This is a genomic window from Pirellulales bacterium (genome assembly GCA_036490175.1).
Lineage (GTDB): Bacteria > Planctomycetota > Planctomycetia > Pirellulales > JACPPG01 > JACPPG01.
Genome location: DASXEJ010000382.1, coordinates 1 through 57,671 on the forward strand (window position 1 = coordinate 1; position 57,671 = coordinate 57,671).

44 protein-coding genes (1 of these 44 running past the window's edge) are annotated in these 57,671 nt (G+C 60.9%); 22 read left to right on the forward strand and 22 right to left on the reverse strand.

Annotated elements, in window-relative coordinates; translation table 11 throughout:
* A partial coding sequence (locus VGG64_29230) for a PQQ-binding-like beta-propeller repeat protein (protein HEY1603721.1) occupies positions 1–492 on the reverse strand: 492 nt, incomplete at its 3' end.
* A gap of 583 nt (positions 493–1,075) precedes the next feature.
* Between VGG64_29230 and VGG64_29235 the strand changes: the two genes are divergently transcribed.
* The 3 genes from VGG64_29235 (at position 1,076) to VGG64_29245 (ending at position 4,459) form a co-directional block, all read left to right on the forward strand.
* Positions 1,076–2,365, forward strand: coding sequence for a PQQ-binding-like beta-propeller repeat protein (locus tag VGG64_29235; GenBank protein ID HEY1603722.1), 1,290 nt, complete (start codon positions 1,076–1,078; stop codon positions 2,363–2,365).
* Between the two features lie 66 nt (positions 2,366–2,431).
* Positions 2,432–3,109: a DUF1080 domain-containing protein gene (locus VGG64_29240; GenBank protein ID HEY1603723.1), complete on the forward strand. Its 678-nt coding sequence runs from the start codon at positions 2,432–2,434 to the stop codon at positions 3,107–3,109.
* A gap of 108 nt (positions 3,110–3,217) precedes the next feature.
* Positions 3,218–4,459 carry a VCBS repeat-containing protein gene (locus VGG64_29245; GenBank protein HEY1603724.1) on the forward strand — a complete coding sequence of 414 codons (1,242 nt, stop codon included), beginning with the start codon at positions 3,218–3,220 and terminating at the stop codon, positions 4,457–4,459.
* A 35-nt stretch (positions 4,460–4,494) separates the two neighbouring features.
* Here the strand turns inward: VGG64_29245 and VGG64_29250 are convergent, their stop codons facing one another.
* From VGG64_29250 to VGG64_29270, 5 genes are all read right to left on the reverse strand, one after another.
* On the reverse strand, positions 4,495–5,574 hold the full coding sequence (locus VGG64_29250) for a hypothetical protein (GenBank protein HEY1603725.1): 1,080 nt from the start codon (positions 5,572–5,574) through the stop codon (positions 4,495–4,497).
* 197 nt (positions 5,575–5,771) lie between these two features.
* Positions 5,772–6,218: a TIGR03067 domain-containing protein gene (locus VGG64_29255; GenBank protein HEY1603726.1), complete on the reverse strand. Its 447-nt coding sequence runs from the start codon at positions 6,216–6,218 to the stop codon at positions 5,772–5,774.
* Positions 6,219–6,225: 7 nt separating this feature from the next.
* Positions 6,226–7,596: a PQQ-binding-like beta-propeller repeat protein gene (locus tag VGG64_29260; protein HEY1603727.1), complete on the reverse strand. Its 1,371-nt coding sequence runs from the start codon at positions 7,594–7,596 to the stop codon at positions 6,226–6,228.
* A gap of 150 nt (positions 7,597–7,746) precedes the next feature.
* A complete protein-coding gene (locus tag VGG64_29265; protein HEY1603728.1) occupies positions 7,747–10,083 on the reverse strand; it encodes an alpha-amylase family protein in 2,337 nt (778 codons plus the stop codon).
* A gap of 187 nt (positions 10,084–10,270) precedes the next feature.
* Positions 10,271–10,864, reverse strand: coding sequence for a Maf family protein (locus tag VGG64_29270; protein HEY1603729.1), 594 nt, complete (start codon positions 10,862–10,864; stop codon positions 10,271–10,273).
* Positions 10,865–11,026: 162 nt separating this feature from the next.
* Between VGG64_29270 and VGG64_29275 the strand changes: the two genes are divergently transcribed.
* Together VGG64_29275 and VGG64_29280 are read left to right on the forward strand one after the other, a co-directional pair.
* Entirely contained in the window at positions 11,027–11,710 is a 684-nt protein-coding gene (locus VGG64_29275) for an RluA family pseudouridine synthase (protein ID HEY1603730.1), read from the forward strand.
* 209 nt (positions 11,711–11,919) lie between these two features.
* A complete protein-coding gene (locus VGG64_29280) occupies positions 11,920–13,293 on the forward strand; it encodes a serine/threonine-protein kinase (GenBank protein ID HEY1603731.1) in 1,374 nt (457 codons plus the stop codon).
* A 27-nt stretch (positions 13,294–13,320) separates the two neighbouring features.
* On the opposite strand, the gene VGG64_29285 is transcribed toward VGG64_29280, so the two are convergent.
* From VGG64_29285 to VGG64_29310, 6 genes are all read right to left on the reverse strand, one after another.
* On the reverse strand, positions 13,321–14,778 hold the full coding sequence (locus VGG64_29285; GenBank protein HEY1603732.1) for a hypothetical protein: 1,458 nt from the start codon (positions 14,776–14,778) through the stop codon (positions 13,321–13,323).
* Positions 14,775–17,147, reverse strand: a complete 2,373-nt coding sequence (locus tag VGG64_29290; protein ID HEY1603733.1) for an ABC transporter substrate-binding protein — start codon at positions 17,145–17,147, stop codon at positions 14,775–14,777. The genes VGG64_29285 and VGG64_29290 overlap by 4 nt, the downstream gene beginning before the upstream one ends.
* A gap of 58 nt (positions 17,148–17,205) precedes the next feature.
* On the reverse strand, positions 17,206–20,814 hold the full coding sequence (locus VGG64_29295) for a PQQ-binding-like beta-propeller repeat protein (GenBank protein ID HEY1603734.1): 3,609 nt from the start codon (positions 20,812–20,814) through the stop codon (positions 17,206–17,208).
* 230 nt (positions 20,815–21,044) lie between these two features.
* On the reverse strand, positions 21,045–21,971 hold the full coding sequence (locus tag VGG64_29300; protein ID HEY1603735.1) for a hypothetical protein: 927 nt from the start codon (positions 21,969–21,971) through the stop codon (positions 21,045–21,047).
* 2 nt (positions 21,972–21,973) lie between these two features.
* Positions 21,974–23,638: a hypothetical protein gene (locus VGG64_29305; GenBank protein ID HEY1603736.1), complete on the reverse strand. Its 1,665-nt coding sequence runs from the start codon at positions 23,636–23,638 to the stop codon at positions 21,974–21,976.
* A gap of 254 nt (positions 23,639–23,892) precedes the next feature.
* Positions 23,893–25,566: a SpoIIE family protein phosphatase gene (locus tag VGG64_29310; GenBank protein HEY1603737.1), complete on the reverse strand. Its 1,674-nt coding sequence runs from the start codon at positions 25,564–25,566 to the stop codon at positions 23,893–23,895.
* A 217-nt stretch (positions 25,567–25,783) separates the two neighbouring features.
* Here VGG64_29310 and VGG64_29315 point away from each other — a divergent pair, with 217 nt between their 5' ends.
* The 4 genes from VGG64_29315 (at position 25,784) to VGG64_29330 (ending at position 30,727) form a co-directional block, all read left to right on the forward strand.
* A complete protein-coding gene (locus tag VGG64_29315; GenBank protein HEY1603738.1) occupies positions 25,784–26,890 on the forward strand; it encodes a Gfo/Idh/MocA family oxidoreductase in 1,107 nt (368 codons plus the stop codon).
* Positions 26,891–27,034: 144 nt separating this feature from the next.
* The gene (locus VGG64_29320) at positions 27,035–27,733 is read left to right on the forward strand and encodes a class I SAM-dependent methyltransferase (protein ID HEY1603739.1); all 699 of its coding nucleotides are present in this window, start codon (positions 27,035–27,037) and stop codon (positions 27,731–27,733) included.
* 248 nt (positions 27,734–27,981) lie between these two features.
* Entirely contained in the window at positions 27,982–29,463 is a 1,482-nt protein-coding gene (gene guaB / locus VGG64_29325; protein ID HEY1603740.1) for an IMP dehydrogenase, read from the forward strand.
* A gap of 52 nt (positions 29,464–29,515) precedes the next feature.
* A complete protein-coding gene (locus VGG64_29330) occupies positions 29,516–30,727 on the forward strand; it encodes a hypothetical protein (protein HEY1603741.1) in 1,212 nt (403 codons plus the stop codon).
* Positions 30,728–30,842: 115 nt separating this feature from the next.
* On the opposite strand, the gene VGG64_29335 is transcribed toward VGG64_29330, so the two are convergent.
* Both VGG64_29335 and VGG64_29340 read right to left on the reverse strand, forming a co-directional pair.
* Positions 30,843–31,073, reverse strand: coding sequence for a zinc ribbon domain-containing protein (locus tag VGG64_29335; GenBank protein ID HEY1603742.1), 231 nt, complete (start codon positions 31,071–31,073; stop codon positions 30,843–30,845).
* A 305-nt stretch (positions 31,074–31,378) separates the two neighbouring features.
* On the reverse strand, positions 31,379–31,510 hold the full coding sequence (locus VGG64_29340) for a hypothetical protein (protein HEY1603743.1): 132 nt from the start codon (positions 31,508–31,510) through the stop codon (positions 31,379–31,381).
* A 182-nt stretch (positions 31,511–31,692) separates the two neighbouring features.
* On the opposite strand from VGG64_29340, the gene VGG64_29345 reads away from it, so the two are divergent.
* The 10 genes from VGG64_29345 (at position 31,693) to dacB (ending at position 43,459) form a co-directional block, all read left to right on the forward strand.
* Positions 31,693–32,280 carry a PEP-CTERM sorting domain-containing protein gene (locus VGG64_29345; protein ID HEY1603744.1) on the forward strand — a complete coding sequence of 196 codons (588 nt, stop codon included), beginning with the start codon at positions 31,693–31,695 and terminating at the stop codon, positions 32,278–32,280.
* 100 nt (positions 32,281–32,380) lie between these two features.
* The gene (locus tag VGG64_29350) at positions 32,381–33,079 is read left to right on the forward strand and encodes an NAD(P)H-hydrate epimerase (protein HEY1603745.1); all 699 of its coding nucleotides are present in this window, start codon (positions 32,381–32,383) and stop codon (positions 33,077–33,079) included.
* Between the two features lie 136 nt (positions 33,080–33,215).
* A complete protein-coding gene (polA, locus tag VGG64_29355; GenBank protein ID HEY1603746.1) occupies positions 33,216–36,206 on the forward strand; it encodes a DNA polymerase I in 2,991 nt (996 codons plus the stop codon).
* A gap of 141 nt (positions 36,207–36,347) precedes the next feature.
* On the forward strand, positions 36,348–36,941 hold the full coding sequence (gene coaE / locus VGG64_29360; GenBank protein HEY1603747.1) for a dephospho-CoA kinase: 594 nt from the start codon (positions 36,348–36,350) through the stop codon (positions 36,939–36,941).
* 373 nt (positions 36,942–37,314) lie between these two features.
* Entirely contained in the window at positions 37,315–38,586 is a 1,272-nt protein-coding gene (rho, locus tag VGG64_29365; protein ID HEY1603748.1) for a transcription termination factor Rho, read from the forward strand.
* Between the two features lie 139 nt (positions 38,587–38,725).
* Entirely contained in the window at positions 38,726–39,196 is a 471-nt protein-coding gene (gene ribH / locus VGG64_29370) for a 6,7-dimethyl-8-ribityllumazine synthase (GenBank protein ID HEY1603749.1), read from the forward strand.
* Between the two features lie 206 nt (positions 39,197–39,402).
* Positions 39,403–39,837, forward strand: a complete 435-nt coding sequence (nusB, locus tag VGG64_29375; GenBank protein HEY1603750.1) for a transcription antitermination factor NusB — start codon at positions 39,403–39,405, stop codon at positions 39,835–39,837.
* 5 nt (positions 39,838–39,842) lie between these two features.
* The gene (locus tag VGG64_29380; protein HEY1603751.1) at positions 39,843–40,388 is read left to right on the forward strand and encodes a hypothetical protein; all 546 of its coding nucleotides are present in this window, start codon (positions 39,843–39,845) and stop codon (positions 40,386–40,388) included.
* An 83-nt stretch (positions 40,389–40,471) separates the two neighbouring features.
* A complete protein-coding gene (gene ftsY / locus VGG64_29385; protein HEY1603752.1) occupies positions 40,472–41,656 on the forward strand; it encodes a signal recognition particle-docking protein FtsY in 1,185 nt (394 codons plus the stop codon).
* Between the two features lie 228 nt (positions 41,657–41,884).
* Positions 41,885–43,459, forward strand: a complete 1,575-nt coding sequence (dacB, locus tag VGG64_29390; protein HEY1603753.1) for a D-alanyl-D-alanine carboxypeptidase/D-alanyl-D-alanine-endopeptidase — start codon at positions 41,885–41,887, stop codon at positions 43,457–43,459.
* A 65-nt stretch (positions 43,460–43,524) separates the two neighbouring features.
* Here the strand turns inward: dacB and VGG64_29395 are convergent, their stop codons facing one another.
* A complete protein-coding gene (locus VGG64_29395; GenBank protein ID HEY1603754.1) occupies positions 43,525–44,490 on the reverse strand; it encodes an acetamidase/formamidase family protein in 966 nt (321 codons plus the stop codon).
* 157 nt (positions 44,491–44,647) lie between these two features.
* On the opposite strand from VGG64_29395, the gene kdsB reads away from it, so the two are divergent.
* Positions 44,648–45,430 carry a 3-deoxy-manno-octulosonate cytidylyltransferase gene (gene kdsB, locus VGG64_29400; GenBank protein ID HEY1603755.1) on the forward strand — a complete coding sequence of 261 codons (783 nt, stop codon included), beginning with the start codon at positions 44,648–44,650 and terminating at the stop codon, positions 45,428–45,430.
* 193 nt (positions 45,431–45,623) lie between these two features.
* Positions 45,624–47,261: a CTP synthase gene (locus VGG64_29405; protein ID HEY1603756.1), complete on the forward strand. Its 1,638-nt coding sequence runs from the start codon at positions 45,624–45,626 to the stop codon at positions 47,259–47,261.
* A gap of 78 nt (positions 47,262–47,339) precedes the next feature.
* Here the strand turns inward: VGG64_29405 and VGG64_29410 are convergent, their stop codons facing one another.
* Together VGG64_29410 and VGG64_29415 are read right to left on the reverse strand one after the other, a co-directional pair.
* Complete coding sequence (locus VGG64_29410; GenBank protein HEY1603757.1) at positions 47,340–47,594, reverse strand: hypothetical protein; 255 nt, start codon at positions 47,592–47,594, stop codon at positions 47,340–47,342.
* A 291-nt stretch (positions 47,595–47,885) separates the two neighbouring features.
* On the reverse strand, positions 47,886–48,371 hold the full coding sequence (locus tag VGG64_29415; protein ID HEY1603758.1) for a division/cell wall cluster transcriptional repressor MraZ: 486 nt from the start codon (positions 48,369–48,371) through the stop codon (positions 47,886–47,888).
* A gap of 964 nt (positions 48,372–49,335) precedes the next feature.
* On the opposite strand from VGG64_29415, the gene VGG64_29420 reads away from it, so the two are divergent.
* A complete protein-coding gene (locus VGG64_29420) occupies positions 49,336–50,610 on the forward strand; it encodes a beta-ketoacyl-[acyl-carrier-protein] synthase family protein (protein ID HEY1603759.1) in 1,275 nt (424 codons plus the stop codon).
* Between the two features lie 94 nt (positions 50,611–50,704).
* On the opposite strand, the gene VGG64_29425 is transcribed toward VGG64_29420, so the two are convergent.
* From VGG64_29425 to VGG64_29445, 5 genes are all read right to left on the reverse strand, one after another.
* On the reverse strand, positions 50,705–51,676 hold the full coding sequence (locus VGG64_29425; GenBank protein ID HEY1603760.1) for an amidohydrolase family protein: 972 nt from the start codon (positions 51,674–51,676) through the stop codon (positions 50,705–50,707).
* A 42-nt stretch (positions 51,677–51,718) separates the two neighbouring features.
* Positions 51,719–52,213, reverse strand: coding sequence for a molybdopterin-dependent oxidoreductase (locus tag VGG64_29430; GenBank protein ID HEY1603761.1), 495 nt, complete (start codon positions 52,211–52,213; stop codon positions 51,719–51,721).
* Between the two features lie 186 nt (positions 52,214–52,399).
* On the reverse strand, positions 52,400–55,444 hold the full coding sequence (locus tag VGG64_29435; GenBank protein ID HEY1603762.1) for a vitamin B12-dependent ribonucleotide reductase: 3,045 nt from the start codon (positions 55,442–55,444) through the stop codon (positions 52,400–52,402).
* A gap of 544 nt (positions 55,445–55,988) precedes the next feature.
* Entirely contained in the window at positions 55,989–56,303 is a 315-nt protein-coding gene (gene rplU / locus VGG64_29440) for a 50S ribosomal protein L21 (protein HEY1603763.1), read from the reverse strand.
* Between the two features lie 145 nt (positions 56,304–56,448).
* Positions 56,449–57,671 carry the 3' portion of an Rne/Rng family ribonuclease gene (locus tag VGG64_29445; protein HEY1603764.1) on the reverse strand. Its footprint extends 412 nt past the window's final position, so 1,223 of the gene's 1,635 nt are visible here — the last part of the coding sequence; the start codon falls outside the window, past its right edge — the gene reads right to left on this strand; its stop codon occupies positions 56,449–56,451.

A 57,671-nucleotide genomic window follows, 5' to 3' on the forward strand; every position in this document is an offset into this window, starting at 1 on the left:
GCCGTGCTTGCTATGAAACTCTCCAGGCCGCACCAGCCACCGCTGCCGACCCGCAAAGTCGTAAGCCGCCACGACGATGTCGTCCTTCGCCAGAAACGTGACGTAGACGCTTTCGCCATCGGTCGCCGGGGTGCTCGAGGCGTGGCTGTTGAGCTCGTGCTTTTCCTCAAGCGCCGCCGTGATCACCGTCTGCTGCCAAAGCGTTTGCCCCGACTTTCGGTCAAGGCACATCAACACTCGATCGCCCGAATCCACGAGGCAGGTAAGGAGAAAAATGCGATCCTGCCAGACAATCGGAGACGCATGGCCGATGCCCGGCACTGCGATTTTCCAAGCGATGTTCTCTTGAGCGCTCCAATGGATCGGAACGTGTTGCTCCTCGCTGGTACCGTCACCGTGCGGCCCGCGCCAGCAGGGCCATTCTGCAGCGCTCACGACCGTTGTCGCGCCAAGAACGATCAAGAAGAAGACCGACCATGCGAATCGCAACATAAGGCAGGTTCCGGCGGGAGAATGGTTCGCGGCGAGTGCTACTAGCGTAGTACCCTCGCAAGGGCTTGGCAACATTCGGGCGGAGCGTCGCTGGACCTGGCTGCTCCGGTTCGTCTCGCGCGCGTCGTGTCGCATGCTTGCGCCCCGGCCGGTACAGCAAATCGATCCGAGTCGTCGCAGGCGCGTTTGGTATCCTCGGGTCGCAGCGCAAATGGTCGATCAGTCCTCCATTGCCATTCGGCATTCGTGGGCTTCCCCATCGAAGAACGTCGCTCTATTCCGCGCGGAAGCTCACCGCGCATCAAGGTTGGTGGCGCCGGCAAAAAGCTGTCGAAATCTCCATCGCACTGCTCGTTGCCCGCGACTTGACCGGGCCCAATGGATCGGCGACAGTAACGATGTCGACTTGCCCACGGCTTGGCTATCTCGCGTGGGACCAATCGGCGAATTCGCGCTGACCAAACTCCCCTGTCCCGCGCCTTGGCGCAGGGCGCGGATGTTACGACCAGTCGCTTTGCTGCCCGCAGTACAACCACGCCGTAAACCTTCCCTGCCGCGGACCTTTCTCACGGATCGATCTCGAATGGTCAAACCTATCTTGTGCGTTTTTGGATTCACGATTGCTTCGATTCTTTCGGCCACCATCACGGCGCAGGCAGAGAACTGGCCACAGTGGCGTGGGCCGCGCGAGGACGGCACGAGCCTGGAAACCGGCCTGCCGACCAGTTGGAGCAAGACCGAAAATATTGTCTGGCGGATGCCGCTGCCGGGGCCTGCCGGCGCCTCGCCGGTGGTGTGGCAGGATCATATCTTTCTCACCAGCGCCAAAGATCGCGATCTGGTGCTGATCTGCGCCGACACCAGTGGCAAGATCCTGTGGGAGCGAGTAATGGCCACGGGAGACAAGGAAGTCCGCGGCGACGAAGGTAACTCTGCTTCTCCATCGCCAGCGACCGACGGCAAGCACGTGTGGGCCATGATGGGCACGGGCGACCTGGCCTGCTACGACTTCGCCGGCAAGGAAATCTGGAAATACAATCTGCAAGATCGTTATGGACCATTCAAGATTCAGTTCGGCATGACCTCGACCCCCGTGCTGGATCGCGATCGGTTGTATTTGCAGTTGCTACATTCGGCAGCGGCGCTAGTGCTGTGTCTCGACAAGGCGACGGGGGATGAGATCTGGAAGCAGAACCGCACGAGCGACGCCCGCGCGGAGTGTGAGCACTCTTATGCCTCGCCGATCATGTATCGGGATCACGATCACGAGTACTTGATAACTCATGGCTGCGACTACGTGGTGGCCCATCGCCTGGCGGACGGCGCCGAACTTTGGCGATGCGGCGGCCTAAACCCCAAGGGGCGCTACAATCCCACGCTTCGATTCGTCGCCTCACCCGTAGCGGCCGAGGGTTTGGTTGTCGTGCCCAGCGCAAAAAACGGTCCGGTGCTGGGCATCTCGCCCGACGCCAGCGGTGATATCTCGGAAACGCAAGAAGGTCACGTCTGGACGCGTACGGAAAACACGCCCGACGTGCCGTCCCCCGTGGTACACGACGGCTTGGTCTATCTGTGCCGTGAAAACGGCGTGCTGATTTGCATGGACGCCAAGACCGGGCGAGAATTGTACCAAGAGCGTACGCACACAACGCGCTACCGGGCGTCGCCCGTTTATGGCGACGGCAAGGTATACCTGACAGCCCGCGATGGCGTTGTGACCGTGGTCAAGGCGGGGCGCACGTTCGAGGTGTTGGCTACGAACACGCTGGGCGAAGAGAATGACGCGGTGTCGGTTTCGGCTTCGCCGGCGATTTCTGGTGGGCGTATCTACCTGCGATCGTTCGATGCACTGTACGCGATTGGAACGAAGTAAGCGGCGCCTGGGTCGAGAGTAGTTTTGGCGGCAACTTAGCGATTGCAACAACTGCGAGCACAACTTATGAAATCCAGAATCGTCGTTCCCCTGCTTTGTTGCACCGCATGGGCGTTGGTCATAGCCGGCAATCGTGCTGTTCACGCTGACGAAGCGGGCTTCGATGAGATTTTCAATGGCCGCGACATGGTCGGCTGGATGGTCGAAGGAACCAGCACGCGCAAAGAGGGCGAGCAAACCGTCCCGGTGTGGACTGTGGCCGACGGCGAGCTGCGCTGCGGCGGCGGCGGTTTCGGATTCTTGCGGTTCGATCGCGAGGTTTGCGATTTCGTCTTTCAGGCCGAATTCAAGCTAGCCAAGGGGTCCAACAGCGGTGTCGGCATCCGCACGGTGCCTTATCGCAGTGTCCGGCAGACGCGTCCTTCGTTCGCCGCGTATGAAGTTCAATTGCAAGACGACGGCGCCAAACCGCCGGACGAGCATTCCAGCGGCTCGCTCTATCGATACGTGGCCCCCACGGCAAGCGCCGTGAAGCCGGCCGGTGAATGGAACACGGTCGAGATCCGTTGCATGGGACCACGAATCATGGTGGTGATCAACGGCCAGCAAGTTCTGGACGTGGATCAAACGACGGTCGAGCAGATTAAAAACAAGCCCCTTTGTGGCTACGTCAGCCTGCAGAATCACGGCAGCGCGGTGGCTTTCCGCAAACTGCGCTTGAAGACCATCAAGGCCGGCGCGTAAAAGGTGCAGCGCGTACCTGGTGCCAGGCAAAGTGGCACGCTGTGTTCTTGCTGTCGCAAGCGACGCCGGAAGTCTCTGATAAACATGACCCACACGCGGAGCAATACCATGCGCCGACTGCTTTTGGTTCTCTTCCTGTGGGTGGCCCCGTGTATTGCCACGGCTGCAGAACTGGCCTTTCGTACGCAGGAAATCGGAGCAGGGCTGGGCGTAGGATATGCCGTCGCTGTGGTCGACATGAATGGTGACCGAAAGCCCGATGTCGTGGTGGTCGATACCGGGCGGGTGATCTGGTACGAAAATCCCTCCTGGCAGTTGCACACGATCATTGAGGGGCAAACGAAGAAAGACAATGTGTGCATCGCCCCCTACGATATCAACGCTGACGGGCGACTCGATTTTGCGCTGGGTGCGGACTGGCATCCCACCGAGACGCATTCCGGCGGCACGATCCAATGGCTCGAGCGACCCGCGGGAGACAAAAGCGAACGTTGGAACGTCAGCCCGATTGCCGAAGAGCCTACCTTGCACCGCATGCGATGGGCCGACATCGATGGCGACGGGCGTGCCGAGCTGATCGCCGTGCCGCTGCAAGGGCGCGATACCAAGGGGCCGGATTGGGATGGGCACGGCGTGCGCATTCTGGCTTTCCACATTCCGCCCGACCCGCGCCGCGACGCGTGGCCGGTGGAAGTGCTGAACGAAGACCTGCACGTGACCCACAATTTCTGGCCCACCGATTTCGACGGCGATGGCCAGATCGATATTCTCGTGGCCAGCTTCGAGGGAGTGACACTGCTGAAGCGCGGGGCCAACGGGCGTTGGACGCCGCGACGGATCGGCACCGGCAATCAGACCTCGCGCCCCAATCGCGGCGCGAGCGAGATCAAGTTCGGTCGGCTGGCGAGCTCGCGTTACATCGCTACGGTCGAGCCCTGGCACGGCTTTCAAGTAGTCGTTTATACGCCGCCCAACGCCGGCCAGAAAACGCCGGGCAATGGCGAAGAAAGCGCGACCGACGCTCTGTGGCAGCGCCACCTGCTCGACGAAGAGCTGAAATGGGGGCACGCCGTATCGTGCGCGGATTTAGATGGCGATGCCGACGAGGAATTGGTGATCGGCGTTCGCGACGAACTGAGCGCGACGGCCCGCTGCGGCGTGCGAATTTACGACCCAGCCGATGCGGCGGCCGGACGCTGGCAGCGCAGCGCAATTGATCCGGGGGGCGTGGCCGTCGAGGACCTGGCCGTGGCCGACTTCGATGGCGACGGTCGGCAAGACATCGTGGCCGTGGGCAGGCAATCGCACAACGTGCGCATCTATTGGAATGAGACGTCGGCCAAGAAATAATCGGCGTGCTCAAAATGCAGGCGACAGGCATTGAATCAGCGTCGCTCCAAAGCTCGCCTTACCGGAACGTCGATCGACCGGCCAAGCGGGCCATCCGTTGGCCGAAGTCTGCCGTCCGGGTTGTTCCCAGCCGGTGCTCCGGGTAGTAGAGCCGCCTTACCGCCTGGCAACACTTCGGGCTGCGCGGCAAAGGCAGCCTCGATGCGCTCCTGATCTTCGGCCGACATTCCCATCGCGCGCAGCATTCGGCCTAGCCGTTCCAGCTCGCGCTCTTCTGATTGCCAGGCCTGCTCGAGCGAGCGCAACAGTCCTTCGTCGACCTCTTGCGGCGGCAAAGATTCTTGCTTCTCCATATGCATCCGCATCGCTTGAATCGTTTTGATCGACGCGACCCAAGTTTGTTCTCGCATTTGTGAAGACTTGCCGAGCTGGCGGATCTGACCTTCGACTTGGGCAACTTCATCTATGTTGTTAGCCTCGATTTCCGCCCAAGAAATGCCCAAGCTGTGCAATTCGTCCTCCAACTCGTCGACAATCCGCTGGTCTTGCTCAAAATATTTGCGGGCTTCGTCCACGACGTCCGCCGTCGCGTCGCTACCAGCACGATCCAAGCGGCGCAAGGTATAGCGGTCGCGTTCCAGGGCCACGATCGCCTTTCGCAACAATTCGTCTGTACTGCGCCGTCGTCGGTGACGCTCGTCGATTGATCGATACAACTCTCGGATTTGTCTGCCCGAGGCGCCGAGAACGTGTAGCTGTCGCTCGATCTCGCCGAGGCGGCGCGCTATCACTTCCACTTCGCCGCTCGGATCGGTAACGCGGGTGTTGGACTTGCGCGGAGGTCGCTTCCGCTTCAAGTTGATCCATTCTTCGGTCAACTCGCGCAACAAGGCCGGCTCGACGTGATTGATATCGAATGGCTCCCGCTGGGGCGCAGTGGGTGCCAGTTCCTTGGAAGTGACCTGAAAATTCTGGCTCGCCGACGGCTCGGCGGTTTCCGCCGGCGGGTCTGCGGCAACGCACGCCGCGGCCCTGATTCCCACGATCGCCGCGACGATGTGCAGTGTGCAAGCCAGGCCCGTTCCAGCAAAACCATGCGAGTGCCCACGGAGCATGTTAATTCTCCGCCACAGGAAGCGTTTTTCGATAGAAACATCGCGACGATGTGGACGCAATAGCCCAAGAACCTCCCAGCCCGCTAGCCACCGACAATAGATTGTAGAGCAATCGGCCCCTGGGTTGCTACATCGGGACGGCGAAGCCAGGTGGCGGGCGGCGTGACGTTTTCGAGCCATCGGCGGATCGCGCCCGCTTACTTCTTTTCCGGTTCCCACACGATCGACGTATGACCGGAACCGAATTGAGCGTCGAAATTGACCGGCCGTGGCTTGCCGGGCGACGCGTTGCAGATTTTCAAGCGAGCACCGTCGAACTCGTAGATCCCCAAGATCATTTTTGCCTGGTCGTTCTGGCCGGCCGGTGCCGAGTCGATTTTTTTTAGTTCTTTAGTGGCATCGATTTTGAAAACACCCTGTCCGACTACCTTGGTAAAGCGCGACACAGTGTATTTGTCGCCGGCAACCGTGCGAAACAGGATCTGCGCTTCGTCGTCCGCCAGCTTCGTACCGCTGGTGGTCATCGACGCGACCATCCAATCCCCCTGCATTTTGGCAAGATCGGCGGCACTTGCGTCGTCCTGCGCCACCGCGGCGGGCGCGGTCCCGACAACAAACGACAGGAGCAAAACGTTCGCCAGCATGCAGCACCTAAGATTGCCTGGCCAATGAAACACAAATGATTTCCTGATCGTTGCGGGCAAACACGCAACGGCGGGCAAAAGCCGGGTGCGACCACACTACTTCGCGGCCGCGGGCCGCGCTGTCGGGATCGAGCACGTGTGCCCGATCGATCTCCTCGTAGCCGGCCGGCGAGAGCGAGGCGAACAACAGGTTCCCCTGATCGTTGAACATCACATACCGCCCGTCCTGCGGCACAATGAATACCGTTCCGCAATCTGCCCTGCGGCCCGTGACTGCCGCGTAACTCTGCCAAAGCTGCTCTCCGGTGTCGACGCAAAAGCAACGTAGATCTCCCTGGTTGCCAACCGCGTAACCATATCCGTCCTTGAAAACCGGCGACGCCATGACGGCATGCGCGCCATCCGGGCGTGCCGCGTTGTTGCTGTTCCCTTTCCACACGATCGAGGTCTCATCCGCGGGCGAGACCTTTATCATCATCGGACCGTGATAGAAGCTCGATATGAACAGCATATCGTCGATCTTCTTGACGGTGACGATGTTCACCGCCGGTCGCTGCGGCGGCACACCCTCAGGATAGGCATGCGTCCAGAACTTGCGCCCCGTGGCGAGATCGAGCCCATAGAGCGCTTCGGAGAGCCAGATCACCAGTTGCCGCTTGCCGGCCAGTTCGTAAATCATTGGCGGGCTGTAGCCAATTTCATCGCTCGAAAGGGCCTTCCACACTTCCTCTCCCGAGTGTTTGTTCAGTGCCACGACGGCGCTACCTGCACCACCGACTGTGCAGTACAAAATATCTCCGTCGATCAACGGATGACCGGCGTAGCCCCAGACTGGCACTTCGGTCTTATAGGCGGTGGCCAGATTCTTCGACCAGCGAACCTTGCCGGTGTCGGCGGCGAAGCAGATCAAGTCGCCCATTGCGCCCAGCGTGTAGACACGATCGGCGTCGATCGTAGGTGTGGTGCGCGGCCCATTAGGGTACGAAATCGTGTAGGGGCAATCGTACTCGTGCTTCCAAATCGCGTGGCCGTCGACGGCGCTTAAACAATGAACGCGTTCCTTGCCGAGAATGCCCTGCCGGGTAGCGCGAAGGCGTTGGCCCTGTTCGTCGGTGGCGCGCTCGAGGTCCATGACGTACACGCGGTCGCCAAAGACCGCGGGTCCGGCGTAGCCAATCCCCAGCGGGGCACGCCACAACACCTGCGGGCCACCGGCCGGAAACTTATCGAGCAGGTCGGCCTCATGCCATACGCCATCACGATGTGTGCCAAACCATTGCGGCCAGTCGGCCGCCGACGCCAATCGACTGCTCCCCAAACAGGCGATCGAGATAGACGTCAGTGAAATCAGATACGCGCGCCTCGCCAAGGTAAGCATGAACTGCCTCCACGCGAAAGGATCGAAACGCGAGCGGGCCACAGCATCAGTCAGAACCGCCTCGCTGGCCCAAGACAAATTCTGGCACGACTCAGGATATCCGCGCGATAGCAGAATTGCCACTAAATCCAGCACGCGTTTAACGTCAACTCATGGCGGGGATGACAACTCGGCCACCACCATCGAGTGGACATCCAGCTTATCAACCACCACCTGCTGGCCCGTGGGTGTGTCGAGCAGTTGCAGAACTTTTCCCTCCGGCTCGAGGTGGACGCGGCCCAGCTTGTAGCGGCGATCGAATGTCACGCGAATATCGTGGATGGGCACCACTTCCTCGTGCAATGGTACGTCGTCATTCGGCAATGCATGAAACGCCGTCGTGTTCAGATCGCTGTAAAGATGTACGACCAGCCGTTCGGCATTGCCCGCCTGCTGGCGCATCGTCGTGGCATGCACGCACATTGGCGCGGTAACGATTACCGGCTGCGACGCCGCAGCAGCCCATTGGATGGCATGCTTAAGCACCAGCCGATGGTACGGATAAGCGTACAAGTAGTAGGCCGCGTCAAAGCCGGCTGGCAAGTACACGACCCGGCCTTGGCCCAATTCGTTGGTCACCACGGCGGGTAATTCCAACGGCTGCTCTGCCGATTTGCTGCGCAACGTGCCAATAACGCGGGCCTGCGCTCCGCGGGGAGCGACACGTACCGCGGCCCCCTTGAATGTCACCTGCGTATCGCCGACGTAGGTCTTCATCAAGCCTTCGTTCAACAGCGACTGCGTATCTTGCTTGAAGTCGAAGACATTCTTCCGCTTCTCCCAATAGTCAGCGCCAATGCCTTTGGAGAAATTGACATCGACTTCTTGCGGAGCGGCGGCCGTGGCAGGCAGTCCCTGATAATCGGCGCCAAATACATTCGCCAGTGAAAAGTTATCGCGCGGGTCGCCGAACTCGTTGAACAGCGACGTATCGACCGTGGCCACCAGTCCGCCGCCAGCGCGCACGAAGCCCTCGACCGCCGCCGCTTGCGCATCGTCCAGGCAGGCCGCGTTGGGCAGAATCAATACCTTGTAACGAGCCAGGTCCGTGGGATTAAGGTTCCAATCATTGACGATCGCCACCGGCAGATGCTCTTCGACGGTGGCACGGAAGGCACCAAACACGTGGGCCATATAACGCTCTTCGACCTGGCCGGCCGAGCGTCCGTAAAAGTTGCGCGTGTTGTCACTGAGCAATAGTGCCGCCCAAGGCTCGGGACACTTGTGCGTGATCCACGGCTTGCGACGTTCGATCTCGGCCAGGCACTTGTAGACTTCGTCTTGCAGGTTCGCAGGCTGACCAACGGCCAAACTGGGCTGGGCCCCATACGTGACGGCCAACAGCATGCGACGCAGAATCTCTTGCGGCGGAAAACTGTCCTTACCGTAGGGATTGCCGTGGGTCATCAAGTAAGGCTCGCTGAACGCGACGCGATGATTCGTCGTCGCCCAGATGTAGGCATTGGCAAGGGCCGGCACGATCGTCGCGCCGCGATTGGTTTCGTCCAGCCAGAATTCCTGATCGGGCGCGTCCAATAGCAGGTTCATTCGCGCGGGCATGTTGCGGGGAATGCTAAGAAAATGACCGAAGCGACCGGCGTTCGTCGTCCATGTGACTAACGCTACGTCGGGCTTGATCTTTTTCAGGCGTGTTTGCACGCGGCGAATGCAATCTTCCATGCGGCGATCGGCCCAATGTTGATACCGGCGAAATGCCGGATCGTTCAGATCGGCAGCAGGTATCTCGCCGCCGGTGTCATGACGGAAATTCTCGCGGCAGTGTTGGCAGTAGCAGACGCCCCCGTAGTGCAAGCCGTCGAAGCTAAAGGCGTCGACATCGGGAAACTGCGTGAGAATCTCGGCCAGCACGTCGATGAAAAAATCGCCATAGGGGCCCAGCAGGCAGAGCATACCGCCATGCGGATACTTCACCATGTCGATGCTCGGGATCTGCGTGGTGTTGGTATCGATCCTGCGCCAATCAGGGTGCGTCTCGTACACCTCGCCTTGCAGGCAGGGCGGATAAACGCCTAGGATGCGAACGCCCAGTCGCTTGTATTCAGCGATATCCTTTGCCAAGCGGTCTGGTGGGACATGCGGACTACGTTTCTTAAGCAGCTTGCTGTCGTAGTACGCATAGAACGGATCGACGAAGCCCATCTCGCTCAGGCGCACGCCCGCCGCAGCCGCCCGCGTGCGCTGTTGCGTGTCCATGCCCGAGAGCGTGTAGCCGCAGCCGATGGTTTGCTCGACCCACTCCGGCACGCGAATCTCGTGGAACGGCTCCTTGTCGTAGGGCTGCGGCATGATCAGGTCGCCCCAGATCGACGCGGGCGCAGAGCTCGTCGCGGACGAACGTCGGTCATTCTCATCGGCCCCTGCGAAGTCGTAGGCGCTCGCTGCCAGAATCAGGGGCAAGATGGCAACGCGCAGCGTACAAAATCTCATGGCAGCGAGTCCCCAGGAAGCAATGCGCTGTCGGTTGGCGGCGGAATAACTTCGCGGCCACCTACAGCAAGTGGCACCGGCGGTCGTCGGCGCTCAGAAATAGAAGAGTCACGTCACGCCGAGCCGTGTTCCGTGGTCCCTTCGGTATGTGCCCGTACATCTTCGTTGCCGTGGGACCGGCTTGCAATCAATCCGCGGCCGGGGCGTCGGCCAGCATTTCGGCCAGCAGTTCCATGGGCAGACCGACGACGTTGGACTCGCTCCCCTGCTCGATGTGGACCCAATCGAGTCCGTCCTGATAGCCAAACGCTCCGGCCTTCCCCTCCCAGGCCCCAGTGGCGACGTACGCGGCGATCTTGTCAGGCGAAAGTGCGTCCATGCGCAGCGTCGTCTTGGCCACGCGCACGACCGGCTCTCCGGCGGGAACGCGCCAGATGCACAGCCCGCTATAGACGCAGTGACGCTTGCCTGACAGCAGCGTGAGCATGACCCGGGCATGATCTTCGTCCCGCGGCTTGCCCAAAACTTGGCCTTGGCATTCGGCCACGGTATCGCAAGCCACGATCAACGCCGGGCCGATACGGGTCGAAACATCGGCCGCCTTTTGATACGCCAGGCGCGCCACCAATTCGGGCGGCGATTCGCCACTGCAGACGCCGCATTCGGCCAGTTCGCTAGGCGCTACGACCTCGAAGTCGTAGCCCGCCTCGCCGAGCAATTGCCGGCGGCGTGGCGAGCTGCTGGCAAGGATCAGTTTCGAGCGGTAAGTCGGCGTTGGCATGAGATAAGACGTATGGTCGGTTCTTGGCTAAATGCGGTTATCCCCGAAATGCCAGGGCGGCGCGGGTTTCCGCGACACGGTTCGTGACCACCGGCACTACCGGCATCGGGTCGCCCATTCTACGATTCATACGGTATCCCCGACAACGCACCACGGCGCTCTATGGCCAGCCCCACGATCGAAATCCTGTACGAGGACAATCACCTGTTGGTGATCAACAAGCCGGCCGGGTTGCCCACGATGGGAGTGACGGCCGACCGCGAAAGCCTGCTGGTCCGCGCCAAGGAATACATCAAGCAACGCTACCAGAAACCGGGCAACGTTTACCTGGGGGCCATGAGCCGGCTGGACGCCCCGGTTTCGGGCGTGGTGCTTTTCGCCCGCACCTCGAAGGCCGCGGCACGGATGACGGAGCAGTTCAAAACGCGCACGGTCGACAAGTTGTATTGGGCTCTGGTGGCTGGCGCCGTACAGCCACCTGCTGGACGACTGGTAGACCTCGTCCGTGCCGACGAGCGGCATCGTCGCATGCACCGGACAGCGCTGGCAGGTCCTGGCGTGCAGGAAGCGCGCTTGACGTACCGCAGCCTCGCTTGCCTGGCACCCGGAACGCTTTTGGAAGTCGAGCTGGAAACGGGCCGCAAACATCAGATCCGGCTGCAACTATCCGGCCAAGGTTGGCCGATTCTGGGCGATCGTAAATATGGTAGCCGGCAGGCATTTCCCGTAGGGATCGCCCTGCACAGCCGCCGGCTGACGTTCACGCATCCCACCCGCGACGAGTCGATCGAGTTGACGGCGCCGCTACCTGCGCCGTGGCTGAAGTATGGCGTCCGCGACCGTTAGGACCTTGCCGGATCCTACCTCGGCGGACTAAATCTGGCGACGGATCTACTGGCACTGATAGAATTTACGCTCGACTGACTGCCAACACACTCCCACAACGCGTATACTAGTGGGCAGCAATTCGGGGTAGAGGTATCGATCCCTTTTGCCCCCAGCAGGGTTGTACATGAGAGGATCGTAACAATTCGCCCCATTCTAGCGGCACGTTCGTGACTAGTGATTCCAAAAGCGTGTTTCAACAGGCGGCCTTGGCCAGTGCTCTGCTCACGCAAGAGGAGCTGGACGAAGCGATCGGCGTACTGGCTGCCGGAAGCGCTGGAGATCTGACCGACGAGAAGTTGGCCACCAAGCTCGTCGAGCTAGGGCGACTGAATCGCTGGCAGGCCGAACAACTGCGCATCGGCCAGCGCAAGTTCAACCTCGGCGACTACCACATCATCGACTCGATCGGCCAAGGGGGCATGGGGCAGGTGTTCAAGGCCGAACACGCCATGATGGGGCGGATCGTCGCCGTCAAGGTTTTGCCGCGCAGCAAGAGCACGCCCGAGGCCGTAGCAAGCTTCTTTCGCGAGATGCGCGCCCAATCGCAATTGGATCATCAGAATCTGGTGCGCGCTTATCACGCCGGACACGACGGCAACGTGTACTTCCTGGTCACCGAATTCGTGCCGGGCACAGACCTGAGGCGACTGATCCGCCGGCGCAGCAAGCTCAGCATGACCACCGCGGCTGTGATTATCGGACAAGCGGCCAATGGCCTGGCACATGCCCATAGCCGCGGCCTGATACATCGCGACGTGAAGCCGGGCAATATCCTGGTTACGCCCGACGGTATTACCAAGGTCTCTGACCTGGGGTTGGCCGACTATTTCAGCGACGAAGTGCCCGCGGATGCCAAAGGGGGAAAAATCGTCGGCACAGCCGATTACCTGTCCCCCGAGCAAATCACGATGCCCGACCGGCTCACCGGCGCCAGCGACGTTTACTCGCTGGGATGCACTTTGTATTACGTGGTCACGGGCAAGGTGCCGTTCCCCGGTGGTACGACGCGCGACAAGGCTCGGGCGCATTGCCAATTGCCCCCAATCGATCCGCGGCGATTCAACCCTGAGTTGAGCGACGATTTCGTGGAAGTCATCGCCGACATGATGGCCAAGCGCGTCGAAGAGCGAATTCCCACGGCCGAGGAAGTCGTGCAGCGGTTGGAACTCTGGAGCGGAGATTTCGAATCCGCGGCGCTGGAGATTCGCTCTAACGAACCGATCGCCCCTCCGGTAATGGCGCCGCCGCGTACACGTCCGATTCCGATTCAACTGCGGGATACGGAATCGAACTTCTTGATACAGCCCTTGCAAGAGTCGGGCGGTGCGGAGAGTCCCAGCCAGACATCGGTGGGTACGGCGCCGCTGGTAGCCATCGATCAAGAGACGATCCGAATGCTGGACCCGGAGCCACGCCTGCTGGGGTCGCGCAACGACCTGTCGACGCTCCCTTCCTGGCTGCGGTGGATGATGGTCGTCGCCGCCGTGGTCGCCGTGCTGGCGATCGTGGCTGTCATCGTAAGCGGCTTCTTGCCGCATTAGCTAGCCATCGCGCGTGTAGACCCACGTTCAGGAGCCGTCTTGCGCGGGCGGAGCCGCTTGCGCCGTTTCATCTCCGCCAAGTTCGCGCTCCAAACGATCGATTTGCCGTGAGTCGAGCGTGCGGTTGATCACGGTTTGCGTATCGTCGAACAGCTTGTCGATCTGGCGCTGGGTGCGGGGATCGCCGGTCGCGCGCCGCTGACGTTCGACAAGCAGCTGTCGGGTGAAGTCTTGTTGTGATCGCAGGCGGCGCAACTGCTCGAATAAGAGCTTGGCCTCTTGGGTCTTGCCGGCTTTCATCCGCGAACGGACGCGCGACATTAGCACTTGCCGCCGCGCGATCGTATCGACCAGCTCCTCCTGAAATCCGGCGATCAACCCTTCGACTTGCAGACGCCGATTGTCGTCAGGCATTTGGGCAAGTACCACCGGCGCCAGACCCGGCAGCAATGGGAGCTTCGCCATGATCATTCCGCCGCTTTTCACCAGCAACACCCGCACGCCGCCGTCGCCGGGCGGAATACGCAGATCGCCCCGCGTGTCGGTCGCACCTAGCAACTGAGTTTCCTTCGAGTCGACAGGATGAGAGTAGACCTGATAACCAACAAGCGGCCGAGCTGCCTTGTCCGGAGTGCGCAGCTCTAACGTCGTGTCTCGGTCCGGAAGATGTACGAAGAGGGCCAACTGCTCGGTACTGCGGCGACGCCGGGTGGAGAGCGGCGCGCGCAATCCCGTGATCAGGCGGGCCATCACGTGCGATCCTTCGACGCTTTCACTGATTAGATACGTCCATTCGATCGGCAATACTTTCGGCGCGCGACCTGCCCGTTCGGTCCGGCGCACCACCGGACGAAAGATGCTCTTCTCGGCAACCGTGGCGAGGGACGGATCGCGGGTTGGAACGGCGGCCGCACGCAGCTGCAGCGAGACCTTGTCCCCGGCCACATCTTCGACGCGTGCCAAGGGGGCAAAGGCCGCTAATAGAGTTTGAAAGATCGCATCGGCCAATCGCGCGCGCTGATAGACGCGTGCCGACTGAGGGGCGCTGATGAGTTGCGCGCGTACGTCGAAATCACGAATCGCGACGTCGTACGTGCCCGCTTGGTAGTCCAAGCGTACCAACAGCACTTTGTCGAAGTCGTCGCTGGCGATCGTGGGCAGAATTTGCTCGGCCTTGAGTTCCTGGAAACCATACACAACGGCCTCACGTACGGCAGGTGCCGCCACGGCGGCCGAAAACGTCCACCGCGCCCCCACCACGGCCCAGGCGCGGGCTTCGAGCGCCGCGGTGAGGTTCGTCGACACGTTGCCACACTGCTCAGCCGCGGGCGTGAATGCGATCACGGCGTGTACCCGGTAAGGCGTGAACTCCCACAATGTCTCGTCCGCGCTACAGGTCTGCGCGAGCAGGACAAGAAGTAGGAACGCAAGGCCCCACAACTTTTGCTTCCCGCATGCAACACTGGCCGGGCCACGATGGCTCATGGTTCCACCGCCGGCAGGGGAACTTTGACCTGCCATTGCTCGATGCCCTGGTACAAGCTGGCCGGCTGCGTGGCGACGCCTGACAAGGAATCGTGGTGCGCATAATGCTCCGTCAGTTGCCAGAGTGGCACCACCGAAACCTCGTCGAACGTCAGGCGGTGCAAGTCGTGCAATGCCTGCCGCGCCTCGTTCCAGCCCGTCGCTGTTTCGACCTGGCGCAAGACCACGCTCATGTATGTGCTGGGGCTGCCGATTAGCCCCCCGTCGCCAAACAGGCGCCTGGCTTGGACCAGCGGCTCTTCGATCGCCAGCTCCAGGTAGAGCAAATCGTCCCCTTCTGCCAACTGCGTCGGCTGACCGAGCGGGATCTCACGCAAGTTCACCGTAATGCTGATGGCTTCCAGATTTCTCTGGATGGCCTTGCAGGCGATCCGCGCCACGTCGTCCGCGGGATAGGCCAGTGTTAGCGCGGGCAATTCCTTGGGCGGATCCTTTTCGGTGACCGCGGCTGCGGCTACTTCACGCAACGCCACCGCCGAAAGCGTCAATGCCAGCCGCGGCTCGTAAGAGCGCGGCGCGATCTCGTCGTCGTAGGCATAACCAGCCGGATCGCTCAACGCCGCGCCTTTGGAAAATGGCCCGCTCACCACCTCGCAACCGGGCACGACTTGCTTCTTGAGGATCTCGTCGGTGAGAATCTTGGGGCGATTGATCCCATAGACCAGGGCTCGACGAAAGCCGCGTTGCCGCATGAAGCGGTTTGCAAGATTCGGCAACAGGCAATGCACCGTCGGCACGCAATATCTCTCGACAGAAACGCCGGCCGACGACTTCATCGAGCCGACTTGCCAGGGGTTCAAGCGGTCCACGGCCGTGATGACCCCCAACCGCAAAGCCTCGGCGGCGTCGGCACGCGTGGCGAACAACTGTTCGATGACTCCCTGCGGTTCGGTCGTGGTGCGGGCGAAATACTCCTTGCCCGCCAGGAATGTCGTGCGCTCCGGCGACGAAGACTCGGCCACATACGGCACAACGGAAGGGGGCAGAAGGTGCGACTCCTGATCGCCTCCGACCAGCGGCACCGTCAAAAGCGCCGCAGGCGCCAACTGCGGCTCGTGAAAGTGGACTACCACGTTATTGACGCTGTGGACCTCGATGCTTTGGCATGCTTCGCCCCAGGCCGGCAGAAAATCTGGCCGGCCGCGCTGGGCCAGGGCCAGCAAGCGGCGCGCCACGTCGTAGCCCGACAGTAAGTCCCCCTGTCGCCAGACGATGTCCGGTCTGATATCGATTGCCATACCGCGGCCCAGGTCGGTTGCCTCCCAACGTCCCACGGGGCACAGGTATTCGCCGCCGTTGGCGCCGTAGCCGGTAAACTCGAACAGCTGTCGTGCGATCAAGCGGCGCGTCCGCCGCACCGACCACTGAACCATGAACTCGTCGAGACCCGCTGAATATGGTGCCGTGACGCCCACGACGACATGCGGAAATGTGGCGAACGCTTCCTCGGCCAATTCCTTGCCCCCAGCGGCCTTGGGCCAAATGGCCATAGCGCGGCGCGCCAGCGATAGAGCCTGCTGCGGATTGCCGGCCGACAGGGCATCACGCCCGTCGGCGACAACCTTCATGGCCCGCTCATTCATTTGGGCTTCGAATCGGGCGGCGGTCGTTCCCGCGGGAAACCGCGCGCGCATCTCCTTCACCAGCCGCCGCACCGACGTGTGATCCCCTGCGGCGACGTAATTGTCGATGAGCTTGCCGGTCGAGGCGGCCATCGCCGCCTCGAGCCCCGGTCGTTGCGGCTGCCGGTCGAAGAGCGTACGCAACAGGACGAGCGCGTTTTCGTAGTTTCGCTTGCGTTGCCAATCCTTGGCTTCTTCGTACAAGTAGTCGGCAATCGCGTCGTCAAGACCGACCGCTTTGGGATATTCTCGCCGTAGAAAGGCGTAGAAATCCAGGGCTTCATTGAACTTGGCGGTTGCGACCAGCTTTTTGGCCTGTTCCAGAACCAGCTGATCGAAGGTTTTTACCTCAGCGATATCCTGCCATTGGACGTCGTACTCGTCATCCGAATCCTCAAAACGCCGGATGCGCAACTTGTCGCCACTACGGGGAGCTGCCGGAACCTTTCCACCCGGCAACGTCAGAGGAAGCACCTTGATCTGCGTCATGGCCGTGTCATTGAGGATGACCAGGTCGTAGGGCTCTTGCTCGTAAAAGGGACCAGAGGGCTCCTTCTTCGCGGCGGGTTCATCGTCGGCAGCCCAGGCGCAGGGGCTGCCGATGGCCGCCAGTATCACCAGCGCCGCGAGCCAATGGCCGAGCAGACAGCGCGGTCCGTCGACCAGTTTTCGTGCGCAGCGTTCCAAACCACAACTCCCCGACGGTAGGTTTTCTACGCGTTACTACATGTGTACAGTCGCTTCTCTATTTCGGCTCGGCAACCACGTACAACGTGCCGTCGCTACCGGCAAACAACAATCGATCGTGCCAACGCACCGGCCCCAGTGCGAGCGGTTGGCCGAGCGCGATTTCTGAAACGACCTTGCCCGTGTCAGGGGCTATTCGATAGACGCTGCCGGAATTCGAGCCCGCTACGATCTCGCCGCGCGATTCGAGAGGACTGCCTATCACACCACCGTGCCCAAGCGGCACCTGCCATTTCAGTTCTCCCGTGCCGTCGACACAGGTCAATTGACCAGAGAGTGTCGCCACGAGCACATAGTTGCCGACACGCGTCGGCCCCCACACGGCACGCGCATCCAGCGGCCAGTCCTTGGCCGGGGCCAGGTCGGGCAAGCGAAACGAGATCAAGCGATTTCCGCGATCGACGCCGTAAGCAAAGTTGCCAGCTGACGCCATCGTCGACACGAGCGGCACCGCCAATTCGACAGTCGCGGCCGCTTCGAGATGCGCCCGCGGCGCGTCGGCCACGGCCAGCAGGTACAACTTCGTCGCGCCGTCAGAGATCAATGCCTGCTTGTCGTCGAAAACGGCGGGCTCCGTCCAGGCGACGTCGACCCCCACTTCCACAATCGGCTGAAAAGGCTCGATCAGATTGCGCCCCGTGTCGGGATCGACCAGCAACACCTGCCCGATCTTGGCCGGCACCAATAGCCCCTCGCCAAAGGCAACAGGCTGGGCCGCCACGGCTTGACTGAGTGTCTTGCGCCGCAGCTTGTCATTGCTGGATCTTGGGTCGTAGATGAGCAATTCGCGGAGATCCATCGGCGCGTCGGCGCGTGCCTGCGTGAAAACGCATCGACCATCGGGCAATTGCACGAGCGGTAGATCGGGTTGCAGATTGAATTTCTCGCTAATGGTGGCCGCGGGGGTATCCATCAGCTTGCGGTTGGCCAAACCGGCCGCAGGCACTTCGTACAAGGAACCGACGGCAGTCATGACAACCGCTTTGCTGGCATCAGCGGTGACGATCGGCGGAGCGGCCAGCGGCACACCAAGCCGTGTTTCCCAAAACCGGCTGGCGTCGACGCCGTTAATCGCGCTCACCGAAGCGCCGGCCGTTCGCGGACTGCGCGTGACGAAGATCACGGCCGGGCCAACCACGGCAGGCGGGTGCAACACGACGGCCTGGTCGTCGTCGATCCACTTGGGCGCGAGCGCGCCACGGGAAGCCTGCACGTCGTAGCGAGTGAGGCCGTAGCCAGCCAACCACAGCTCGGAACCGCGCGCCGCCAAAAACGGCACGATCGGCGGTTTATCATCGGGAGGTTTTTCGGCAAGCTTGGTCAGGATTTTGCCGCCGTCGGGCGCTCCCAACTCGATCGAATACAGTGCCCCGCGATCGGTTGCCACGATCAGTGCGCGGCCACTAACGACCGGCGACGAGAATACATGGCCGCGCAGCGGCATCTGGTCGACGGCTTTGAGTTTCAAGCCGTCTTCATCTGCCAACAGCACGCGCAATACGGAGTCCTCGGCGCCGCTGTTGACGACCAGTATCACGTAACGCCCCACCAGCAGCGGCGGCGCCGCGATGGTTTCCGGCTCGTGGCCCAAATAAAATACTTCGCGGCATTCCCCATTTTCAGCCGCTAATACATATAGATTGGCGTACTCGGCCACCTGGTAATAAAGCCGCTCGCGAGGTTCGGCGATCGGCCCGACGCGCAAGGCTTGCGGCAATTGGATGTAGCCTCGCAATTCCCCCGTTTCGAGATCCATCACCAACAGCTTGCCCGCGCGGCTGGCCAGCAACACACGGTCGCGCACGACGACGGGCGCCGCGTAATGTCCGCCGTCGATCTTTTGGCGCCAGCGCAGTTTGCCTGTGACGGCATCCACCAGTGCGATGCCCTCTTGCACGCTGTCGACCAACAGTGCCGCGGGACCAGCGGCCGTCTTGATGACCTGCGGCGCATGTTCCGTATCGAATCCCACGAACCGGCGCCAGCGCGGCTTGCCGGTTCGCGGCTCGATGCCGAAGACCGAACCGGAATCCAGAATGGTCATGGTCGGCGGATCGTCGATCGGTGCCGCGGCCCCTTTGGTGCTTGTCAGCGCGAGAGATGCCAATGTGAGCGAGGGCGCGTCGGTCACCTCAGCGGCGCGCGTTTCGGCGACAAATTTCACGCCGGCACGCTCACGCTCGGCGGCAGCCACCATTTCGGCGATCAGTTTCGGATCGTCCGCCAGTTCCGGATACGACTGCAATAATTCACGACGTGTGGCGTAGACCGCCGGCAGCGTCCCCGCCTGGATCGCTTCTTGCATCTTGCCGATCGCGGCGGCCAGCGCCTTATCGCGATCGAGCCGGCGGACGGTCATCGCCAGAGAAGCGGCGATGTCGCGCATCTGTTCGGCCGGTTGCAATGTGATGGGAACAAACTTATCGACGAGCGCCACCGCCTCGCGCGTTTGATCAACCAACGTGGCGCTCGGTTTGTCACGCGTTTGATTCGCCAAACCTTGGGCCAGCGCGAGCAAGATCGATGCCAGATCCGTCTGCGCCGACGGAAACTCGACTTCCGGCGAGATTTGATTCAGGGCCGTTTGCGTGGTTGCCAACGTTTTCGACCAGTCGCGCGCCCCTTCCGCGGCCTGACGCATCTCGGCCAGGCCGCGATGGACCTTGGCCACGCTCACCGAGCCATGTTTGGGATACTTTTCGAGGAACTGGTCATACATCGAAATGGCTTGGACAAAGGAGCCCGACTTGTACGCTTCTTCGGCAAGCTCGAAGGATTGGTCGCCGGTCTGCCGTTTCATTACCCATAGCAACACGGCGCCCAACAGCAGCATGCCCACCAGCGTTCCCCCGCCAAGCAGCAACAAGGGAGAATCCCAGGAATTGCGCGGCCCGGCCATAGCCCGCCGCTTTTGGCGGCGTTCGGCCGCTGAGGCGCCGTCTGCGTCGGCGGCCGCGTGGCCCAGCAAATCGTCCACCTGGTCGGCCAACTCGGGAGCCGCGGGCGCCACTTCGTTACGCCATGTGCGGCGTTTCTTTGGAGGGGTCTTTTTTCCGGTCGGCGTTGGCGCCGCCGACTTCCGCGCGGGGGTCGATCCGCCCGATGTGCGCGGCTGCAGTGGCGAAGAGAGCAGCGGATCCTCGTCCAGGGGAGCCAAGCCCAAATCGTCGTTCGCGGCCCGCGTTTCAGCCAGGCTGGCGCTCGGTCGCACGACCTTCTTCGGTGCCGCGGGAGACGGCGGAGGGGGGGGCGGCGGCAGCAGGTCCTCGTGTTCGTCCGGGACCACCTCCAGATCGTCGGCCGCGGTCGGCTGTGGTCCGGCCGAGGCCCAAGGGACCGGCTTCGGCCTTGAAGGCTCCTCTTCGTCTAGAACCTCGAGTTCGTCGTCCGGCTCAACGTGCATCGTCACGCTGGGAGCCGCCGGCTGGGAGAGCAACCGAGCTCCCTGGGCCTTGGTCAGGTGCCCGTCTGTGACGAGTTGCCCAACGATCGCGGCGGGATCGAGCTTGCCCGCGCCGGTCGCCATCTGGCGCTGTAGCGCGGCGAGTACGTCGTCGGCGATGAGTCCGCTGCGCGCGAGCGCTTGGAGCAACGATTCATTCGTCATGATTGCATGTGCTACGCGGCGACGTGGCAGGCCCCTGCGGGGTGCCTGACGACTGCCTCACACAAATAGCCCGATCTGTTCCGGCCGCCGTGCCCGACTTGCGGGGCATACGACGACCATACGACGTGACAGTTTACGATCTTCCAGCCTAACAACTGGGCGGCCCGGTCACAAATTTTGACCGCCAAAACCGAGGGATTTTGGCTGCCGTTGGCAGCCAGAATGCCGCTTTAGTAATACGTCTGGTCGATGACGTAAAACACGAACTTCTGCCCGTCTGGTTTGACACCGAAGCGGGTACGGCGAATGTCCTTGCTGGCGCGGTTTTTGAACTGTCGTTCGAGTGTAGCCAACTGGGACTCAATCTCCGGCGGCAGGAACTTGAAAACGGTGCGTCCCTCGGGATTGATGCCTGCGCGGTTCAACAGCTCCTGGTCGGCCTCGTCGAGGTCGCCCCGGCTCCAGGTCATGTATTTTCGGCCGTCGGCCGTCCGCTGCCCGGTGCGCGTGGCCGGCTTCGGCTGGGTCAACTTCGAGATATAGACAATCTCGTTGGCGCCGCCAAAAACGCCCAATTCGATGCCAAAGCCGTCGAGTTGCTTGGCATAGGTCTCGACGGTGTTTCCTGGCGGAAACCGTATCTCCCAGGCCGTTTGTCGCGCGGCACCGCCGCCAAATCCGCCACCGGTCCCCTTGGCCGGATGTTTTCCCGTCCCTTCGGACCGTCCCCCGGTACGAACGCCTTCACCGCGGGCAAATTGCATGTCGAAGCGGTCGAGACTTGCTTCACTGGAAACGGTGGCGTCGACAATTTCGGAAAGCGTGTCCGGAGTCTCGTCATCCATGATGTCGCTTTCGGCGGCAATCTCGCTCTCGGTGGGCGCCTCGATGTGCTGCCCTTCGGTGCCTACGCCGTTTTCGTAGCCGCCACCGCTGGCGAGCTCCTCCATTACCACCGGGACCGATTTCTCGAAGCGGAAGATCCCGCTCGACAGCCACGCCATGAGCAGACAGAACACACCACAGCCGACTAATACCAACAGCGATATAATCAGGCTGGCCGCATGATCGTAGGCCGACACCGCCAACGACGCGACCGGCGCCACGGGCGTGGTCTTGCGCAGCGGGCGAGATGGGCGGGCAGCCGTTTGCGACACGATCACTCTTCCAGTTTCGCGTTGGGGCGAATCGACAAAAACCAGTTGCGCCACTTTCGTACGGCGCCCGCGCGACGCGCGGGAGTAATGCCTTCATTCTCGGCCGGGTTCGAGATTGTGCGCGTCATGAACTGCAGCGTCTCCTCGGCAGCCAGGAAGACTTCGTCATCTGGATCCGATAGCGCCGCGATAATAAGGGGCGCATTGTTCAGGTCACGGGTACGCCCCAAGGCGCGGACAGCCGCGGCGCGTGCCTCGGGTTCATCGCTGCCGGCCAGGCTGCGCAAACGTCCGGCCAAACGACCGAGTTCGACCGGCGGCGCGCGGTCCACTTTTTCTTCCAACCCCTCCACAGCCCGCAGGTAATCCGGATGCCCCGGATCTTCGATGGCGGCCAACAACTGCTCGGCGGGACCGGCCAAGGGCTTCTGCCGTACTTGCCCCATGCGCAACTCGATATCATTCCCCGAGGGCAATCCGCGGCCTGTAATCAGCGTTCCCGGCCCCAGGTGATGCACACGCTCGATGCTCTTCTGACTGGAGCGGAGCAGGAACAGGAGCGCAAAGCACGTGTCTGTGGAATTGCCTGTAGTACCCGACCAAGTGCCGTCGGGCAATGCGGTTTTAGTCAAATAGTACACACCGTCGTCATACCAATGCGATGGCTTGAAAGGCGCGCTCGATGACGCCTCGCGAAAACTCTGATAGCGTTCAAAAGCGTAGAGGTAATAATGCACGTACTCGTTAGGATCAATCTTGTAATTGTCCTGCATCCACTTATCGCCGCGATCTAGCGCCTCTCCCAGGCGGGTCAAATTAACGCGTGTCACGACTGCCGTGGGCACGGGCTGCTGAGGTGCGGGAGCTTTGCGAACACGTTGCAGGACGGAGGGAGTTCCTGCCTCATCGCGAGGTCCGCCGCGGCGATATTTAAAGTGGTCAGCGCAGATATACAAACTTCCTAGACCGGCGCTGGCCATGCTATGGCGCACAAGCTGTTGGTCGACCAGCTTGTAGCTTCCTGGATCGGTACCCTGATAGCCCCAGGGGCCTTTGGGATCCTGCGTACGAATGAGCCATTCGGCGACCTTCTCCCAAGCTGCCTGCGGCGTCTTGAAGCCCGCCCGCTCTGCCTCCCAGAGGGCCAACACGCCGTATTGCGTCATCGAAGTGTCGCCCGTTTGACGCTCACGATAACCCCAGCCGCCGTGATCTTTCTGCATCGACAGTAGGTGATCGAGATAGGTCTGAATCTCGGGCTTCAACCCTTCGGGATCGAGTTCCACCAAGAAGATGGCACACAACCCCACGCTATACACATCGAGCGCTTCCAGGCTTGCTTTGCTGCCGGCGGCGCCGCGCACCGCTTCCAATGCCGAGCTGACTCCTGGGTGATCACGCTTCAAATCCGCCTTGAGCAGGGTCAGGCCGAACAAGGCCTTGGCGCCGACCCGCCCATCCGACGTTTTTTCAATGTAACTAATACCTTTTTTGATCAGCGCCTGGACCTCGGGGCTCTTGGGGGTGAATGCCGCGCGTGCCGGCGCCACAATCCCCAGCAGGCACAGGGCAGACACCGCGACTATGCCAAGCGGCACAGCGCGGTACGGCATGTCGCTGCGCAGCGGCAGCAAGCCTGTCGCATTTCGAGAGACCGGCCAGTTCATTGATGTGAGTTCCGCCCACCCGCGACTCGCTCGCACCACACCTGTTCGCCAACGGCGAAGCCCGCAGGCACAATATCAATAGGCAAGCAGCAGATAGGGTTGCGCGCAATAGGAAAGCGCGCCCAAGCCTCAGAATTTGATCCTATCTGGGCGGCCCCGAGGGTGTCAAGAAATGGCTTGGGAGCGTCCAGGGCATGGCCGCCGGCTGTCCTGAAACCACCCCAGCCGCGTGGGACCGGAGTTCGGCTCGGCAACTACTGCCGGCCAAAGCAGATGAGACACATATCGTCGCTTTGGGCGCGGTCGCCGACAAAGCTTTTGACGTCTGCGAGCAAAATTGCCCCCTGCTGCTGCACGCCCTTGGCGGCCGTTGCCAGATGATCGTGCAAGCGGGCCAGCCCGTACAAATCGTTGTTGGCGTTCATGGCCTCGCTAAAGCCGTCGGTGAACAAGGTCAACGATTCGCTAGGCTTGAGCACCATTTCGAACTGCTGGTACTCGTAGTCGCCGGCAACTCCGAGGGGCACTCCGGCCGCATCGGAGCCGACCTCTTCCACGCGACCGTCTGCGTGTCGCAGAAACGGCGCCATGTGACCACCGTTCACGAGGCATACCTCGTGTTTATTTGGATCGAGCACGGCGATCACGATGGTCACAAATCGGTCTTCCCAGCCGCTGGCGCTGAAGGCCGCGTTCAGGCGGTTCATAGCGCCTGCGGGCGTGGGCTCGCTGGCCAGGCAATAGCGGGCTTCGCTCGACAACTTCGCGGTCAGCAACGCTGCCGAGATGCCCTTGCCAGACACATCGGCCAGAATCATGGCCAATCGTCCGCCGGACAACGGAACGTAGTCGAAGTAATCGCCACCAACCTGGTTGGCCGGCTCGTAGAAGTCGAAAAAGTCGTAGCCTTCGACCTTCGGCGGCGCGCTGGGCAAAAATCCTTGCTGCACCTTGTGGGCCAGCTGCAAGTCGCGCTCGAAGGCGTGTTGCCGCATGGCCGCGTCGTGCAGCTGTGCGTTCTCGAGCGCCCGCCCGGCCTGGCCCGCGACGTTGGCCAGCACGTCGAGGTCTTCTTGCTGAAAGCGACTGCGCTGATCCAGCGTGTCGATCTGAATGGCCCCCAGCGCTTTGCCGGTGCTATTGAGCAACGGCGCGCACATCATCGATCGAATGCGAAAGTCGGCGATGCTCTGACTCGAATCGAAACGCGAGTCGCTGGCCGCATCGGCCGAGAGGATCGCCTCTTTACTTTGCATGACCTGGCTGACGATCGTGCGGCTGATGCGAATCATCTCCTCGGCGTCGGCTCGGCGATGCTTGACAGCCTTGGGAATCAGGGGCGCCTTATCGTTCTCTTGCAGGACGATGAATCCTCGGTCGGCCTGCAAGAACACCTTGAACAAGCTGTCGAGAATCTTTGGCAGCACCTGATCGACCGAGATGGCCGAGCCCAGGTTATCGTTGATTTCGAGAATGGCCTTGAGCTTGGCCTCGGCATTGACGGTGTATCGCCCCGGCTCTTTCTTGCTCAGGTCGAGCTTGGACATCACGGTCGAGCCGGCCGAGGCGCCGGCGTCGTCCACCAACTCGGCTGACAGCCCCAAGGCGCCGTCGATGGTGCCCGATTGCCGCTGCGGCTGTTCGCGGCGGAAGGTAAACAGCAGATCGCAGATCTTGATGCGATCGTTGTCCTCCAGGCGACGTCGATCGTGTATCTGCTGCCCGTTGACGTAGGTGCCGTTGCGGCTCTTGAGGTCCTCTAGGTAATAGTCGGCTTCGATTTGCAGGATCTGGGCGTGCTGCCGGCTGACGGCCCCGATGTCGAGCACGATGTCGCAATCCGGATGTCGGCCAAGCACGGCCTTCTCCGCTTCGAGCGGAAACTGCTGACCGGGAGCCATCCCCTTGAGAACTTGTAGTACGGCCATGGTGAGCAAGGGGCCAGAGCGATCTGGAAAATCTCGATCCGCGCAGGGGCCAAACAGCCACCCCGCGCGGCACGACACGGGGCCTAATGGCCCAGTTAGTGAGCGATTCTACGCCTTGCCAGCGCAGGGCGTCAACGGGCCAAGAAATGGTAATATCTGGAGACGCGGTAATACGTAATGTGAATGCACCCTACTTCCAACACAACGAAAGAAGAACATGCCCAAGATCGGCGTTGGCCTGGTAGGTAGTCAGTTCATTACGACGCAGCACTACGAAGCGTTGGCCCACGTGCCCGACGCGGAGGTGCTGGCTGTTGCGTCGCCGACGATCGAGCACGTGCGCACTTTCGCCGAGAAACGCGGCATCCCGCGCTGGTTTGTCGACTATCACGAGATGTATCGCCTGCCCGAGATTCAGCTGGTGGTGCTGGGGCTGCCGAACTACCTGCATTGCGAGGCCGTGCTGGCAGCGGCAGCGGCCGGCAAGCATGTGGTGTTGGAAAAGCCAATGGCCATGAACCTGGCCGAGTGCGATCGGATGATCGACGCCTGCCGCGCGGCCGGCGTCAAGCTGATGTATGCCGAGGAACTGTGCTTCGCCCCGAAGTATACGCGGCTAAAGCAAATGGTCGATTCCGGAGCGCTCGGCAAGCTCCATCTTGTCAAACAGATGGAGAAACATAGCGGCCCCCATACCGATTGGTTCTACAACACCGATCTCAGCGGGGGCGGCGTCGCGCTGGATATGGGCTGCCACGCGATTGAGTTCTTTCGCTGGTTGCTGTCCGGGCCCGACTGCGCGAACCGCCCCCGCGCCACCAGCGTCTACGCCCAGATGGGTACGCATGTCCATGCCCACAAGACGCGCGGCGACGACGAGGCGCTGATCATCGTCGAATTCGACAATGGCTGCACGGGCCTGGCCGAAGAAAGTTGGACCAAGCCGGGCGGCATGGACGATCGCGCCGAAGTCTACGGCTCGGCCGGACAGGCTTACGCCGATCTGTTGCGCGGCAACTCGATCCACACGTATTCCGAGCGCGGCTATGACTACGCCGTCGAAAAGGCCAGCCAGACTTCCGGTTGGAGCTTCACGATCTACGAAGAGAATTGGAATTACGGATTCCCGCAAGAGATGGCTCACTTTGTCGAATGCGTGCGCGACGATAAGCAGCCGATCGTCACGGGCGAGGACGGCCGCGCGACGTTGGAAATCATCATGGCCGCCTACGCTTCGGCCGGCAGCGGCCGGAAGATCACGCTGCCGTTTGCCACCGACGCTAAAAAACCGATCGACCTGTGGCGCCCCCCAGGAAAGCGTTGATCCGCAGATTGCGCAGATGACACAGATGGGAACGTATCGAACAGCGAGATTCGTCAAGACATGCGCTTCCCGCATCTCGGTTACGTCTTTCTTATCGGCCTCATCTGGGCAATCTGCTGGTAGTTTTGAGTTGGGTCGCGCCCGATGAAGCTCGACGACGTCATTCCCTGGGGCCGGTCGCTGGACGAATATCGCGCCATGTTCGCCTTGTCAGCGGCCGACGTGGCGAGTCGGATTCTGGGCTGCGGCGACGGGCCGGCCAGCTTCAATGCCGACGGGACGGAGTTGGGCTACCGCATCACCTCTTGCGACCCAATCTACGAATTCACGGGCGCGCAGGTCGAGTCGCGTGTACACCAGTCCTACCCAGCCATGATCGCGCAGGTGAAAGCGAAGCCGGATAACTTTCGCTGGGAGCTTTTTCGCGATCCCGATCACCTGGTCGAGTATCGTCTGGCAGCCATGCGCGGCTTCCTGGCGGACTACGAAGCCGGCAAGGCGTCAGGGCGGTATGTTGCCGCGTCGCTGCCACGACTACCGTTTGCCGATGCGGCGTTCGACCTCGCGCTCTGTTCGCATTTCTTGTTTCTTTATTCGGCACACATTGATTTGGCATTCCACCGCCAGGCGCTTCAAGAGTTGCTGCGCGTCGCACGTGAAGTGCGGATATTTCCTTTGCTCGATCTCGATTGCGTACGCTCTGCGCATGTCGAACCCGTCTGCGCATTCCTGCGCAGTGAAGGCCATCAGGTCGAGATTGTCCGCGTGCCATACGAGTTTCAGCGCGGCGGAAACGAAATGCTGCGGATCCGTCGACGCCATTCAAGCCAAAGCATGTGTTAGCCTGAGAAGCGGCAAACCGCACGTCGCCATGAGGATCGACCAACACATCTCGTCGCCATCGCCCACGAGAGGAACCTTCGCCAACGGCTAAAAATGGCGATTTCCGTGCGCGGCCCGCGCTTTGGCTGACGGGTCCCTGCGACTGGTCCACCCCCTTTGCCAACCCCGTTCGCAGCGACATAATGCGGGGCTACCGCCATTGTCCATCTTGGGACGATTTCGCCATTCGAGCCCGCGGAGGTGCCGCCATGCAAGACAAGCTGCAATATCAGGGCATCACATTCGACGACGTGCTACTCGAGCCTCGCTACAGCACAGTAGTGCCCGGCGACTGCGATGTCAGCACGCGGCTGACGCGGCGGATCAAACTCAACATCCCGCTGCTGAGCTCGCCCATGGACACGGTCACCGAGAGTGACATGGCCATCGCCCTGGCCCAGGAAGGGGGCCTGGGTGTCATTCATAAAAACATGTCGATCGACATGCAGACCAAAGAAGTCGACAAGGTCAAGCGCAGTGCCAACGGCATCATCTTCGACCCCGTCACGCTGCCGCCCGACGCCACAGTGGGCAAGGCCCGCGAGATCATGGCCCAACACAATGTCTCGGGTCTGCCGATCACCGAGAACTCCGGACGGCTAGCTGGCATTCTCACGCGGCGCGACTTGCGGTTCCTCGAAGCTAGCGACATGCGCATCGCCGAGGTCATGACCCGCGATCACCTGGTGACGGCCACGGGAAATGTAACGCTTGAGGAAGCTGAAAAGATCCTGATGGCAAATAAGGTCGAGAAACTTCTACTGGTTGACGAAAATAACAGACTGACCGGCCTGATTACGATCAAAGACATCGACAAGATGCGCCGGTTTCCGAATGCCTGCAAAGATAGGCAAGGCAGGCTACGCGTCGGAGCGGCCATTGGAGTACATGAATACGAGCGTGCTGAAAACCTGTTGAGCAAGGACGTAGACGTCCTGATCGTCGACAGTGCCCACGGGCATTCGGCCAACGTAGTCGAGACGGTACGGGGAATTAAGCAGCGTTGGGACATTGACGTCGTTGCGGGGAACGTCGCCACCAAGGAGGGATGCCACGATCTGATCGCCGCGGGAGCGGATGCTGTCAAAATCGGGATTGGACCTGGGTCGATTTGCACGACCCGCGTTATTTCCGGAGTTGGCGTTCCGCAGATTACGGCGATCTACCAAGCCGCGCAGGCTGCCAGCGATGCTGGCATACCGATCGTCGCCGACGGTGGCATCCGCTACTCGGGCGACCTGACGAAAGCCATCGCGGCAGGCGCGCACTCGGTGATGATCGGCGGACTATTCGCCGGACTCGCCGAGAGCCCAGGCGAACAGATCCTCTACCAAGGACGCACGTTCAAGATTTATCGCGGCATGGGCTCCATGGGCGCGATGGTCAAAGGATCCAGCGAACGATACCGACAAAGCACCAGCGAACGAGGCAGCGAAAAATTTGTGCCTGAGGGAGTCGAAGGACGAGTTCCCTTCAAAGGCCAATTGAGCTCGTTTGTCTACCAGTTGATCGGCGGACTGCGGGCGGGAATGGGTTACTGCGGTGCACGAGCAATCGAGGATTTGCGAAGGGATGCGCGATTCATTCAGGTTACAGCGGCCAGCGTGCGGGAGAGTCACCCACATGATATTGCCATTACGCAGGAAGCACCGAACTACAGCGCAGAGTACGCTGCCGGCGACGGCGCGTAGCCAAGCCTGGGCGGCCGGCGCATGGCGCGCGGCCCTGGCCGTTGCGTTTGCCTTGGCAACGACGCCCGCCTGGGCCGACTTTCAACCTGCGGCCGACAAATCTGCTTCCGCGGATGCCAGCTCTTCTTCCGCGGATACAACCGCGACACGCACGGCCAATGCCAAGCCCGCGGCCGGGTCCAATGGGTCGGCGAAGAACTTGAAGTGGCGCGCGGCCAAGACCGATGCCAGTGCGAACGACGCCAGCTCCTCGGCATCGTCGTTACGGACGGATGACGTTCGCGTGACGACCGTCGATCGCAGCCCGGCCGAAGTTAAGCCGTTGATCGACGAGAAACCGCTCGTCGAAGAGAAACCATCATCTGCGAAGTCCGTGATCAAGATTTCCATCGACAAGCGGCCGACCGTGACGAAGTCAAACGACAAAGAGCCGGTCGAATTCAAATCGGCCCCGCTTGCCAGGCCGATCAAGACGGCACGTTTGCGCCGCGGTGTCTCGGTCGAAAGATTGTCCGAGGCCAGCCCTTCGCCGCACTCGAGCGATACATACGACTCCGACGCTAGCTCGCTGAAGATTCTCAAGACATCGAACGAAGAGCCGAAGATCGACCCGTTTGGCGAAGATCTGCCGACTCCTCCTGTAGCAAAGGCTAAAAAGCGCGAACGCGCCGTGCGTGCCGCCCTGCAAGAGCCGCGTGGCGGCAGAGAGCCCGATCCCTTTGGCGACAACGAGCCGCGGCTGGAACAGGTCATGCCTAGTCAGCCTCCGTTGCCGTTGCCTGAGGACGAACTGACGCAAGCACCGAACGCTTTGCCCAATGCCTGCCCGACTCCCAAGGAATACGTTAAGAAGTTGGCCGACATCAGCACCAACATCGCCGCCGAGCCGGGCGAGTTCCCGGTGGAGTGCGGTCTGGGTGACGAGCAGTTCGTGCCGCGCGATTGGCAGAACATGATCTTCGCGTGGAAAGCTTCGGCGCTGTGCCACAAGCCGCTGTACTTCGAGGATGTCCAACTGGAACGATACGGTCAGACTCCTTCGCCGCTGTTCCAGCCGCTGCTGTCAGCCGCCAGGTTTTACCTGGTGCTGCCGGCCCTGCCTTACATGATGGGCCTGGAGCCGCCTTGCGAGTGCATCTATCCGCTGGGCTACTACCGCCCGGGCAGCTGCGCTCCATTTATCATTCCGCCGGTGCCCATCAGCTTGCGAGGTGCGCTGCTGGAAGCTGGCGTGTGGGTCGCGGGCGTGGCGCTGGTGCCGTAACACGGAAAGTATGAACGATGAATGCGGAATGATGAGCGGCTGATGCCCGTTGCAGGCGCCCTTGGTAGGGCGGACGCCGACTCATAATGCGTCCCTTGTCATTCGCCTTCTCCCACTACGCGCCGCAGCCGCCGGTGCCGCACCAGGGAGCACCACAGCCTCCGGCTTTCGGCATCGGCTGACAGACCTGCAGGCTGGCGCCTTTGGCCGTGTGGGCTGCTGGCACGCTGAGCTGCTTTTCGAGTTTTGTGCTGCCGCAATCAGGGCAGGTTGGCCTCTCGCCGCCGCGTAGCAACAGCTCAAAATGGTCGCCGCAGCCGGCGCAGGCGTACTCGTAAAGTGGCATGTCGGGCACCGTTACCGTGCAGGGACTGGCTGGAATCAGGTTCTGGCCCCATTGTAATGGCCGAGACTTCCGGCAGCCATGCGGTTGTATGCAGGGGCTAGTGGCCTGGGGCCGTCGCCAACCCGATAGTCAGTGCCGGCGTGCGAGCCAGGGCCAGGGTGCGGCGACTATCAAAACGCGCACGCCCAAGCGACCGTGCGGCACGCTCGGGAATGTTCTGGACAGGCGGTCCGGCTAGGACTAACATCCGGGGGAATAGGTGCCTTCGCACCTGAAAATTGCAGGCGGCAATCAGCTAATGAGCGTCATCCCAGGCCGGTAGCTCCCACGCCCTTTTCGGCGCCGTTGCGGGCACGTTCTTTCACGGCCGCTTCCATCGTCATTACCACCGGCGCGGTTTGCGCGAGTCGATCGCGCTTCCCACGCCCGGACGACATATTCCTATTCCTATCGTGATGATGCGATTGCCCAGAATCGGCACCTCTTGCTCGGATGCGGGCACGGCTTTCTTTGCGAGCGATTTGCAGTAACTCATTAAGTAACACGCAGCATTCCCATGCCAAGAATCCTTAGACTCACGACTGCGCTAAGTATCGTACTTGCAGGCACCGGACAGGCGATGGCTACGATCACGGTCACGCCGGATGCGCTGACTGGCGGCGACTCGTTCGCAGGCGCTTCGGCGCCGGTCTTCTTCACGAATTACTCGGGCGCGTTTCCGGCGATTCAGGTCGACGCGGCGCTGGCGACGATGGACCCAATTGGGTTCAGCACCGCTTATCAAAGCGGCGACCTGCCGGATTCGTCGGGCTTTGACGGACTGCGCCTGGTGGAACGCGTAACAAACAATACTGCGGTCGCGTGGTCCACTTTTCATATCGGGTTCGATGATCCCGTGTCGCTGTTTGTGGTCAGCGAGATTCCTTCGACCTACACCATCACTGGCGATGTGCCGAACTTTATCGCCACGATTGCCCCCACCATCGGCACGCCGACATCCGGCGCCGCATCGGTCGATTTCGCCTTTGCCAGTCCTCTGCTTCCTGGCGAGTCATTTGGCATGTATCTCGCCTACACGCTGCCGGGCACCGATGGCAATGGGTCAGCCCACATTACGCAAACGGCAGGCGTCCCGGAGCCCACAACGATCGTTCTCGCCGCGGTGGGCGGCTTGATCTTATTGCTGTGGCGCCGGCGCGTGACGTGACGCACGACGCGCCCGGAACATACTGCCGCTAGCGCAAAGTAACGAAAGCCTGAACCACCGACGGATGGGTATTGTCGCCGCGAAAGTTAGAATGTTGGGCATGCGTACCCAAACTCTCAATCGCCGCCAGTCGCAGGAAGTTGATCGTCGCGCTGTGGCCGAATATGGCATGGCGGCCCTGGTATTGATGGAGAACGCCGGGCGAGGCGTCGTCGATACACTGTGCCAGATCGGCATCGCGAGTCCCGTCGTGATCTGTTGCGGTCGCGGCAATAACGGCGGCGACGGATTTGTGATCGCCCGACATCTCGATCTACGGCGGGCGCAGGTCCGCGTCGGCCTGTGGTGCGATCCGGCCGCGCTGCAAGGTGACGCGGCCGCGAACTATGCGATCCTGGCGCGCAGCAGCGTTCCGATTGATGTTTTCACCGGCCCTCATGACGTCGCGCGGCTGACGACGATGCTCGACGGCGCCGCTTGGATCGTCGATGCACTGCTTGGTACGGGTTCTCATGGCGATCCTCGTTCTCCGCTGGATGACGTGATCGACCAGCTCAATGCGCACCCGGCTCCTAAGCTGGCCGTTGATATTCCCAGCGGATTGGACTGCGACACTGGCGCCGCCTCGCGCCATACGATTCGCGCCGCGCATACCTGCACATTCGTGGCTCAGAAGCCCGGCTTCTTGCAAGCCGGCGCTCGGATGTTTACGGGCGAGATCCACGTCTTGGATATTGGCGCGCCGCGCAAGTTGATCGACGATTGCCTGGCTTCAGCCCAGGCGCAGCGCGCGCCATAATCTGCACGCGTAGTGCGTGCCACCTCTACCCCCGTTGGCGTATCCGGAGCGAAGACATAGGATACCCTCTCGTCGGCGCCGTCCGTGTGCCGCGAATCCATTTCCCTCTGGCGCGACCTTCGCCTGTTTGCCAATCATGAGTAAATCGCGCTCCGCACGTCAGGCATCACTCCCCGGCATGGAAGACGAAGCGCCTATTAAGGGGCCAACGCTGTCGCAGCCGACCGGCCACTCGAAAGCTAGCGGGCCCTCGAAATCTGCCCATGACGCAAGCCTTGGCGGTATCGAAGAGAGAACTGGCGACGAGGCATCTATCGACGGGGACCATGCCGACGACAGCGACCTCGATGATGCTGTCGTGCCGTCGCTGCTTTCCGCCAGCGGGCCGACGATGCCGCCCGATCTGACCGGGAAGTTGATTTACGCGATCGATTCCAACTCGCTCATTTTCCAGGTGTTTCACGCCATTCCCGAGATGACCAGCCCGCGCGGCGAGCCCATGAACGCGGTGTTTGGCTTTACGCGCGACCTGCTTTTCTTGCTGGAAAAGAAAAAGCCCGACTATTTGTTTTGCACATTCGATATGTCGGGCCCAACATTCCGCCACGAGCTGTACGAGGCATACAAAGGGCAACGCAGTGAGATGCCGAGTGAGTTACGGCCGCAGTTCCCGGCATTGCGGCGAATGATCGCGGCGCTCGGGATTCCCATTCTGGAGCTGGAGTCCTTCGAAGCCGATGACATTTTGGCGACGCTTGCCCGGCTCGCCGACGAGGCAGGCGGAGAGTGCGTATTGGTGACCGGCGACAAGGACTGCCGGCAGTTGATCACCGATCGAGTCGCTGTCTACAACGTTCGCAAGGACCAGATGTATGACGCTGCGGCGCTAGCGGCGGATTGGGGCATTCGTCCCGATCAGGTCGTCGACTATCAGGCGATTGTCGGCGACTCGGTAGACAATGTGCCTGGCATTCCGCTGATCGGCCCGAAGATCGCCCGCGAGTTGCTCACGAAGTTCGACACGTTGGAGGGCGTTTTTGCTCATGCCGACGAAATTGCCGGCACCAAACGGCGCGAAAACGTGATCGCGGGGCGTGAGCAAGCGTTACTGAGCCGTGAGTTAGTGCGACTCGACACGAGCGTCCCGATCACGATCCGTTGGGAAGCGGCCCAGGCAGGCCGCGTCGACCACGAAAAGGCGCTGTCGCTGTGCGCGGAGTTTGGCTTCCATCGTTTTGCCGAGCAAATCCGCTCGACACAATCGCGCCGGCCCGATGCGCAGTGGCAGGTCACGTATCACACCATCAGCACGGCCGAACAGCTCGAGGCCTGGCGACAGCAGTTGGCAGCCCAACGACGCGTGGTCATGCGCGTCGAGGGGAGTAGTCCCATGACGGTACACGCCGAGATTACGGGCATTGCCCTTGCCTGGACGCCTGGCGAAACATGGTATTTGCCCATGGCGGCCGTGGGTGATGCGGGAAATCTGGCCCGCGACGACGCGCTATCAGCTTTGAAACCCTTCCTGGAAGACAAAAACACGCAGAAGATTTCGCGCGATCTGAAGCACGACATGATCATGCTGGCCGGCGCCGGGATTCAAGCGCAAAACATGGCTTTCGACACGATGCTGGCCAGTTATTTATTGGACGCCGGTGAACGCAACCATACGCTGGGCGAGTTGGCCGAGCGATACTTGGAACACACGCTCGCCAAATCCGGCCTGATAGCCGATGCAGCGCAGGAAGGATCGACGGCCGCCCAAATCGCGATGATCACAGCGGCCACGGTCAACGAAGAGGTCGACGTCACATTGCGGCTAGAGCCGATTCTGGCGGGCAAGCTGCGTGAGGCTGAACTTGATCGTTTGCTGGTGGATCTCGAAGTGCCATTGGCCGAAGTTCTGGCCGAGATGGAGCGCACCGGGATTCGCGTTGATACGGCGCGCCTCGGCGAACTAGGCGCCGCTTACGGTGGCAGAATCGCATCGCTCGAAGCCGAGATCTATGCGTTGGCGGGTCATGAGTTCAACATCGCCTCGCCCAAGCAATTGCAGCAGGTGCTCTTCACCGAACAGAAGTTGCCGCCGCTACGGCGCACGAAGTCGGGCCCCAGCACGGACGCCAGCGTGCTCGAAGAGTTGGCCGCGCAACATCCGCTCCCGGCCAAGATCATCGAGTATCGACAGTACGCCAAGCTGAAGAACACCTACGTCGACGCGCTGCCGGTGCTGGTCAACCCACACACCGGCCGTGTGCATGCCACATTCCAACAGGCCGTAGCGGCCACCGGCCGCTTGAGCTCGACCGATCCCAACTTGCAAAACATCCCGATTCGCACGCGCGAGGGGCGCGAAATTCGTTCGGCATTTCTGCCCGGCCCGCCGGGCTGGCGGTTGTTGTCGGCCGACTACTCGCAGATCGAGCTACGCGTGCTTGCGCACTTTTCGCACGACGAGGCGTTGTGCGCCGCATTCGCGCGGGGCGACGATATTCACACTCAAGTTGCCTCGCAGGTTTTTGGCGTGGCGCTGGCCGACGTCACGTCCGAGATGCGACGCCGCGCGAAGGCGGTGAACTTCGGCGTGCTCTACGGACAAAGCGCATTCGGCCTGGCCAAGAGCCTGAACATCGAACAGGACGAGGCGGCGGCGTTTATCGCTGCCTACTTCGATCGCTATCCGGGCGTCGACAAATTCCTTATAGAAATACTGGAAGGATGCAGAACAAACGGGTATGTTAAGACCATCCTGGGGCGCAAACGATCCATTCGCGGCGTTCGATCAGATGCCGGTCGGCAGCGGAACCTGCCCGAGCGGACTGCTATCAATACCGTAATTCAAGGTTCAGCGGCCGACTTGATCAAGCTGGCCATGCTGGCAGTACGTCAGCAGTTGCGCGCCGGTACGATGTCGGCGCGGTTGCTGTTGCAAATCCATGACGAATTGCTTTTCGAGGCTCCCGAAAAGGAATTGGAATCATTAGCAGGCTTGGTGCGTGCCGCCATGGCGGGTGTGATACCGCTGGAAGTTCCCTTGGTGGTCGATGTAAAAACCGGCTGCAACTGGGCCGAAACCGAATTGTGGTCGCATCCGAACGATGATTCGCTAACTAACAGTACAAACTAAGAGTCAGGTGCTAACTAAGGACAAGTTTACCGATCAGCGCCGCGTTAGTCGGCCAATGTGCCGGTCGCCACAAAACTGGAACCTTAAAGGACGCAACGTTTGGCCGGTCCCTGGCCCAATCAGCAAGTGAGTGAGACCCCAATGCGGGTTATTGGTCTTGTTGGTGGGATTGCTAGCGGAAAGAGTCTGGTGGCGCGACAAATGGTAGAATTGGGTGCGGGCTGGCTCGACGCCGATCGTGCCGGACACGAAGCCCTCGAGATACCCGATGTCAAGCAGGCGCTGCGTGACCGGTGGGGAGACGATGTGATAGCGGCTGATGGCCGGGTTTCCCGGGCGGCCGTTGGGAAACATGTATTTGGCCCTGCGGCCACAGCGAACCGTCGGTTCCTGGAACAACTTACGCACCCGCGCATTGGAGAATTGTTGGGTCGGCAGGCGGCCGCCCTGGAAGAGGAGGGAAAGAGTGTCCTGGTGCTTGATGCGCCCCTGTTGATGGAAGCGGGTTGGGACGAATTTTGCGACAAAACGGTTTTCGTAGACACCCCGCATGAGGTACGATTACAGAGAGCCCGAGGGCGCGGTTGGAGCGACGCGGAGTTTTCCGCTCGTGAGGCCGCGCAAGAGTCTCTGGACGTAAAGCGCAAGCGTGCCGATGTGGTCTTAGACAACTCCGGATCTCCGGAGTTCACACGCGAGCAAGTCGAGCGGTTCTGGCGCTCACTCATCGGCTGATTGCCCTGCGTCACTAGCCCGTCAAGCCCACCGCGGCATGCGCACCAATCACTGACGACACATCGATCCCATTCGCGTTCGATTTCGTTGTTCGACTGACTGCCCCAGGGGTCCACTCCCCAATTCCCACAAGGTTACTAAGTTCCCCTGCCGTTGACGCCTTCAGTGCGCCGACACTATCGATCTCATCCGGAGTAGTTCCGCCATGTCGGAAACACGACAAAGCCGCGTCACGAAGACCAAGCAGCCCGGCAACGAAAAGCCGTATAGCTCGGACACCAGCGATCTCGAAGGCGAGCCCCTCTCATTGGCCGAGGAAATCGCCGAAGAGGCGGCCCTCCGCGGCGACGATACCGACGATCGCTACGAGCAGATCAAGCAAGGCGACATTCACATTGCCGAACTGCAGCGGATGAGTATGCCGCAGCTGATCGACCAGGCCCGCCGCGAAAACCTCACCGAGCTAACGGGCATCAAGAAGCAGGACCTGATATTCAAGATCCTCAAAGAGCGGGTAAAGCAGAACGTATTGATGTTCGGCGAAGGGACGCTGGAAGTGCTACCCGACGGTTTTGGATTCTTGCGCAGCCCGGATTATCACTACCTTTCCTGCCCGGACGATATTTATGTATCGCCCAGCCAGATTCGGCGGTTTGGATTGCGGACGGGCGCTACGGTCTCGGGGCAAATCCGCCCCCCTAAAGAAAACGAGCGCTACTTCGCGCTGTTGCGAGTCGAAGCCATCAATTACCAGGACCCTAACCTGGTGGCTGAGCGGGTATCGTTCGACGAGCTTACGCCATTGCACCCGGACAAGCGGGTTGTGCTCGAGGCGTCGGCCGATGAAGTCAGCATGCGGGTCGTCGATCTGATCGTGCCGATCGGTTTCGGTCAGCGCGGTCTGATCGTCAGCCCGCCACGCGCCGGCAAAACCATCCTGCTGCAGAAAATGGCCAAGAGCGTGTTGATCAATCACCCCGAGGTGTATGTGATCATGCTCTTGATCGACGAACGGCCCGAAGAAGTCACCGACATGGAGCGGCAGGTCAAGGGTCCCAACTGCGAAGTGATCAGTTCGACCTTCGATGAGCCGTCGGCGCGACACCTGCAGGTTTCAGAGATGGTCATCGAAAAGGCCAAACGGATGGTCGAGTACGGCCACGATGTGATCATCTTCCTGGATTCGATCACGCGGCTGGCCCGTGCCTGGAACGCCGAGGTACCGCATTCCGGCAAAATCCTCTCCGGCGGCGTCGACGCCAATGCACTGCAGCGGCCCAAGCGATTCTTCGGCGCCGCGCGCAAGGTCGAAGAAGGGGGTTCGCTAACGATCATCGCCACGGCCCTGGTCGACACGGGCAGCAAGATGGATGAAGTGATCTTCGAAGAGTTCAAGGGGACCGGCAACCTCGAGGTGGTGCTGGATCGCAAGCTGGTCGACAAGCGCATCTATCCGGCGATCGACGTCAATCGCAGCGGCACCCGCCGCGAAGAAATGTTGATGGACCCCGAAGAGCACCGTCGCGTGTGCATCCTCCGCCGCGTGCTCAACGATATGAACCCCACCGACGCCATGGAACTGCTCACCACGCGGCTGCAGAAGACCAAGAGCAATGCCGAATTCCTGATGAGCATGAAGTCGTAGAACCGCTTTGGCGACGCTCCGCCGCGACTGATGTCGTGCGTCATGTTGTGTAGAACGTGCCCAAGGCTCCCCACCGCGTGCAGCACCGAGCGGGTGCTCAACTAGGCCTTGTCTGGCACGCGATCTTGTTAGGGAAATCATGCCTCAGATTTATCGCGGTGAAATGGCGACGACCTCGCGGCGGATAGCGATCGTCGTGGCGCGCTACAACGATTCGGTCACGTCGCGGCTGCTTGCGGGCGCGATCGAGACTTTTGCGCGGCACGGCGTCCCCGAGACGCAGCTCGTCGTGGCCTGGGTGCCCGGCGCTTTCGAGATTCCGGTCGTGGCCGCGCGGCTGGCCGAGCGAGGAGATTATGCGGCGGTCGCCTGCCTGGGGGCCGTGATCCGCGGTGAAACGACGCATGATCAACACATAAATCGGGCAGTGAGCCTGGAATTAGCGGCCCTCTCGGTGCGCACAGGTGTTCCGGTATTGTTCGGCTTGCTGACCTGCGATACTCTCGAACAGGCGATCCACCGCTCGGGCGGGAACGTAGGCAATAAAGGAAATGACTGCGCCGAGGCCGCCCTGGAGATGATCCACCTGCTCGGGCAGCTGCCGCAATAAGCCGCCGAGCGAGCGCACTTTAGCGTCGGCCCTGCGGCTGGAAAGCCGCTGGCCACAGCTCCCACAAAAAAAGTGCGACGGCCAGCCGACGACGCGAAATGGTCGTCCAGGGGTCCACAGGAGGAGCCGGCCCCGCGCGTGAGTCGCCCACAGCCCACGTAATCACGTACCACCCGACAAACACCCAAGCCGCTAGAATCTTTGCCATGACACGCCGCAGTCGAGCTCGTGAAGTTGCGCTGCAAGTCCTCTACCAGGACGACCTGAATCCGACGCACAATCCAGGCGTCGCCGATCAGTTTCTGCAGTCGCGATTGCAAGGGGATGAGCTAGTCGAGTTGGCGCGTAGCCTGGTATCTGGTGTGCGCCGCAATCAAGCCGAGCTCGATGCCCTGCTGTCGCGGACGGCTGACAATTGGAGCCTGGGGCGGATGGCTGCCACGGACCGCAACGTGCTCCGCCTGGGTGCCTACGAGATCCTTTACACTGCGACGCCCGGCCGGGTCGCGATCAACGAAGCCGTCGAGTTGGCCAAGCGCTTTGGGACGGCCCACAGCGCCCAGTTCGTCAACGGCATCCTCGATCGGTTCTTAGCCGGCCATGCGCCCAGTGATCGCGACGAACCTCGCGGGAAAGGCTAACGACCTTGGACGCGCAGGGACTAGGGCTCCAGTTCAGCATTCGCAGGCTGCTGGCAACGACTGCGTTTGTCGCGTTCGCGATTTGGAGTTGGCCGCACACCTGGCAACCGCCCGGCAGCATGGTATTCGGGATCCTGCCGGCCTTGATACTGTTTTGGTTTTTCTTTGCGCCCAGCGCCTGGCGCTCATATCGCCTGCGCTACCAGGCCGCGGCAGCTTCGCCCGCGCAAATTTCACGGCGCAACCTGCGCCGCGAGGGAATGTCGCTTGCCTGCGCGTTGATGGCCATTATTCCCGCTGGCTTGATGTGGCTCCTCTTCCTGCTCGACCCGTTTGAATCAGGTCACCCCTGGGTTCACCGCACAATGGAAATCCTGCTTTATCTGGCGATTTCTTTGTGCGCGGGGTCCATTCTCTTTTTGATCATTACACTCATAATGTTTCGCGGGGCTCGCCAGAACTTTCCTCTGCTGTTGCTGCGTAGCGTGACGCTGGCGACCAATGTGTTATGGCCGCCGGTCTTTTACTTCGCCGTGCTCACCAAGCTATGATGGGCCGCCTGGATGCATCGCCGAAGTTGGACGCCCCCTGCTTTCACGGTTAGCAATAATTCGCCAAAGGCAATTCCTGCACAATGGGATTATTCGACAGGTTCAAGAAGAAGGCCGACGACGGCGCACCTCCGGACAAAGAGGTCGATAAGCCTGTATCCGGCAAGCCCGACGAGGGGACCATTCGGGTCGGTCCCTCAGAAAAGACCTTGCTCGCGGCCAGCATTGCTGCGCCCGATCGCGTGACCCACGAGCCGGCCGTGTCGCCGCCGACAGCACCTGCGGCCCCCGTCGAGGCTGCGGCCGAGGCCGAACCTGTCAAGAAATCGGGCTTCTTCGCCAAGATTCGCGAGGGCTTGAAGAAGACGACGCGAATCCTGAATACCGACATTCGCGACTTGTTCAAGAGCGAAGGTCGACTGGTCGACGACGCCTTTCTCGACGAGTTGTTGGAAATCCTCATCAAGACCGACATGGGTGTCGCCTCGGCCCAACAGGCCATCGACCAGGTCCGCACCGATTTCCGCGGCCGTGTCGTTCATATGCAAGACGTTGTCGGGAATCTAAAGACGAAGCTCAAGGAGCTGCTCCAGCAACCTGAAGAACCGATTCGCTTCGCCGACGCGGGCACCACCGTGATCATGGTCGCCGGAGTCAATGGCGCCGGCAAGACGACATCGATTGCCAAGCTGGCGCGGATGTTCATCAATCAGAAAAAGAGCGTCGTGCTGGGGGCGGGCGACACTTTCCGCGCCGCGGCCGTCGAGCAGTTGACGATCTGGGCGGGCCGCCTGGGGGCCGAGATCGTCACGGGGGAAGCCAAGAGCGACCCGGCCAGCGTGGCGCATCGCGCCGTGAGCCGCGCTGTCGAAATCGGCGCCGACGTGTGCATTATCGACACGGCCGGCCGGCTGCAAACGCAGCAGAACCTGATGAAAGAACTGACAAAGATTCACACGGTCATCTCCAAGAAAGTGCCCGGCGCGCCGCACGAGGTGCTACTGGTCCTGGATGCCACCACAGGGCAGAACGGCATCAGCCAGGCCAAGAGTTTCAGCGAGGCTGTGCAATGCTCGGGTATTGTGCTGGCCAAGATCGACGGCACCGCCAAGGGGGGCGTCATAGTGGCGATTCGCCAACTTGTCGGCCTGCCGGTTAAATACCTCGGCATCGGGGAAAAGGCCGAAGACCTGACTCTCTTCAATCCCGACGAATTCGTGGAAGCCATGTTCGAGGATTTGCTTTCACCGGCTAGTCCCGCCAAATAGAACGCGAGCGTCAGATGCGCTCGGCAGATTCCGGCCTCTCGAAGTACGAGTTTTGGGTGTCACTGCTGGCCTGTCCAGCAGTGCGAATCGTCGTGAAACCGGTTCCGTCATATCACTGCTGGACAAGCCAACAGTGGCACCCCGGTACGTTGCAATGGCAACGGACGTGCCCGAGAATAGGGCCTTCTTGCCTGCAACCTGCGCCGGACAGACCTGCCGAGGCCAATCATGATTCTGCAATACTCTCGCCGCCGCGCGCTACTGCCGGTAGCGATTCTGCTCGCTATCGCCTCGCACTGTAGCTTCACCACCGCTGACGACGACCTCGGCAAGCGCATCGATGCCGTGATCGATGCCGCAGAATTCAAGCACGCGCATTGGGGCGTGTTGGCGGTGGACATGGATTCTGGTGCGACACTGTACGAACGAGCGGCCGACAAGCTCTTCGCACCGGCCTCGACAACGAAGCTGTATTCCGTGGCCGCGGCCCTGGACGAGTTTGGCGCCGACTATTGCTTCGAGACGCCCGTCTATGCCACCGCCGAAGTGGATAAGGACGGCCGTTTGGCGGGCAACCTGGTGCTAGTGGCCAGTGGCGACCTGAACATGGGAGGCCGAACCGACGAACAAGGCCACATTGCGTTTGTCGATTCGGACCATACTTACGCCAACTTCAGTCGCTCGGCCGAGATAACCAAGCCCAACCCTCTGGCAGGCCTTGATGAAATGGCCCGGCAAATTGCGGCCGCCGGAATTAAGCACGTCGAAGGCGACGTGCTGGTTGACGACCGGTTGTTCCAGTCCGCCGAGGGCACCGGTAGTGGCCCTGGACGACTGACGCCGATCATCATCAACGACAACGTGATCGATGTGCGGATTACGCCCACGCGGCCCGGTGAACTGGCCAAGGCCGAGTGGCGGCCACAGACGGCGGCCGTGCGCGTGGACGTGCAGGTCGACACGGTCGCAGCCAAAGGCGAGACGCACGTCGACGTGCAATCGCCGGAGGAAGGTGTCGTGATCGTGGACGGGCAGATCCCGGCCGAGGCAAAACCTTTGGTGCGCATTCATGAAGTTACGGATGCGGCGTCGTTCGCGCGGTCGCTATTGATCGAGGCGCTGCGTCGCGCGGACGTGCGCGTCGAGGCTTCTCCCTTGGACTCGAACGATGACGACAACCTGCCGGAGAATACCGAATACGCCACGATGCAGCGCGTGGCGCTGTTGAAATCGCCTCCTTTTTCCGAGGCCGCGAAGCTGATCCTCAAGGTCAGCCACAACCTACACGCCAGCACCCTGCCCTTGCTGTTGGCGGCGCGACATGACGAACGGACGTTATCGGCAGGATTGCGGTTGCAGCACAATTTTCTGGCCCGCGTGGGGGTCGACGTCGATTCGATTTCGTTCGGCGGCGGCGCCGGCGGAGACCGCGCTGATTACACGACGCCGCGCACCACGGTCCAACTGCTGCGCTACATGGCGACGCGTCCCGACTTCGAAGAATACCGGCAGGCATTACCGATTTTGGGGGTCGACGGTACGCTGGCCTCCTCGGTGGGCAAAGACAGCCCGGCGCGCGGCAAGGTACAAGCCAAGACCGGCACGCTGGTGTGGAGCAATGTCATGAACGGCACGTCGATGCTCAATAGTAAGGCCTTGGCCGGGTACGCCACGACAGCCGCTGGCCGGCGCGTGGCACTTGCCATGTTCGTGAACCAGGTACAGATTCATAAGCCCGACGATCGCGAGCACGTCGGCCAGGTGCTGGGCAAAGTGTGCGAGGAGATCGTAAAAGCGAAATGATGACCTGAGTGCAAGACGACCAAGACGAAGCCCACCAACGTCCATCATCTTGCCTTTGGTGTTCGTCATTTCTTCAAATATTTCTTCGGCACCTCGGCGCCGGCCACGTAGTTGAGCTTGCCGAGCTTGCACATCTGATAGACGTGGATACGGAAATCGGGGCAGGTGCTGACGAAGCAATACGCATCTGTCGGCGTGAAGCCATATTCGGTGATCAGCCAATCCATCATGTTCACCGTGGCCGTCTCGACTGCCACTTCCAAGGGTCGGAACGCGTACAACGAGATAATCGCATCGGGCTTCTCAATGCGCATCCAGGGAATGCGCTTTTGCTTGATCAGGTCGAGCTTCAGGCGAACGGTGGACTTGGTTTCGGCCGCGGTACCCGTGAACTCGGTGTCTCCCTGGCTGGCATGTACGTCACCGACGTAGAAGAGCGCCCCGGGATGAAACACTGGTAGAAAGATCCGATTCCCCGGTGCGACGTCGCGGATGTCGAGATTGCCGCCCCACTCCCCCTGCCCGTCGACACTCGTCGTCACTTCACGATCGGGCGCGACGCCCAACGTGCCGACAAACGGTGTCAGCGGCCAGGTGATCTTGTCGTTGAACTGCAGGGTGCCGTCGCGCGTGGTGCCGCTCGCGCCGGGCGTGTGGTGAAAGATCCGCGTTGTGTATTCGCTCGACAACTCGGGCCAGCGCGTCGACTCGCCCAGCGGCCCGCGGCGCGGACCCACGGCAGTCCACGAATAATCGTCGACCAGGATGTCGTCGAGTGTGATGACCAGCGTATCGCCTCGTTCGGCGCCAGAGAGCCAGACGGGTCCGCCGATCGGGTTCGCCATGGGAGGGTAGCGATCGAAACCGGGGCGTCGCGCCGGAATCGCCTTATCGTCTGTCGAGCGGAAGTAGCCGGTGCTGGCGTCATACGTTTCGATCTCGAACGTCTCGCCTGGCTCGACCCGCAACAGCGGCTCGTCCAGCCAATTGAAAGCGTATTTGCGTGCCTGTTCGCGATCGATACGTTGCACCGAAAGTCCTCCGAAATAGGGACCCGACAGCGATTTACATCACCACCGTCCTGGGCTGAATCGGCATTATAGAAAGCGGCCTCCGGCATTACGAATCCTGCTCTACGCGCGGTTGCCGGAACTTGTTAAGAATTGCCCAGCCACGGAGGGCCAGACGATGTCTCAGCCACAATTCGTCCCGCGTATTCACTCGACCAGCATGATCGTCATCCCGGCGCGCCTGGCCTCTTCCAGGCTGCCGCGAAAGATGTTGCTGCGCGACACGGGCAAATCGTTGATCCAGCACACGTTCGAGGCGGCCCGCCGCGCCATGCGCCCCACGAGCGTCTGCGTGGCGACAGACCACGAAGAAATTCTCAGCGAAGTTCGCGCCTTCGGCGGCGAAGTCGAGATGACCAGCATCGATTGCGCCAGCGGAACGGATCGCGTGGCCGAGATAGCGCGGCGGCGGCCCGACATCGATATCTTTGTCAACGTGCAGGGGGACGAGCCCGAGCTGTCTGGTCATTCGGTCGACCTGGCGATTGAACTTTTGGAACGCGATCCAACGTTGATGATGTCGACACTGGCCACACCGATTCGCAGGCGTGAACAGCTGCTCGATCCGGCCTGCGTGAAAGTCGTCTTCGACGGGCGCGGCCGTGCCTTGTATTTCAGCCGCTGCCCGATCCCCTTCGTGCGTGACTGGCACGACGACTTGCTCACGGAAAATCCGCCCAACTTCTATCAGCACGTGGGGCTATACGCCTATCGGCGCGAGTTCTTGCTGCAGATTGCCCAAATGCCGCCGGCGCGGCTCGAGCAGTTGGAGAAACTCGAGCAGTTGCGGGTGCTCGACGCGGGATACCAGATTGCCGTGGGCGTGGTCGACGAGCCGACCGTAGGCATCGATACGCCCGAGGATTATGAGGCGTTTGTGAAACGCACCCACGGACGCTAGAATGTGGCTCCAGGGTTCGATTGGGGAATGGCGACCCTGGCCCTCCCTTTAGGCCCCAATTGCTCGGGCTTACCTCGTTTCATAGTCGTAGCACTGTGGCAATGTTTTTTGCCCTGGCCGCTCGGTGGGTAGTGGCGCGCGAACACGCGAACCAACCCGTGGAAATTCATCAAGCACACGGACGGTGGAACGTATGACCAAGCACATCTTTGTCACCGGCGGCGTCGTGAGCTCACTCGGCAAGGGGCTGACGAGTGCTTCAATCGGCATGTTGCTGGAACGTCGCGGCTTGCGCGTGCGCATGCAGAAGCTTGATCCCTACATTAACGTCGATCCAGGCACGATGAGCCCCTATCAGCACGGCGAAGTCTACGTGCTGGACGATGGCAGCGAGACCGATCTCGACCTGGGGCACTACGAGCGGTTCACCAACAGTCCGCTCACGCGGGACTCGAACTACACCACCGGGCAGATTTATTTGTCCGTGATCAATAAGGAACGGCGCGGCGAGTTTCTGGGCAATACCGTGCAGGTGATCCCCCATATCACGAACGAGATCAAGGCGGATATCGCGAAGCTGGCTGGTGAGAATGTCGACGTCGTGATCACCGAGATCGGCGGCACCGTCGGCGATATCGAGAGCCAGCCTTTTTTGGAAGCCATTCGCCAGTACTCGCTGGATATTGGCAAAGAAAACTGCCTTTATATCCACCTGACGCTGGTGCCATATCTTAAGGCGGCCGGCGAACTAAAGACCAAGCCGACCCAACATTCGGTGGGCCAACTGCGTCAGATCGGCGTTCAACCCGATATTTTGATCTGCCGCACCGAGCGGACGATCAGCCGCGAGGATCGCGAGAAGATCGCGCTCTTTTGCAACGTTCCCAAGGATGCCGTGATCGAGGAGAAAGACAAGGATTTCTCGATTTACGAAGTTCCGCTGAGCCTGATGGACAACAAGCTCGATGATTTGATCGTGCGCCGCCTGGGCCTTACGGCGGGGCATCTCGACATGGACGACTGGCGCGACCTGCTACACAAGCTGCGTAACCCCGATCACGAGTTGGGTATCGCCGTGGTGGGCAAATATGCCGAGCACCGCGACGCCTACAAATCCATTTACGAGGCACTCGATCACGCCGGGATCGCCAATCGGGCCCAAATCCGCATCCAACGCATTCAAAGCGAGGAAGTCGAACGCGACGGACCGGAACGGCTGTTGGCCGGCTACGACGGGCTACTCGTGCCAGGGGGATTTGGCGAGCGCGGCATCGAGGGGAAGGTCGAGGCGATTCGCTTTGCCCGCGAGCGTGGAATTCCGTTCCTGGGAATCTGCCTGGGGATGCAGTGCGCGGCAGTGGAATTTGCCCGCAATGTTGTCGGCCTTGCGGGCGCCCATTCGACCGAAATGGCAAAGGACACCCCCCACCCAGTGATTTGCCTGTTAGACGAACAGCAGACCATTACAGACAAGGGGGGCACAATGCGGCTCGGATCGCAAGAAGCCGTGCTCGACCCCGAAAGTCACGCCGCCAAGGCGTACCAACGCACCAGGATTTTCGAGCGGCATCGGCATCGCTACGAATTCAACAACGTGTACCGCAATCAATTCGCTGCCCATGGCATGCTCTTCGCCGGCACCAGCCCCGACCAGTCGCTCGTGGAACTGATCGAGTTGCCCGCGCATCCCTGGTTCGTGGCGGTGCAATTCCATCCGGAATTCAAGAGCAAGCCGACGGCTGCCCATCCGCTGTTTGCCAACTTTATCGGTGCGGCGCTGGCGCGACATTCGCTACGCGGCGAACGGTCACGCGAAGTGGAAATGCCGTAACGGTCGGGCCTGCCGCTCTGAACAGCGGCCCCGGCCCGATGCTGTTCGTATGTTTTGCCTTGCGTGCGGTGGCAAAAGTCACTGAGGGCGGACTCCTCTCAACAAACTGGCCAGCGACACGGCGCACCACGTCCCTTCCAGCACGACGAAGGGAAAGAAGCCGATCATGTAGGACGCCAGGCAGGCCAGGCCGGCGCCCAGGGCGTTGGCCACTTGATAGCGGCGTGATCCAGCCGGTACACGGCCGATCAAGTTGAGGAAGAACGCGCCGAGCAGGATCGCAACACCCAGCGAGCCGATCCAGTCCGCCATTTCTGCAGGATCATTGGGCATGCTGCCGCATTCTGCACAGGAACGCCGCGAGAGGTTTGGCGACGGACGGAGTCCATACAAAGCGAAATGTACGCCCGCCAGGGCGAATGTGACGCGCCCATGATCGCTGACGCTTCGCTAAGCTCCGGCTCTCGGTCCTGATCGCCGCGGGCATAAAAGACCATGCCCGGACGGAGAAGAATATTTGGCTTCCATGCCAATGATGCCAATCCTTGGTCTTGTGCTTTCCAACCGGGTGACAAGCGGGGAAAACAACACTTACTCCGTTCCGGGCATGGGCGCGTATGTGCGCTAGCCGGTTAGTCGATCAAACAGGCGCCGAAATTTCGGCATTCGTTTTTCCAGGTATTCGAGCCAGGAGTTGATGTTCCAGATCTCCAGGCAGACGGCCGCGCCGATCAGCAGCACGTCGCTGTTGGGTTCCACGCGGAGAAACTCGCGAAAGCCTTCGGGTAGCAAAAGCCGGCCGCGGCCAGCCAATGTGACTTGAGTTTGTCGGGTCGATAATAACCGGCCCAGCAGTTGTACTTCTGCTAAGCGTGACTCGAGCTTGCCGGCACGCAGCTTGCCTTGAATGACTTCTACCCCCGCATCGAACGTCCCCTGCCACTGGGCCTGATTCCATAAGCTGAGGCAGCCCGGGCGTTCCTTGGCGAGAATACACGTGGCCTGCTCTCCACCGAGCGATGCGATGAATTCCTGCGGAATCGACAACCGATAACGCTCGTCGAGCGTCCGTCGAAACTCTCCCAGGATCAGGTTGTCGTCCCTAACCATGTCGGTCGGACCACTGAGGACAGGTACTCGTCAGCTCGCAGCGAGACTGCGACTCCGTTCTCGTGCCGGCCAGCTTTGCCAGAACTAGAGTTGGGCAAGAATCCCCAGCCTTTAGCTCTAAAATAACCATTGTGGGTCCATTCCCCACACAGGAAGGAGTCTACCAACTCGAACTCGATTTGCAACCACATTTCTGCTGAAAAAATTCTCGTTGAGGACAGGTCGCGATGTGCGGGAATTTATCGCGAACAGACGCGTTTCACCGCATCAAGATGTCGAGAATCGCGAGCAAACCGCGCGACCCACGCAGAAAAAAATCGCCACGATTCTGTGTTTGCAAAGTTTGAAATCGCATGTTGCAACACGAACGTCGTGCGGACTTCGCATTGCTGGACACACCGATTCGTCGCCGCGCATAAGCGTGGCCCCTGTCTTGAGCAAGCTATTTCGGACCGCTGCGCCTGAGCGTTCTGAAACCATCACGCGCTACGAAGGGTATCCGACAACGTCGAGAGATTTACGACTTTGCAGCGTAAACGAAAAACGGTCGATTCCCGGCAACTGCCCATTGTCAGGCTTGGCAATGCAAGCGGGCCCACGGGGGCCAGACCGGCAACGATGTCTGTAAAGCTGGCTACTTCGCGCATGGCAGGTAAACACAGCGCCGGCTTCGCGGACTCCCCTCGGTAGCAGTTAAAAGACGATGTTCTGCTTGGGTTTATGTCGCATTGTTTCTCAAAGCATGCAACAATGTGTGTCGTCGAAGTCCTCAGCTTGACTCAGTTGCTCCGATTCTCCAGAATCCAGCACAGCTAGGGCCGACCGGCCTGCGAAATTATGGCGACCTGAAGATCCAGGATGGATCTGCCGATCATGGCGATTTGGAGTTGTTCGCCTCGTGCCTGGCGGAATGTGTTCGCACCCGCGCTGATTCACCCTCTTGTGCCATCCAGAGATTCCTATTGTGCCTGAGAGCCTGCCACGCCGCCGTGATGATCGAGAGCCGATTGTCATCACCGGCATTGGCATGATCGCCTCGGTCGGCAAAGATCGCGAAAGCGTGTGGCACGCCGTCCAACAGGGCCACAGCGGAGTGCGCAGCCTGCGGGGCATGGCAGGCATTCCCGACGATCTGCTCATTGCGGCAACCGTCGACGTGCCACTGGGTCGCCCCGGCGAGTTGAAGACTATTACACTGTTGCACATCGCCGCGGCCGAGGCCCTCGCCGATGCGCACGTGTGCTTGAACGAAATCGATCGCGATCGTTTCGCGTGCGCGATAAGCGGACACATGGGTGACACAGGCTTCGTCGTCGAGCAACTCGGGCTCGATCAGATGATCGTCCCCATGGCTGTCCCCTGGTGGCAACAATGGATGCCCAACACGGGCTGCTCGTCGGTGGCGAATCGCTTTGGATTGAACGGCCCGCGGATTTGTCACTCTACAGCCTGCGCCAGCGGATTGATCGACATTCTGGCTGCCGTCCGCACGATAGAAGATGGCAAGGCCGATGTGGCTCTGGCCGGTAGCGCCGAGGGAATCCACCCGTTGTTCGCCGCGGGATTTCATCGCATGGGCGTGCTCGCGCATCATGAAGATCCTGCGCAGGCGTGTCGCCCATTCGATAGCGAACGAAGTGGCTTCGTGATGGGCGAAGGGGGCGCGCTGTTCGTCATCGAACGGCTAAGCCACGCCGTGAATCGCGGCGCGCGGATCTACGCCGAAATCCTTGGCGGCCGGATTCTGGCCGAAGCGCATCACGTCACCGGACTGGACGCTGACAGTGAAGCGCTTGCGTACCTCATCTCGACGACGCTCAATGACGCGCGGCTGGCTCCCAGCGAGGTCAACTATATCAACGCCCACGGGACCGGCACGTTGCAAAACGACGTGGTCGAGACGCGGGGCATTCGCCGCGCGCTCGGTCGCGCGGCTGACAAGATCTGGGTCAGCGCCACCAAGTCCATGCTGGGTCACCTGGTGAATGCCTCGGGCAGTGTCGAGCTGGCGATCACGACGCTGGCACTACGCGACGGATTCGCTCCGCCCACATTGAACCTGACAAATCCCGATCCGCAGTGCGATCTGGATTGCATCCCGTTGGTGGGCCGGTCTTCGCAATTTCAGACGGCGCTGAAAATCTCGGTCGCATTCGGCGGCCACCTGGCGGCTATCGTGCTGAGGCGCTGGATGGATGCCTCGACCGGGTTCAACTACCCGCCAAAAATCGCTGCCTGACCAGCCGCCTTTCGGGCCGCCATCAACAACCGCATTGGGCCGTAAAGGCCGAACGCAATCGTGGCGTGCCGCTTCCGGTGCCTGATCCTGGGACTTATGCATTGAGCCGCAGCAGGCGGCGGGCGTTATCGCGAAATATCTTCGCCGCCGCTTCCGCTGGCAAGCCGATTTGCGCGAACAGCTCGAGCTGGGGCACGTCTTGACCGGGCGCGAGAAAATCGGTGCCGAACATCAGGCGATCCTGGCGGCGGATGAGAAAGGCGCGGCCAAATGCCGGATCGCGGCGGATGGCACCGGCGCCGCTGCCGGCCGAAAGGTCGCCGTACAGATTGGGGTACTTGTCCATCAGTCGGTCGATCGCGCCGCCGGCCGCGACTTCTCCGCGTGGGTAACCGGCCATGTCGGCCGCCGTGACGCCTCCACCGATCGAAGCCCACCATCCCGGGCCATGCCCGATAAAAGGGACGGTCGCGTGCGCGCTGAGCACGCGTTCCAACCCTGGCAGGCCCGGCGCATCCATGTTGCGCAAGTTGTCCAAGTGAAACAAAACCGGCAACTCCAGTTCGGCGCAAGCGCCGTACAGCGCCATGTTGCCTGGATCGTCGATCGCAACTCCTGGCTTGTGCTCGCCGAATCCGCGGACGCCGGCGTCGACATAGCGCCGCAGCATCGCCACCAGCCCCGCGTGGCCGCCAGTGTAACTTGTGCGCGGATCGACCGAGCAGAACGGTATCAACCGATCGCGAAACGGCTTGGTCTGTGCAAGCACATAGTCGCTGCTGATCGGATAGCTGCTCGACTCGGGCGAAACCAGCGGCAGCACGACGGCCTGCGCAATATCGGCGGCATCCATCCAGCGCAACAACTCTTCGGCGGTTAGCTCCTTGCCCGTGTTCCACACCGTGCCGAGATGGGTGTGAACGTCAACGTAGCGACCGGCTGGGAACTTTCCCTGCGGCGCCGCGCCACAAAGATCGCCCGAGAGGAAGTCGGCGGTGAGGGCCGTGGCGCACGCGCCGGCAACGTATCGGCCGAAGGCGCGTCGGGTTGTACGGGAAAGATGCATAGAGTGACCTGTGGTTGGTCGGCGTTCTGTGCCTGACGACGACTAGGGATTCCCCTCGCCATCGCGCCGGTGCAATTCGGAATGCTCCTGTTCATCACTGGGACGATTGTCGCGGCCGCGGGCGGCGGTCAACTCGATATGATCCACGAACTTGACGTTGGCGCACTCGTCGATTTCGTCAGTGTGGCAGGCGGCATAATCGGGAATCACAAAACGCACAGGGCCACCGGCCTTGGCTGGCAACGGCCCGCCGTCGAAGGCGTAGATCAACAGCCCGCGCTCGCGCACGGCAGCCAAGGGGATGCTGGCGTGAAAATCATCAGTCGCCGAGTGCAAGGTCAGATACTGCGCCACGGTCCGCACGCCCACGTGAGCTAACAATCCTGCCAGAGTCACGGCGCGACCATGCCGCTTGGGATCCAGACGGCTGACATCGGCAACCTGGCTACCGAATTCGACCGCTGCTAAATCCGCGAGCGACAGCCTTGCGGGGCGATCCACTTCACCATCGATCAACAGAATTACAGAATCAGCCACGATGATGACTCGCACGGATACAAGATTCGGATGTGAAAGCCACGCGACCACGCCGCGCAGGCATCATACCGGCGTCGCCGAGTCCACGCGACGGGCGCAAAAAAAGAGCGGGCGCCGCTCCCGACCATGTGGAGCGGCGCCCGCCAAAAGATGGGTCGACCCGCGGGCCTAGGGCCCGACATTCCGTTACGAGCAACCCATGCTATTGCCGCAGTTGTGACAGAGATAGCAGTTTCCGTTGCGGACCGTGATCGCACCGCAGCTGTCGCAGCTGGGGGCATCGGCCTGGAAACTGGCAAATTGCTCGCTGCGGATGCGAGGACGTGCGGCGACGTCGCTCTCTGTGCGCTCCAACAGCAAGGTGCCGACCTGATGGCCATGACCGTTGCCATTACCGTTTCCGTTGACGTGAGCCTTGGGAGACGCCGTATGACCATTGGTCTTTTCGGCGCCACGCGGGCCACCTGACTTCGCGGTGTCCTTCGCTTTGGGCGATCCTGCCCCCGCATTCAGCCCGCCGTTCATCCTGGCGACGGGCTTGATCTCACCGGGAGCATCCTCCCCGGCAGAGCCGGCCGTCTCGGTCGGAGACATGTTGGCGTTCGCCTCGCGATAGCCTGGCAGGAACGTGATCCCCAACCAACGAAAGATGTAATCCACAAGGCTCTTGGCGATGCGGATATCCGGATTCTTGGTGTGCCCCATCGGCTCGAAGCGTGTATGCGAGAACTTGTTCACATACACTTCCAGGGGAACGCCGTATTGCATGCTCATCGAGACCGCGGTGCCGAAGCAATCCATCAAGCCGCCGACGGTGCTTCCTTCCTTGGCCATGGTGATGAACAGTTCGCCCGGCCGGCCGTCGTCGTATAGGCCGACCGTGATATATCCCTCGTGGCCGACGATGCTGAACTTGTGCGTGACGGACTTGCGTGTGTCCGGCAAGCGCTCTCGGCGGGGTGCCGCTTTTTGCTTCTCGGCGGCGCGATCCCCTTCGGTGCTAGTCGAGAGGGGCTGGCTTTCCTTCGAGCCGTCACGATACACGGCCAAAGCCTTCAAACCCATCCGCCACCCTTCCAGGTAGGCGTCGGCGACGTCCGCCGGCGTCGTATCACGCGGCATGTTCACTGTCTTGCTGATGGCACCCGACAGGAACGGCTGAGCGGCGGCCATCATCCGCACGTGGGCACGCCAAGAGATCGAACGCGTGCCATTGCGCGGTTGAAATGCACAATCGAAGACCGGCAAATGGGCATCCGACAGATCGGCGGCGCCTTCGATCGTGTCTTCGCGATCGATATACGCCACGATCGACTCAATCTGCGGCTCGTCGTAGCCTAGCGTTCGCAGGGCGAGCGGCACCGTCTGGTTGACGATCTTCAGCATCCCGCCGCCGGCGAGCTGCTTGTACTTCACCAACGCGATGTCAGGCTCGATGCCCGTGGTATCGCAATCCATCAGGAAGCTGATCGTGCCGGTGGGGGCCAGAACCGTTGCCTGGGCGTTGCGGAAACCGTGGACGCGGCCGCTGGAGAGAACGTCGTCCCATAGCGAGCGGGCTGCGTCCTTGAGGTAGGCCGGGCAGACGTCGTCGATCGTCTCGACGGCGTCACGATGCATCTGCATAACACTCAACATCGGCTCGCGGTTCTTCGGATAGCCCTCGAACGGACCGACCGCGGCCGCCAACTCGACGCTGCACAGGTTGGCAGCACCGTGGAGCAGAGCCGTCATCGCTCCACACAAACCCAGGGCTCCCTGCGAATCGTAGGGCAGACCGCTGGCCATGCTCAGGCTGCCGAGATTTGAGTAGCCCAATCCCAGCGGACGGAACATGTGGCTGTTGCGAGCGATGTCGGCCGTGGGATAGCTGGCATGATCGACCAGAATTTCCTGGGCGATGAAGAAGATGCGGCAGGCGGCCTTGAACCGCTCGACATCGAACGTGCCGTCCGACTGCCGGAACTTCATCAGGTTGATGCTGGCCAGATTGCAGGCCGTGTCATCCAGGAACATGTATTCCGAACAAGGGTTCGAAGCGTTGATCCGGCCCGAATTGGGGCAGGTGTTCCAATGGTTGATCGTGGTGTCGTACTGTACGCCCGGGTCGCCGCAATACCAGGCGCCTTCGGCCATCTTGGCCATCACGTCGCGAGCGGGCCAGCTGGGACCCGGCCGACTTGGCTCTGTGACCCAGTGGGTGCTCCAGGGCTTGTCATCCAATACGGCCTGAATGAAATCGTCTGTCAGACGGACCGAGAGGTTGGCGTTCTGGAACAAGATCGAGCTATAGGCTTCGCCGTTGAAGTTCGATTCGTACCCGTTCTCGATGAGGATGCGGGCCTTCTTCTCTTCCTTCAGCTTGCACTCGATGAACTCCATGACGTCCGGGTGCCAGACCTTGAGCGATTGCATCTTGGCCGCACGGCGCGTCTTGCCACCACTCTTTACCACGGCCGCAATCTGGTCGAAAACCCGCATGAACGACAGCGGACCCGAGGGCTTGCCGCCGCCGGACAGCTTCTCGCGATGCGAGCGTAGCGTGGAAAGATCGGTCCCCGTGCCCGAGCCGAACTTGAACAACATGGCCTCGCTACGGGCGAGCTCCATGATGTCTTCCATGCTGTCGTCGACGCTCTGAATGAAACAGGCCGAGCCTTGGGGAAACTCGTAGGGGTTCTCCGGACGTCGCACTTCCTGAGCTTCGAGGTCGAAATGCCAATTGCACTGCGATCCCTTCACGCCGTACTGATGGAACAGGCCGACGTTGAACCACACCGGCGAATTGAATGCTCCGTGCTGGTGCAGGCAGAGCCACGACAAATCGCGATAGAATCGTTCGCAGTCGCTGGGCGTGGCGAAGTAGCCGTCCTTCTCGCCCCAATCGGCAATCGTCCGGCTGACCCGGTGGATCAGTTGGCGAACGCTGTTCTCGCGCTCTGGGGTGGCCACCTCTCCGTAGAAGTATTTGCTGCAGACGACGTTGGTCGCCAATTGGCTCCAGGTCGAGGGAACTTCGCAGTCGTTCTGCTCGAAGAGAACGTCACCGTCTTCGCCTTTGATGGCGGCGGTGCGAATCTCCCACTGAACGGTCTCGAACGGATCGGCCGCGTCGACCGGACAAAAGTCGGAGTTGATAACCAGTCCGTTCGGAAACCGACGAACCGGCTTCTTCTTGGCCGCCGAGGCCGTGACGCGTGATTGCGTGGCGCCTGTATCTTGCTGGGTCATGAGGGCATCCTTTCCAGTAGTATACAAATTTATACTACAATAGAAATGTCTTCGGCAGGCGGCCGGTCCCGGGATACCATTCCTGGGCCCTGCTTCCTTGTTTTCCCGGACTCCCCATCTTTCGGGGAATGCACGCTATATATTGTAGCTGATCAATAAGACAGGTACAACATCAAGTGCAGGAGCCAAGTCTACACGTTTTGAATCGACTGTCAATGAAATTCTAACAATGGCACAACCTACTGCCAAAACTGTACTTAGAACGCACGTTCGGGAACCTCGCCGAGTCGGTCTCGGCGGGCGGAGCGGTGATAAAAGGTTGTGGGCCCTTTCGTTGCGGCGATTCGTGCTAGCTGCGAGATCTCTGCCGTTGGCCCAAGAAGTTTTTAATGGACGATTGGGACCCTGATCCCTTAGGTCCGGCACTCGTCACCCGGGGACCGCTACCTTCCCAAACGACCCAATAGAAAAAGGCCGCCACCCAGAAATGGGGCGGCGACCTTTGAGAAGGCGCATTGATTGGCTGACCGACAGAGGTTGGTGTCTAGCCTACCAGAATCTTGCTGACGCGGACCTTGGTGTGCAATTGGCGATGGCCTGTCTTGCGGCGCGAATTCTTTCGCCGACGCATCTTTTGCACGACCAGCTTGGGTCCCTGCGACACGCCCACGACCTCGGCGACGACCGCTGCCCCGGCAAGCGTGGGCTGGCCGATCTTGGTGCCGGAATCGTCCCCAAAGGCCAGGACCTGGTCGAAACGCAACTCATCCCCCGCGCTTGCTTCGCGGTAATCGAGCTCGAACTCCAGACCTTCGTGGACTTTATATTGCCGTCCGCCGTCGACGATGATCGCGTACATCGCTGCGTTCCCGTAATCGCTGTTTGTCAGTTACAAGCCGGCGGCTGATGCCGCGGCAGTTCGCCGAGACAAAAACCCGGCGAACCTACGAATATCCAGATTTTGAGCCTTGCAGTGTAGTGGACCACCAGCCGCGCGTCGAGGGTCAACGGGCCTGGAATTTGATGTCCCGGCCGTTGGAATCGAAGGTTTCGACCAGCAGATGCTCCGGGGGGACCCCCTCCCGCCCGTAAATCTGCACCGAGATTCCGGCGTCGTCCTCGATTTTGGCCAATTCACGGCGTTTCTTGTTGTTCAGATACGTTGCCACCTCGTCAGCCACTGTGACAGCCACCTTCGAAGCATCCTCCTGTTGGCTGGCCAAAATCAGCATGCGTACGACCTCGATGGCCATGCTCTCGGCGGTTTTGACAACGCCCGTTCCCTCGCAGCCAGGGCAATCCTTGAACACGCTCCGCTTGAGGCTGGGGCGAATCCTTTGCCGTGTCATCTCGATCAGGCCGAAGGGGCTGGTGCGCAGGATCTTGGTCCTGGCCCGATCGCGCTTGACGGCGTCGCGCAGCGCGCGCTCGACCCCGCGGCGGTGTCTTTCCTTACGCATATCGATAAAGTCGTTGACGATCACGCCTCCCAGATCACGCAAGCGCAGCTGCCGCGCGATCTCGCGAGCCGCCAGCAGATTCATTTGATAGGCGGTCTCCTCGGCGGAGTCGTCGGCGCGAAAATTTCCGCTGTTCACGTCGATCGCCACAAGAGCCTCGGTCTGGTCGACGACGATCGACCCGCCCTGCCTCAGGGGGACCTTGCGCTGATGAATACGACTGATTTCTTCGTCGAGCCGATAGCGATGAAACAGCGGCTCTTTACCTTCGTACAGTTGCAAGCGATGCACGTAGCGCGGCATGACGATTTGCAAAAACTCTTTGGCACGCTCGTGCGCGGCATGCTCGTCGATGTAGATGGCATCGACGTCGCCGGTAAAGATGTCGCGAATCGTGCGTATGATCATGTCGCTCTCTTCGTAGATATCTACGGGAGCCGGCGACTTCTTGATCCTGCGGACGATTACCTTCCAGAGCCTGAGCAAATAGGCCAGGTCGCGCGACAGTTCCTTCTTCGTGCGATCGATTCCTGCCGTGCGGATGATAAAGCCCAACCCCTTCGGCGGGTTCAGTTCGAGCATCACGTCGCGCAGCTTGCGGCGGATATCGTCGTCTTCGATCTTGCGGGAAACTCCCACCCGCCCTAATGCCGGCATCAGGACCAGATAGCGCCCCGGAATGCTGATATAGGTGGACAGCGTGGGACCTTTGGTGCCGATGCCTTCCTTGATGACCTGCACCAGGACCTCGTCGCCGCGGCGGAGAA

What these genes read in the sequence shown, in the direction of transcription:
- VGG64_29235 (HEY1603722.1), top strand. Translation starts at nt 1,076, where the DNA reads ATGGTCAAACCTATCTTGTGCGTTTTTGGATTCACGATTGCTTCGATT.
- VGG64_29240 (HEY1603723.1), top strand. Translation starts at nt 2,432, where the DNA reads ATGAAATCCAGAATCGTCGTTCCCCTGCTTTGTTGCACCGCATGGGCG.
- VGG64_29245 (HEY1603724.1), top strand. Translation starts at nt 3,218, where the DNA reads ATGCGCCGACTGCTTTTGGTTCTCTTCCTGTGGGTGGCCCCGTGTATT.
- VGG64_29250 (HEY1603725.1), bottom strand. Translation starts at nt 5,574, where the DNA reads ATGCTCCGTGGGCACTCGCATGGTTTTGCTGGAACGGGCCTGGCTTGC.
- VGG64_29255 (HEY1603726.1), bottom strand. Translation starts at nt 6,218, where the DNA reads ATGCTGGCGAACGTTTTGCTCCTGTCGTTTGTTGTCGGGACCGCGCCC.
- VGG64_29260 (HEY1603727.1), bottom strand. Translation starts at nt 7,596, where the DNA reads ATGCTTACCTTGGCGAGGCGCGCGTATCTGATTTCACTGACGTCTATC.
- VGG64_29265 (HEY1603728.1), bottom strand. Translation starts at nt 10,083, where the DNA reads ATGAGATTTTGTACGCTGCGCGTTGCCATCTTGCCCCTGATTCTGGCA.
- VGG64_29270 (HEY1603729.1), bottom strand. Translation starts at nt 10,864, where the DNA reads ATGCCAACGCCGACTTACCGCTCGAAACTGATCCTTGCCAGCAGCTCG.
- VGG64_29275 (HEY1603730.1), top strand. Translation starts at nt 11,027, where the DNA reads ATGGCCAGCCCCACGATCGAAATCCTGTACGAGGACAATCACCTGTTG.
- VGG64_29285 (HEY1603732.1), bottom strand. Translation starts at nt 14,778, where the DNA reads ATGAGCCATCGTGGCCCGGCCAGTGTTGCATGCGGGAAGCAAAAGTTG.
- VGG64_29295 (HEY1603734.1), bottom strand. Translation starts at nt 20,814, where the DNA reads ATGACGAATGAATCGTTGCTCCAAGCGCTCGCGCGCAGCGGACTCATC.
- VGG64_29305 (HEY1603736.1), bottom strand. Translation starts at nt 23,638, where the DNA reads ATGAACTGGCCGGTCTCTCGAAATGCGACAGGCTTGCTGCCGCTGCGC.
- VGG64_29310 (HEY1603737.1), bottom strand. Translation starts at nt 25,566, where the DNA reads ATGGCCGTACTACAAGTTCTCAAGGGGATGGCTCCCGGTCAGCAGTTT.
- VGG64_29315 (HEY1603738.1), top strand. Translation starts at nt 25,784, where the DNA reads ATGCCCAAGATCGGCGTTGGCCTGGTAGGTAGTCAGTTCATTACGACG.
- VGG64_29320 (HEY1603739.1), top strand. Translation starts at nt 27,035, where the DNA reads ATGAAGCTCGACGACGTCATTCCCTGGGGCCGGTCGCTGGACGAATAT.
- guaB (HEY1603740.1), top strand. Translation starts at nt 27,982, where the DNA reads ATGCAAGACAAGCTGCAATATCAGGGCATCACATTCGACGACGTGCTA.
- VGG64_29335 (HEY1603742.1), bottom strand. Translation starts at nt 31,073, where the DNA reads ATGCCACTTTACGAGTACGCCTGCGCCGGCTGCGGCGACCATTTTGAG.
- VGG64_29340 (HEY1603743.1), bottom strand. Translation starts at nt 31,510, where the DNA reads ATGTCGTCCGGGCGTGGGAAGCGCGATCGACTCGCGCAAACCGCGCCG.
- VGG64_29345 (HEY1603744.1), top strand. Translation starts at nt 31,693, where the DNA reads ATGGCTACGATCACGGTCACGCCGGATGCGCTGACTGGCGGCGACTCG.
- VGG64_29350 (HEY1603745.1), top strand. Translation starts at nt 32,381, where the DNA reads ATGCGTACCCAAACTCTCAATCGCCGCCAGTCGCAGGAAGTTGATCGT.
- polA (HEY1603746.1), top strand. Translation starts at nt 33,216, where the DNA reads ATGAGTAAATCGCGCTCCGCACGTCAGGCATCACTCCCCGGCATGGAA.
- coaE (HEY1603747.1), top strand. Translation starts at nt 36,348, where the DNA reads ATGCGGGTTATTGGTCTTGTTGGTGGGATTGCTAGCGGAAAGAGTCTG.
- ribH (HEY1603749.1), top strand. Translation starts at nt 38,726, where the DNA reads ATGCCTCAGATTTATCGCGGTGAAATGGCGACGACCTCGCGGCGGATA.
- nusB (HEY1603750.1), top strand. Translation starts at nt 39,403, where the DNA reads ATGACACGCCGCAGTCGAGCTCGTGAAGTTGCGCTGCAAGTCCTCTAC.
- ftsY (HEY1603752.1), top strand. Translation starts at nt 40,472, where the DNA reads ATGGGATTATTCGACAGGTTCAAGAAGAAGGCCGACGACGGCGCACCT.
- dacB (HEY1603753.1), top strand. Translation starts at nt 41,885, where the DNA reads ATGATTCTGCAATACTCTCGCCGCCGCGCGCTACTGCCGGTAGCGATT.
- kdsB (HEY1603755.1), top strand. Translation starts at nt 44,648, where the DNA reads ATGTCTCAGCCACAATTCGTCCCGCGTATTCACTCGACCAGCATGATC.
- VGG64_29405 (HEY1603756.1), top strand. Translation starts at nt 45,624, where the DNA reads ATGACCAAGCACATCTTTGTCACCGGCGGCGTCGTGAGCTCACTCGGC.
- VGG64_29410 (HEY1603757.1), bottom strand. Translation starts at nt 47,594, where the DNA reads ATGCCCAATGATCCTGCAGAAATGGCGGACTGGATCGGCTCGCTGGGT.
- VGG64_29415 (HEY1603758.1), bottom strand. Translation starts at nt 48,371, where the DNA reads ATGGTTAGGGACGACAACCTGATCCTGGGAGAGTTTCGACGGACGCTC.
- VGG64_29425 (HEY1603760.1), bottom strand. Translation starts at nt 51,676, where the DNA reads ATGCATCTTTCCCGTACAACCCGACGCGCCTTCGGCCGATACGTTGCC.
- VGG64_29435 (HEY1603762.1), bottom strand. Translation starts at nt 55,444, where the DNA reads ATGACCCAGCAAGATACAGGCGCCACGCAATCACGCGTCACGGCCTCG.
- rplU (HEY1603763.1), bottom strand. Translation starts at nt 56,303, where the DNA reads ATGTACGCGATCATCGTCGACGGCGGACGGCAATATAAAGTCCACGAA.